A 57671-nucleotide genomic window follows, 5' to 3' on the forward strand; every position below is an offset into this window, starting at 1 on the left:
TAGGGATAATTCTAACTTAAATTTGAATTTCCCTAGTTATCTAGGACAGCCCCTATATTTTACCTACAAACTTTGACAATCAGGCGCCATACGTCTATCCTGCTCCGATTAACCACACGTCAATAATATCTACATGAACCCACCCATCCGCCGCGCCGTCTATGCCGGCAGCTTCGACCCGCCCACTAACGGTCATCTTTGGATGATTCGGGAAGCACAAGCCATGTTCGACGAATTAATCGTTGCCATCGGCATCAACCCCGATAAAAAAAGCACCTACACCATTGCCGAACGTTATGCCATGCTGGATGCCATTACCAATGAGTTCCCGAACGTGCGCATCCATTCGTTTGAAAACCGCTTTTTGGTCGACTATGCCCACGACGTCGGCGCCAAATTCATCGTTCGCGGCATACGAACCGCCTCCGATTATGAATATGAACGCACCATACGCTATATCAATTCTGATTTGCAGCCGGAAATCATCACCATTTTTCTGATGCCTCCGCGCGAATTTGCCGAAGTTTCCTCCACCATGGTCAAAGGTTTGGTCGGCCCCATCGGCTGGCAGAAAACCATACGCCGCTATCTGCCTGATGCGGTATACGATAAAATGCTTGCCGACAATCAAAACCTGAAATAGATATTTCAACAAGCCTCGTATAAAAAATGCCTGTCTGAACAATTCAGACAGGCATTTCATCCATCACGTTGATGCTTACCATGCCGGGCAATTTATTCCCAATGATCAAATTGAGCTTCCAACCCGGCCAAAGCCGCCTGTAAATGTTTACGCATTTTCTTACCGGCACGCTTGCCTCTGCCAGCCAATAATAATTCTAATAAATCCCGATGTTCGTTCTTGGAATCTTCATAAGGCACAGACCGGCGCGTCAGCGCCGCCATCAATGATGAGCGGGCACACAATGAGGCCATGATGTCGACCAAAACCTGATTACCCAAAACTTTAACCAATTCAATATGAAAAGCATTCGACAAACGCGCCCGCCCGACTTTATCTCCGGTTGCCAGTGCTTCGTCTTCTTGAATAACCAAGCTGAAAACCGGCAATAATTTCTCCGCCAGATCCGGCAATTCCGTCAAACGCGTCAACGCCATTTCCTCCAAGGCAATCCGCATGGAAAACACATCACGAATTTCCTGCAGATCCGGCACATGCACAAACGCTCCTCGGTTCGGCTGCAAATCTACGATTTTATCGTGTGCCAAAAGCGAAAGTGCGCCCCGCACCGTATTGCGGGAACACACCATCTGCCGGCACAAATCAGATTCCGTCAATTTTCTCCCCGGCAACAGAACCCGATCCGTAATGGCTTTTAAAATTTCATAATAAACACGGGAAAGCTCCGAATCGTGGCGCGTATCAGACGCGGCAGAATCATCTACAATCGTTTGAATTTCAGACATATTTTCCAAACCGCCCATCTATTGACCCTTAAAACGAAAACATAGCTTCTTAAAATAATGTTTACCATTTCAAACAAAATTGTTGACAATATCAGCGCTAAAAAGCACAATAACTAACAACAAAAGCCAAGTTTAAAAAGGCGTAAAAAAGAAGAGAAACAGCCCAGCCCGCTCCGTTTACTTATTCGGCGCGGGCTGTAAAATATTCTCAACAAACTTAATCGGCAACATCACAAACAGCCATTCAAACCCGCTTCCGCCATAGAGCTTCGATCAGACAGGCGGCAACACAGCATTGCGGTAACATCCCAAAAATAGTGTTTTTCCAAATCATAAATGCCTGTTTGAAAACAGGCGGCCTGATATTTAGATTTAAGAATGTTTAATTTGCGCCAAAAATTGTTTGGCACGATCCGTTTGCGGACTGAGGAAAAAGCTTTCAGGATCGGCATCTTCAAGCACGCAGCCGTGATCAACAAAAATCACACGATCAGCCACTTCGCGTGCAAAGCCCATTTCATGCGTCACACACATCATTGTCATGCCGGTTTTGGCCAAATCTTTCATCACTTTCAACACTTCGCCCACCATTTCCGGATCCAACGCAGAAGTCGGCTCGTCAAACAACATCACGCGCGGCTCCATTGCCAACCCGCGGGCTATCGCCACACGCTGCTGCTGCCCGCCCGACAATTCGCCCGGCAACGCGTCTTTCTTATGCGTTAAACCAACGCGCTCCAGCAATTCCACTGCCTTTTTCCCCGCCACTTCCTTGCTCTGTTTTTTAACTTTTATCGGAGAAAGCATAATGTTTTCCAACACGGTTAAATGCGGGTAGAGATTGAAATGCTGAAACACGAAACCCACTTCGGTACGGACTTTGTTTAAATCGGTTTTGGGATCTGCCACATTGATGCCGTCCACCCAAATTTCGCCTTGCTGAATCGGCTCAAGCTGGTTAACGGTACGGATTAAGGTGGATTTTCCGCTGCCGGAAGGCCCGCACACCACCACCACTTCACCTTGTTTGATTTCCAGATTGACACCGTCAATCACATGCAAATCTTTGAAATATTTATGTACATTCTTAAATTTAATCATGCTATACCTTTTCAGACAGGCTTTCGCCCGCCAGATAATTACTCAGTTTCACATAGAGTTCCGGTGCGATGTGCTCTGCCCTATCCTGCGGATTAATGCCAACCGCCTGCAAAACCTCATCCGAAGCGAGCTCTTTTAAATTATTGCGTATGGTTTTGCGGCGTTGGTGAAAAGCCTGTTTTACCAACTTGGCAAAAAGTTCAAAATCCAACGCGGCACCGATGCGGTGTTTGACCGGTATCATGCGCACCACGGCAGAATCGACTTTAGGCGCCGGATCAAACGATTCAGGCGGCACCGCTATCAGCATTTCCATATCGAAAAAATATTGCAGCACCACGCTCAAGCGGCCGTAATCATTGGTTTTCGGCATGGCCACCATACGTTCGACCACCTCTTTTTGCAGCATGAAATGCATGTCTTCCACTTCGTCGGCCACCTCGCTCAAACGAAACAGCAGCGGCGTGGAAATATTATAGGGCAGATTTCCGACTATTTTCTTCTTGCCCGCCACGCTGCGAAAATCAAACTGCAATACGTCGCCTTCATGTATGACAAGCTTATCGGCAAACGGCTGTGCTTTAAGATATTGGATGATATCCCGATCGATTTCAATCACATGCAGCTTGCCCAGCTTGTTTGCCAACGGAGCGGTAAGCGCTGCCAATCCGGGGCCGATTTCAATAACCTGATCCCCCTCAGTCGGGCGCACGGCATTCACAATATCGGCGATAACCCGCGTATCCTGCAAAAAATTCTGCCCGAAACGTTTGCGGGCTTTATGCTCTTTCATACCGGCTCTAAAAAATATAAACGTGTATTGTAGCGGATTTTCCAACACCATAGCGTCTAAAAAGCCGATAAACCGACCAACAAGATGCCATAACGGGCACATTTGCCAACAGCAAGCATCAAACAGGCTTGCCCAAAAGGCAAGCGCAGCCAACCGGCGGCCACCGGCAGCGCATCGCCGATAAACGGCACCCAAGCCAATAACAAAGCCCAAACACCATATTTTTTCAGAAACGCTTCCGCTTTTTCATTCAAACGGTATTTTTGAGGCAGCAAGCGCCCCATGCCATAAGAAATGATACTGCCCAGCGTATTGCCGAAAGCGGCCACGCCGAAAGCAAGCCAAAAACTTTGAGGATAAACTCTGACCATCGCACCCAACGCCACTTCGGATGAGCCGGGCAACACGGTGGCCGATGTTAAGGCAGAAAAAAATAAAGCGGCATATTGCCAAAACAAATCCATCCCAAACCTTTTCAGACAGGCATTAACCGTATCGGTTATTGGTTCTTAAACGGATTGGCGGTATGATGTGCCAATCCAATCTATTGCGAAGAAGACCGACATGCCCCAAACCATTCTGATTACCGGATGCTCCAGCGGCATCGGATACGAAACGGCCAAACTATTCAAACAAATGGGTTGGCAGGTTTTCGCTTCCTGCCGTAAAAACGAAGATGTCATGCGCCTGCGTGACGAAGGTTTTATTCATGCGCTGCAACTCGATACTGCCGACAGCCAAAGCATACGCACTGCATTCGACAACCTATTGCAGCAAACCGGAGGCAGCCTGGATGCCCTATTCTGCAATGCAGGTTACGGACAAGTCGGCGCGGTGGAAGATATTCCGCGCGATGCTTTACGTGAGCAATTTGAAACCAACGTATTCGGCACGTGGGAATGTATTGTGCTCGCCATGCAGGTATTCCGCCGCCAAAACCGAGGGCGGATTTTGGTTAACAGCAGCATTCTTGGCTTTGCTGCAATGCCATGGCGCGGCGCGTACAACAGCAGCAAATTCGCTCTGGAAGGTATGTGCGACACGCTTCGGCACGAACTGCACGGCAGCCGGATTTTCATCAGCCTGCTCGAGCCCGGCCCCATCGCGTCCCGTTTCCGCCCAAACGCACTCAAAAAATTCGAGCAATACATTGATCAGGAAAACAGCGTGCATCGCGAAAGCTATCAACGCCAACTCAACCGTTTGGAGGCCGAAGGTTCGGTGGCGCCGTTTACCCTCAGCTCCGCAAGCTGCGCCGTGGTTTGCGCCAAAGCCCTGACCGCTCCAAAACCGAAAGCGCGCTATCAAGTAACCGTACCGACCGTATTGTTTTGGTACTTAAAACGCATCCTGCCTACGCCGTTGCTCGACCGTATGCTGCGTGGCGCGGTAAAAGGACAGGGCAAATGAAACCGACTTTATATCTGGCTTCTGGCAGCTCGCGGCGCCGCGAAATTCTGGAAAATCTCGGCTATCGCGTTTTACGTTTAAACGCCGACATTGAGGAAACGCCTCAACCAAAGGAAAGTGCTTCCGACTATGTTGCGCGTATGGCCATAGAAAAAAACAAAGCCGCCCTATCCACTTGGCACGCCACTCATACGGAAATCCCCGCATTTCCTATCTTAACTGCCGACACCACCGTTGCGCTCGGCGGGCAAATTCTAGGAAAACCCGACAACGCAACACACGCAGAAGAAATGCTCACGGCGCTTTCAGGCAGCACTCATCAAGTTCTGACCGCCATCTGCGTCTATTTTAACGGGCAGCGACAATCCTACACGCAAACCAGCCATGTTACGTTCAAAACATTAAGCCCGGAAGAAATCCGTGCCTATATCGCCAGCGGCGAGCCGCTTGATAAAGCAGGCGCTTACGGCATTCAGGGCGTGGGCGGCGTGTTCGTAGACCATCTGGAAGGCAGTTTTACTGGCGTGATGGGCCTACCGGCCTGTGAAACCGCCTCGCTCCTGCGGCAAATGGGCTATGTTGCCCCGCCATTCTGACATCGTTTTCAGACAGGCATGATTACCCTTGTTTGGTTAAAATCCGTTTTCCATCATAATCTGCCCCGGAATGCGGTTGCGGTGCATAGCAAAGCCCATGTCTAACAAAGCTTGAAAGGTGTCTTTCACCATAGCAGGATTGCCGCATATCATAAAACGCGTATCTTTCGTGGTGAATGTTTTTCCGGATGCGGCCGACAATTCGCCGTTTTTTACCAATTCAGGCAGCCTTTTGTTTAATATCCCATCTACTTTTTCGCGCGTCAAAACCGGCAAAAAAGTGAGTTTATGGAAATATTCTCCAATTAGCGGGTGTGTTTGCAAAGCGGCAATACGGTCGTTAAAAATCAGTTCGTTTTGATAGGAAACAGAGTGTGCCAAAGTGAGCGTGTTAAAGCGCTGCCAGACTTCAGGCTGCTCAAGAATAGATAAAAACGGCGCGATACCGGAGCCCGTGCAAAGCATCACTAAATCTTCGCCGTCTGGAAAACGCTCAGGCAACAGAAAGCCTGTAGCCGCTTTATCGAGCAATATGGTATCGCCCTCCGCCATCGCATCAAACTTGGCAGACATCGGCCCGCCTTCAATCAATACGACGAAATATTCCAGTATATCGGCATATTCGGCAGAAACAACCGAGTATGCCCGCCAGATAAATCCCGCCCCGTCTGGAAAGCCCAAACGGGAAAATTGCCCCGCGGAAAAACGGTAAGATTCCGGGCGGGTAATGGCAAACGTCATCAATTTGGAAGTGTGGCGTTTAATCCATAATACGGTTTCTTCTGTGTATTTGGCTTCAGGAGCGGCAGCCATAAAGTGTTATCCTTTGCTGTGTTGTGTGTGGTTTTCAGACAGGCATTATAGCGAAACTATCTCACGCGCATAACAATGCCTGTCTGAAAATTGGAAAAACGGTTAATACGCCCCATATAGAACGTTCAATCAAAATTAAATGCAGATGGCGCTTTGCCGCCGCGCAGCTCTTTTCTATAATAAAGCCTGTCTGAAAATCTATAAGATTCAGGTTTAATTTAAAAGAATCTTCCGCCACAGCTTTTTTATCAGAATCTGCAGCAGAAGATTTTTCAATTCAGAAAGTCATTTATGTTACCGAGTATTCCTTTGCACAAAGACATTGTGCGCCCTCCGGAGACCGTGTTGGTCAACATTACGCCGCAAGAAAGCCGTGTGGCGATTTTAGAAGAAAGCAGCATCTGCGAGCTCCATATCGAGCGCAACAGCGGTCATGGTTTGGTCGGCAATATTTATCTCGGCATCGTACGCCGTGTTTTGCCGGGCATGCAAAGCGCCTTTATCGACATCGGCTTGGAACGCGCTGCATTCCTGCATATTGTCGACGTGCTCGAACAGAGGCAAAACCCTGATGCCGATCAACGTATCGAACACATGCTGTTTGAGGGGCAAACCGTATTGGTTCAAGTTATCAAAGACCCGATCAACAGCAAAGGCGCCCGCCTCTCGACCCAGATTTCCTTAGCCGGCCGCTTTCTCGTTCATCTGCCTCAGGATAACCATATCGGCATTTCCCAGCGAATTGAAGATGAAGACGAGCGCAATCAATTACGCCAGCGTTTAATAGATTTGCTACCACAGGAAAATCACGGCGGCTATATCATAAGAACCAGCGCAGAAACCGCATCCGATGCCGAGTTACAAGCCGATATTGATTATCTGACCAAAGTATGGGCCAACATCCAATATCAAGCAAAAACCCAACCTGCTGAAACCATGCTGTATCAGGATTTGCCCTTATCACTGCGCGTACTGCGCGATATGTTCAGTGACAATACTCGCCGCATCTATATCGATTCCAAAGAAAACCATCAGAAAATGTGCGAATTCGCCACTCAATATGTACAAGGTGCACTGGATAAGATCGAATTGTTTGCGGGAGAACGCCCTTTATTCGAAGCACATAATGTCGAACAAGAAATCAACCGTGCCCTGCAGCCTCGCGTTTCACTTAATTTCGGCAGCTATCTGATTATCGAATCCACCGAAGCGATGACCACTATCGACGTCAATACCGGAGGCTTTGTCGGCGCACGCAACTTCGACGAAACCATTTTCAAAACCAACCTTGAAGCCTGCCACGCCATCGCAAGAGAGCTACGCTTACGCAATATCGGGGGCATCATCATCATCGATTTCATCGATATGGCTCTACCCGAACACCGAGAAGCTGTATTGCAAGAGCTATCCAAAGCCCTAAGCTTTGATCGTACCCGGGTAACACTCAATGGCTTTACCAGCCTAGGCTTAGTCGAATTGACTCGAAAACGCACCCGTGAAAGCCTGAGTCACGTGCTATGCGAACCTTGCCCAACATGCCAGGGACGAGGCCGTCTGAAAACCCCACAAACCGTTTGTTATGAAATTCAACGCGAAATCGTACGTGAAAGCCGCCGTTTTGATGTCAAACAATTCCGGATTTTAGCCTCACCCGAAGTCATAGATTTATTTCTCGACGAAGAATCCCAATCGCTCGCTCTGCTTATTGATTTCATCGGCAAGCCGATTTCTTTAGCAGTGGAAAACAGTTACACCCAAGAACAATATGACGTAGTCTTGATTTAAGGCTAATGAACATTAGTTATGACAGACAAAATTTTGAATATGAAACAATCCTTAGGTTTTCTGCCATAATAAAATTTAATGCCAATGTCTCGTCCCCAAAAAATTAGCCTGAGAAGCTCCCAAATAGATACTACTAAATTTTAAACCCATATAAAAACCACACTAACGAACAAATTCACAATCTATTCGCAAGTGTGGTTTTTTATTAAGAATTAAGATTAATTAATAACGTAAATTATTACCTTGGTAATCCATAATACGCGGCGTAATAAAAATCAGCAACTCACTACGGTCTTCACTACGAGTACGTGATTTAAACAAATTGCCTAACAGAGGTATATCACCTAACAACGGCACTTTACTTACGCCATTAGCATTGTTTTCCTCATAAATGCCACCCAATACCAGAGTTCCGCCATCTTCTACCATGGCACGAGTCTCCAAATTATTTGTGTCAATACAAGGCTCTCCGTTACTACCACCGCAGCTTTGGTTCACAGAGTCTTTATTGATTTTAATATCCATGATGATCTGACCATCAGGCGTAATCTGAGGGGTCACACGCAGGCCCAATACTGCTTTTTTGAACTCCACATCAGTCGCTCCGCTAGAAGTTTCCGATGTATAAGGAATTTCTGTACCAGATTCAATAACCGCTTCTTTTCTATCCTGAGTTAATACCCGCGGATTAGAAAGGGTTTTAGCGCGATTCTGAGCCTGTTTCGCCTGTAATTCCAAACCTAAGGCACCTGAAGCAATAGAATGAACCAACGCGATACTTGATGTTGCCGATGAAATCGGTAAGCTTATATTTGGTGCAAAAGTATACGGAGATGTTTCTGGAAGAGTATTAGAGCCACTTCGAATCGCATTAGCTCTCGCACGATTATTGCTTACATATGTTCCTTGGTTATTAGCTGCATTCGCCCAATCAGAACCCCAGCTATTTCTATTATTTACACCTTGATAACCAAATTTAACGCCAATCTCACGGGAGAAACCATCCGAAGCGCGAACGATTCGTGCCTCAACCATTACCTGGCGGGAAGGAACATCCAGTTCTTCAACTAATTTCTGGAATTTTCGGATGATGGTATTGTTATCCGTGATGATGAGCGTATTGGTACCCGGATCAATCAATGCACTACCACGCTTACTCAAAATAGTATTGGTGGTACTGTTATTTCCATTATCTTCCAATTTCAGAATTTTACGGAATTCCTCAACATTTTTATATTTAAGCTGGAATGTTTGGGAATATAACGGCCCTAAGTCGTTAATTTCATTTTGAGCTTGTAGCGTAGCTTTATCTTTGGCCAGTAATTCATCCCTAGGTGCTACATTGATGATATTACCTTGACGGCGCATATCTAAATTACGCGCCTCCAATACCAAATCTAAAGCCTGATCCCAAGGCACATCTTTCAAACTCAAAGTCATTTTGCCACTGACGCTATCGCTGGCCACAATATTCATACCCGATTCTTTAGCCAAGATTTGCAAAATAGTGCGCACTTCTACATCTTGGAAATCGAAAGATACTCTTTTGCCGGTAAAGCTTTTATTTTTACTGCCATTTCTCAAACCAGCCTCAGCCACATTAGCTTTGGGCATAACCTCAAAAGACATACGACCACCCGCAACTTTTTCGCGTACGTCCCAATTACCTTTGTTCTTGATGGTGACTTCTGTATCATTACCGATACGTTTCAACACAATACCATGAACCGGAGTACTAAAATCAGAAACATCTAAGCTACGTTGTGCTTGTGTCGGCAAAGGATAATTTTTCAAAGTGATAACGATACGATCATTTTGACGCTTAATAGATGGAGTACCAGTAAAAGATGGGGCACTTACATCCACAATACCAGTATTTCCGTTGCCTTTGCGGAAATCAACAGATGCAGAACTTACCGCCTGTTCCTGTTTAACCGTCGTTCTACGTTCCGTATCAATCGATGAATTACGGTTAGCAACTACATCAGGGGCTTCATTCACATACACCCAAACCTCATTACCTTTAATTTCAGATGTATATCGCCCTGCTTTATTTAAACTCAGGACCACGCGTGTTTGGCCTTTATTTTTTGAAGTGCTAATTTGATTTAACAAAGAGTCGGAATACTCCAAAACAGGCTGTTGCAAAACAATATCCGTAGTAGGGAAATCCAATGCTATCCGAGCAGGAGCATTCGTTACAAAGCCACTAGGTGATACAACATCACGATCAAATTTGATTTTTACAATCTTCTGATTATTAGGCAGAGTAGACACATTGATATCGGTGATACTGCCCGCAAAAGCAGAGACTTGCATGGTTAAGCCTAAGCTGATGGCTGAAAGAGTTTTAATACTGATAGGTTTCATTACAAAGTTACCCCTTAATTTAATTGTTCGTTTTAGTGCTCTGATCATCTTTACTATTGTCTAACGGTAATTCCGCATTACGGAAGGTCCAATTTCCATTCGCATCTTCAATAACCTCCGTGATCATTAATTTATCAGGCAGAATCCCTGTAATCCGGCCAAAATTCTGCCCAACATAATTACCTGCTTTAACCGTGTAAACATGTCCATCTATTTCAACATAACCTGTTTTTTGATTACCCGAAGTAAATGATCCTACATACTTCATGTTTTCTAAACTAAACGCTTCCAACACTTCTTTCGGCCGCTTGGTATCTGGTGCATTGTGACCAGTCAAACCCAGATTTAACCGTTTCGAATTAAAGGCATTCAGCCCGTGAGTTTTAGGAGGAATATAAGTAACAGCAGGGTTAACCGTTGGTTGTTCAAATGGTTGTATATGTTTATGTGCGTCTTTTTGGGTTTGCTCCATCCATTGACGCAAATCCTCATGTTCCCCCGAGCATGCCGTAATCAGCAAAACTAAGAGGCTAGGGAGTAAGATTTTATGTTTCATTATTTTATTTCCTCTCGTAATGTTACTGGGCAGCAGGGGCTGCATCTGCATCATTTTGCTGTTCTGAACCATTTGCAGCAGAAGCAGCTTTTTGTTCGGCCAAAACCTCTTCGGCAGGACGGGCTTTATAAGTATTGGCAGTTGCCGTGAGTGTTAAGCCATCATCCTTCTCATCTTTACTTAAGTTAATCGACTCCAAAGTAATAATACGAGAAAGTGCCCCTACATCGCGAGTAAATTGACTGATTTGGTCATATTTACCTGTAATCGAAATAGCATAAGGCAGAATCTGAATCGGACCGTCATTGGTTGTGGCCTGCGGCGTTACACTATTCATATTCATACCATTGGTTGCTCCTGCTTGGTGCAGCTCTTGAACCAAATTAGGAATTTCTGCATCCGTAGGCAACTGTCGCAACAGCACATCAAATGATGTTCGAATTGCGGCCAATTCAGATTTCAAATTATCCAAGCTAGCAGCTTGAATACTTTTTTCAGTGTAACTGACTTTTAACTCTTCTTCTTTTTGCTTACTGGCTGCCAATTCTTCCAACTGAGTACGGAAAATAGCGAAATAACCGGCACCTAATACCGCAACAACGACTAATGCCGCAATAGCTAATTTTGCAGGCTTACCTAATAAGTGAAGCGTCTGTAAGTCAACATCTTTTAATTTTTTATCAGCCATTCTTAATTACCCCCCGTATTATTACTTTCTGCTTCGTTCGTTTTTGCTGATGTAGTTGTCGAATCAGAGCTTTCAGATTTAACCGCAGGTACACTATATTGGTTCAACAATACTTTAAGTGAAAATTCTTGCGCATTATTAACCTGTTTAATACTCAACAATTCTGGCTGCATAAATAAACCTGTACTCGGAATAGAACGCATGAAGCTCGCAATTTTATTGTCGCTAGTTGCGCGCCCGTTAATCAGGTAAGTATTCGGATTGTCACCAGCTTTAATGGAAGTAAGATAAGTTCCATCAGGAATCAATACATTCAACGTATCAACAATATAGGCAGCTTGGAATCGTTTATGTTGGAGTTCTTCAATTTTCTGTTTTCGATCCAAGAAGTTACGTTTTTCTTGACTCAGCTTTTTAATTTCAACTAATTTTTTATCTTCTACTTCGATTTCTTTAGTTAAAAAAGCATTCCGTTCTTCTTGCTTGCTAATGGCCGCGCTAATCCCCATATAAGCGACTGCCGACAAGCCGATGCCAGCTGCAAGCGCTAAAAACATCAATGTTTTAAAGCGCTGCTTCTGACGCTGCTCAATCTGCTCCCGATAGGGCAGAAGATTAATTCGCGTTAATTCAATCATTTTATAAACCCCTTAATGCTAAACCGAAAGCTGTAGTCAGCGATGCGGCATCTTGCTGTAGTTGTGATAAATCGACTCTTTTCCCGTGAGTGGCATAAATAATAGGGCTCACACATTGCGTCGCAGTATTTGTTTGCGAAAATACCGTTTCTGGCAAACCTTCTTGCAATGAAGCAGAACCTGTTAAGAAAATATGTTTGACACTTGAGAACTGATCGCTTGCTTGGGTGGTGTAATAGAATTGCAGTACACGTTGCACTTCTTGTGCCACTTGAATATTGAAACGGTCTGAAATCTGAGACTGATAATCCAAAGGACGAGACTCTACAGAGCTTCTCATGTTTTCAGCTTCTTCTTCTGTTACTTGATAAGTGCGCTGAATTAATTGGAGTAATTGCTCACTACTCACAGGCGTTTCCTGCTTATAGAGTATCTGACCTTTTTGTAACACTAAAGCCTGCATCTGGAAATCGCCGACATCAATCACGGCAATTTTTTCATCGGTCAGCTCAGGAGCATGTTGATTAATCCAAAAGGAAAATGCATTACTTTGGGCAAATAAGTCTACATCCATGAAAGCAGGGGTAAGATTGGCACTTTCAAAAGCTTCAATTCGAGGTTCGATATCATCTTTACGTACCGCGACCAGCAAAACCTGGCGCCCCAGCGGCATAACTGAATTGCCGACCACCTGGTAGTCGTAATTCATTTCTTCAATTGAACCGAGCTGAGAAATCTCGTTTTCAACAAAAGCATCCAAATCCAACTCACTGTCACGCGGATGAACAGCCGTTTCTACAGTAACCAAACTTTGTGGCATTGCCGCTACAATGTTTTTACCAGTCGTATTCAGCTGGGTATAAGCATGTTGCAAATAAGATACTAACTGGTCGTAATCCTGAATTTGATTACCCCGAATAATATTTTTCGGTAGCTTTGTAATAACGTATTTTTCCAATTGAATTTGGTTTAAACTACGCCCTGTCAATTGAACCATTTTGATGGTTTTTTGACTAATGTCCACACCAACCGCTCCGCGAGACATCAAGCCAGACGAAGCTTTGTTTGTTGTATTTTTTTGGTTTTTTAATAAACGCATAATGTGAGTTTCCTGCCAAGTAAAGTAAGCAACAGTGTTGGCTTCCGTAAGTTGTTTAAGTATATTTCGTAATTCGTGTTAAGCGAACCCTCCGAAATATTTGTGTCATTTTACTTTATTTACTGCCATTAATGGCAAAATTTATTATTCAGTCATGATTAAAAAAATTATTACCATCTGTTTGGGGCTTTTTTTAGGTTTAGCTTTATTTGCCGTTGGCCTGTTAGCCATTGCTATTTTGGTTACCTATCCGAAACTCCCTTCTTTAGATACCGTACAACACTATCAACCCAGAATGCCTCTGACCATCTATTCTTCAGATGGTAAATTAATCGGACTATACGGTGAAGAGCGAAGGGCTTTCACCAAAATAGAAGATTTTCCTAAAGTTTTGAAAGACGCCGTCATAGCTGCAGAAGATAAGCGGTTTTACGACCACTGGGGCGTTGATGTAATTGGCGTTTCCCGTGCGATACTCAGCAATATAACAGGAGGTGTTCGATCCGGTGCTAGTACCATTACCCAACAAGTAGCCAGAAACTTTTTCCTAACTAACGAGCGTACGTTTACCCGTAAGTTCAATGAAGCTCTACTGGCTTACAAAATCGAGCAGTCATTAAGTAAGGATCAGATTTTAGAGCTATATTTCAATCAGATTTATTTAGGTCAACGGGCTTACGGCTTTGCCTCCGCAGCCCAGATTTATTTTAACAAACCCGTACAAAAACTAACCTTAGCCGAGGCAACGATTTTAGCAGGCTTGCCTAAGGCGCCGTCTACTTTCAACCCTATCGTAAACCCTGAACGAGCCAAACTCAGACAAGAATATATTCTGAATAATATGGTTCAGGAAAAAATGATTACGCCTGAGCAACGTGCCGAAGCACTCAACGAGCAACTTCACTACGAACGTTATGTTCAACAGATTGATCAAAGCGCTTTATATGTTGCAGAAATGGTACGCCAAGAGCTTTATGAGAAGTATGGTGAATCAGCCTACACCCAAGGTTTCAAGGTATATACGACGGTAAACACCCAGAATCAAAAAGTTGCCACAGAAGCCTTACGCCGCACTCTGCGGAGCTTTGACCACGGCAGCAGTTATCGCGGCGCCGAAAACTATATTGATTTAGATAAAGGTGAAAATGAAGAAGAAGAGATCGGGGACTATCTCTCGAAACTCTATGACATAGACGGCATGGTTCCAGCCGTTGTGACATCCGCAGGGAAAAAAGGCGTACAAGTTCAATTACCCAACGGTAAACGGACCAACGTTAGCTTAGGTTTTGCCGCACGTGCTTTAAATAATAGCAAAATGGGCGATGCGCAAATCCGACGCGGTGCGGTTATCCGCCTGCAAAAATTGAAAAATGGCGGCTGGACTGTCACTCAAGAACCTTTATTACAAGGTGCTTTGGTTTCACTGGATGCCAAAACAGGTGCGATACGTGCACTCGTAGGAGGGTATGACTTCCATAGCAAATCCTTTAACCGGGCAACCCAGGCTCAACGCCAGCCCGGTTCGACCTTCAAACCGTTCATCTATTCCGCTGCACTGGCAAAAGGTATGACGGCAGCAACAGTTGTCAATGATGCGCCTTTGACCTTACCCGGCCACGGTCCAAACGGCCGGCCTTGGCAGCCTAAAAACTCAGACGGCGTTTACTCTGGTTTCATTACCTTGCGTCAGGCGCTGACCAAATCTAAAAACATGGTGTCAATCCGAGTTTTGATGTCAATCGGCATTCCTTACGCCCAGCAGTACATCCAACGCTTCGGCTTTAACCCTGCCGACCATCCGGCCGGTTTATCCATGGCTTTGGGCACCGGCTTGGCTACCCCGCTGCAAGTTGCGGAAGGTTATGCCGTATTTGCCAACGGCGGTCACAAAATATCGTCTTATGTTATTGATAAAATTTACGATAGCAGCAATAACCTGCGGGCACAGATGAAACCTTTGGTTGCCGGGGAAACGGCCCCTCAGGTGATTGACCCACGCAATGCCTATATCATGTATAAAATTATGCAAGACGTTGTCCGTCATGGTACGGCCACTCGGGCGAACGCACTGGGCCGTTCTGATATTGCAGGTAAAACCGGCACCACCAACGATAACAAAGACGCGTGGTTTGTCGGATTCAATCCCGATATTGTTACTGCTGTTTATATCGGTTTTGATAAGCCTATCAGTATGGGACGGGCGGCTTTTGGCGGCACTATTGCCTTGCCGGTCTGGGTCAACTACATGAGGTTCGCGTTAAAAGGAGTGCCAAGCAAAGGCATGGCCGTGCCTTCCGGCATCGTTAATCGCGGCGGCGAATATTTCTTGAAAGAGCAGCAGGCCACCAATCCAAAATTGGCATTGGATAACCGTGCCAGCGGCCCTGTTACAACGCCGAATCGTTCAAACAACGGTAATGCGCAAAAACCACGAGCCGCGAATAATGGCGATGCAGGGAACGAAACACCGGTGGAACCGACCAATCGACACCCTGCGCAAGGTGGTGGTAATAGCAATCTGGATTCGCTGTTTTAGCCTCCTGCTTGCTATAGTTTGAAACAAAAAGCCTGTCTGAAAGTATTCAGACAGGCTTTTTCGTAGGCAATATTGTAATTTCCTGTGTCCTTATTGCCCTTCCTTTTATATTCAAGACTCAGAGTTTGGATTACACACGGGACACTTCAGAACAAATAACCAAACCTTACGAAATAAGGCAACCCTAATCTGCCAATAAAATCCAAGCAAACTGGAGCATCAATAAATGCCCCAGGCAAAACAAATGCCTGTCTGAAAAAATCGGCTGTATTGTCTTTACCAACAGCATTTTTCAGACAGGCATTTTTCTAACCCTTTATTAAGAATTCATATTTGCCTTGATTTCATTCCCATATCTGGTTACTTAAACAACAGAATCAACACCAAGGCTACAGCTATCACCGCCAGCCAAACATTCTGGCGTTGTTGCGTTTTTACCAAATGAATATAAGCATCACGCATTTCTTGCTGTCTGGCCTCGTCCACCAACATATTGATTTTACGTGGCAGACTGGGAAGAATTTGCGCCCAGTCGAGCGATTCGTTTTTAAAATTATTCAACAGCGCTTTAGGGCCGACCTGCTCGGCCATCCATTTGGTCAGGAAAGGTTTCGCGGTAGCCCAAAGATCCAATTCAGGATCAAGCTGGCGACCCAGGCCTTCAATATTGAGTAAGGTTTTTTGTAACAAAACCAACTGCGGCTGAATTTCCACATTGAACCGGCGGCTGGTTTCAAACAAACGCATCAACACAAGGCCGAAAGAGATTTGCGATAAAGGCTTGTTGAAAATCGGTTCGCACACGGCACGTACCGCCGCTTCCAATTCCTCTGCCCGCGTATCGGGCGGCACCCAACCTGATTCGATATGGGCGGTTGCAACCCGATGGTAATCGCGGTTGAAAAAGGCAAGAAAATTAATCGCCAGATAGCGTTTATCATAGCCAGTCAAACTACCGACGATGCCGAAATCCAAAGCGATATAGCGGCCATCGTCCGCCACCAGAATATTGCCCGGATGCATGTCGGCATGGAAGAATCCGTAGCGAAACACTTGCGTAAAGAAAATTTCAACGCCATAGCGAGCCAGCCGCTCAAGGTCGATATGTTTGGCTTTTAATGCCGCAATATCAGCCACGGGCGTGCCGTCCATCCATTCAATGGTCAATATATCGCGGCTGCAATAATCGTAATATACCTTCGGCACTATGAGCATGGTGCTGTCTTTAAAATTGCGGCCGAGCTGGCTGGCATTCGCTGCCTCCCGCATCAAATCCAGTTCGTCATGCAGATATTTGTCGAATTCATCAACCACTTCGCGCGGACGCAGTCTCCGACCGTCCGCAAAAAGCCGCTCCACCCACAGCGCACCGAAACGCAGTAATGCTAAATCCTGCTCGATTACCGGAGCAAGATTTGGCCGAAGCACCTTCACTGCCACCTGTTCACCGCTATGCAAACGGGCTTTATGCACTTGTGCCACCGAAGCGCTGGCAACCGGCGTCGCATCAAATTCGGCATACAGCATATCAACCGGTTTGCCGAGTGATGCCTCAATCTGACGGCGCGACAAATCCGCATCAAAAGGCGGCACACGATCTTGTAATTTCGACAGCTCTGTCGCGTAATCATGTGCAATCAAATCCGGACGGGTCGACAATACCTGCCCGAATTTGACGAACACAGGGCCCAAGCTCTCCAAAGCCAACCTCAGGCGCACCGGTAAAGGCTCATGTTTGAACTCCGAAGACTGAGGAAACCTGACCAACCACCTGCCCAACCTGCTCCGGCCGGACAAAGGGGTAAAAAGCTCGGCCAAACCATAACGGTAAATGGTTTTGGTCAAAGTAGACGTGCGTTTAAGCCATTTCATCGCAAGCATCTTTTATTAAAGTGAATGATAAACGGCCGATTCTGGTTCGAACCGGCCATCGCGTTTTCAGACAGGCATAAGCCAAAAAGCGTTTCTATTGTATCCATAAACCGTTTTCGGCATGAAAATTATAATAGATAGAGTAGCCCATCACATTCTGATCATGGACAAATGACCACATGGCCCCTTATCGTTTAGCCAGACCTTTACGCTGCAAAAACGGCAAAACTTCAGGGCGAACTTCTTTACAAAGCGAATTCTGAACCTGACGCGTGAAATCCAAATCCAGATTACTACGTTGCTTGTAATAGTCTTTAACCGTTGCGTTATATACTTCATATTGTGCCGCATCCAACGGACGGTAAGCATTCTCACTAATCACACAAGCCGCAGGCAAGCGCGGGCGCATCATCGGATCTTGCGCAGGAAAACCCAAACACATGCCAAACAAAGGAACCACATCTTGCGGCAACCCCAAAATCTCATCGGTTGCATTGATATCGTCACGCAAGCTGCCAATATAAACACCGCCTAACCCCAACGATTCGGCCGTCAACAAAACGTTTTGCGCCATAATGCCCGCATCAATGGCGCCCATTAGCGTCATTTCCGTCCAATCCGTTTGCGCCTGCGGTGCAATTTGCTTGTGTTTGGCCAAGTCGATACAAAACACCAGCAATTCGGCACACGTTTCAATGTAATGCTGATTGGCGCCCACCGCCCTGAGCTTTTTGCGCTTCTCAATATCCGTTACACGAATAACGTGCACGGTTTGCAGAAAGCTCGAAGACGAAGCTGCCTGACCGGCTCTCAAGACCGCTTCCAACATAGCTGCAGGAATCGGCTCGCCCGTAAATTTACGGATAGAACGGTGCTGCAGCGCCGTTTCCAACGCAGGTTTGCTTGTAAATGTCATATCAATTTCTCCTTAAAATTTTCAGACAGGCATTGGTTAAAGTTTACCCGATCGTTATTTACAGTTGCCGCGCTGCAATTTTCCATATTTGCCCACTACGTTTTGAACAGCCTGCATATCGGATTCACTCAAGCTGCTAAACAAAACCTGCATTTTAGCAACGCTTGCCCCACCAGAAGCATTGCCGCCCTGCTCGCGGATTTGAACGCTAAAGCCTGCGCCCTGCAAACGAGAAAACAAAGCTTGCGCGGCATTGGGATCAGTAAACGCACCCGCCACTACGCCGCCGCTACCCGACGAACCGTTAAAGCCCTTAGCTGACAGCTCATCCAGCAAAGCCTGCGTATCACCCTGCGCCGGCAACCATACGGCATATTTCACATTACGCTTTTCATTCGAGGCTGCTTCGCGCTGCTCCACTCTACGTGTTGCAGCATGCGGCCATTGCACCAGCAAGCCCTTGATACGATGATAATCATCTTCGGGCATGGTAACGCTGGCAAAACGGTTGCAATGCTCGCCTTGCGTATTTTGAACAGCGTTAGGCGCCACGCCTCTATCGGCCAAACCCGCTTCATTTGCTTTACGGGCTTTTTCTTCAGCCTCTTTTTTCAGCTTTTCCACCTTCAGCTTCTTCTCATGCTCGAGGCGCGCTTTTTCTTCAGCTTCTTTCTGCACGGCGGTTTTTTCTTCCGACGCTCGCAAAGCAACCGCCGCAGGCTCTTTCGTATCGGCTTTATTACCGGATTTAACCCAAGCCGGCGGCGTATCGTCTTTTGTTTGTACCAAAACCGTATTCGGCACCTTCAATTCCTGTGTGCCTTCGACCGCCACGGTTTCCTTGCCGCCAGCCTCGCTTGTTTTTTTGCTGACATGAATGCCAACCACCGCACCGAAAACAATAATATTTAACGCCACCAAAATGGCAAACAACCATTTCATGCTTGCTCTACCCAGTTTAACAAACCGTAAATCACAAGATTATCTATGATTTTAACTGTATTGTCTAAAACAAATGCCTGCGGCATGGCTTGCGCAACCTTCGCCCCGCCGCCGCCCGTAATGACCACATCAACCGGTCTGTTTTTTCCCGTTTTTTCCCGTAAGCGCGCATGCATCAGCAAAATCGCGCCGCATACAGCATCCATCATGCCGCTGGCCAAAGCATTCGCCGTTGTCGTCGGAAACGGATAAACCTTACCCAAAGGTCGGTTGAGATGGGCGGTTTTCTGCGCCAGCGCCTCTTTCATCAAATGAAAGCCCGGCATAATGGTTCCGCCCAAATAATGATTGTCTTCACTCAATGCATCAATGGTTACTGCCGTGCCGCAACTAACCACCACGCAAGCATTTTGGGTGAAGCGGCGGCTGCCCAGCGCATTAAACCAACGATCGGCACCATGTTCAGCCGGATTGCGATAATGATTGCGGATGCCCAAGGCCTGAGTCATTGAAGAAAGCCATTCGATACCGACCGGAAGTTGCACGGCAACCAAATCTTTTTTTATCGGGCCGCACACGGCACAACCCACCACCTTGATATCCGATCCACCGTATTGCAGCCATTCCTTACCCAGTTCATCCAAATCACGATAAGGCGAATGGTTCAGATGCACAATGCGACCGTTGCGCACCCAAGCCCATTTCAGGCGGCTGTTACCACCATCCAACAACAAATAAGCAGTTTGCGCCTCTTCCGAAATCGCCGGCACTTGGCTACATTGGCGCAAACTGGTTTCTCCACTTACAATTTCCCGAATCCCGTTTTCCGTTTGCAAGCGCAGCGCACCTTCTGGCGTAATGCCTCTAACCCAGCCTTCCTCACTTACTTCGCCTTTTTGCATCAGATAAACCGGCTGCCCTTGATCTCTATGCGCCGCCTGATATTCATCAACAAACGCTGAAAAACCGTATTGCTCGAAAACAGCCAACCTCTCATCCAATTGCGTCAAAATGGCATTCAACACTGTATCTGCGCTTACCGGCTGCTTCCCGCATTGTTGCAACAATGCCTGAACGGAGATGGCATGCTCCACTTCCTTCGGCAATACAAAATTGATGCCGATACCGATAACCGCATAGGTTTTGCCCTCTTGCCGCACGGTTTCGATTAAAATTCCGCCCAACTTATCCTGGCCAACCATCAAATCGTTCGGCCACTTGATTTGCGCAGGCACACCCAAGCCAACCAAGCCCTTATGGCAGGCCAACGCAACCAGAAGCGCCAATGCACCCAATTCTGCTTGAGGCTTGTCAAACACCCAGCACAAGCTGAACATTAGGCATTCGCCCGCCTTTCCCACCCATTTTTTACCTTGCCGGCCACGTCCTTGATTCTGGAAATGAGCCAAACACAAACGGCGATGCATCGCATCCGGCATCTGCCTGACGCTTTGAAGCAAAATGTCGTTAGTCGACGTATATTCATGCACAATGCCCGTCTGAAAACCCGTTGCAGCCTGTTGCAAAGAAGCTTCGTCAAAGATGGCGAGCGGACGAACCAAACGCCATTGCCCGTCATGCTGACGCAACAGCCCGCGGATATGCGGCGGCATCTGTTGCCACAAACCGTTCAACTGGTACGGCTTAACGCCAACCCTCCTGCCCAGCACAAACACATGCTGCGGCAAACCCGAGGCTAAAGCCGCCAACAGCGCCCAATGTTGTTCTCGCATCACGAACGCGGCTCTTTTTGTGTGCTGCGGATTTTCTCCAAGGTCTTAGTGGTCGAAGTGGCGTGCAAAAAAGGAATCGAATACACTTTACCGCCGCGCGCCAATGTTTCCTGCGCACCGACAATTTTCTCCACCGGCCAATCACCGCCTTTTATCAGAATATCCGGCCTGACCATGTCAATCAGCTCCGCCGGCGTATTGCTGTCAAACCATGTAACCAAATCAACGCAAGCCAGCGCCGCCGCTACCGCCGCCCGATTCTCCAATGTATTGACCGGCCGGTCGTCGCCCTTGTCCTGCCGCCGCACAGAAGCATCCGTATTTAATGCCAAAATCAACGCCGCGCCCGTTGCCCTTGCCTGCGCCAGATAAGTAACATGCCCTCTATGCAAAATATCAAAACAGCCGTTGGTAAAGACCAACGGGCGCGGCAATTGCGCAAGTCGCCCGACCAACATTTCCGGCGGGCAAATTTTCTGCTCAAAATCGGGTAACGGCCAATTCTTCACGATTCGTATTCCTTATAAATTGTAAAACCAAAACACTTGGGCGCAGTTGCTGAATGATACCGAAGCAGCAGGTTTTAGGAAAGACAAAGCCCGCTCTCTACGGAGCGGGCTTTGATATTTTGGGGTGGCTGATGGGGCTCGAACCCACGACAACCGGAATCACAATCCGGGGCTCTACCAACTGAGCTACAGCCACCACATAAAAACTTGGAGTATTGTGGCGCGCCCGACAGGAATCGAACCTGTAACCGCCCGCTTAGAAGGCGGGTGCTCTATCCGGTTGAGCTACGGGCGCTCTACCTTAATCCTATCGTGCTTATATTTCTGAACCAAGCAACCGATTCTGTTTTAAGCTTGATTCGTAACTGGTCGGGGCGGTGGGATTCGAACTCACGACCCCCTGTTCCCAAAACAGGTGCGCTAACCAGACTGCGCTACGCCCCGACGAGAAAGCGTGACTATACCCGAACCGAACCGATTTAGACAAGTATTTTTTACCAAGCATTTTTCGGAAAATTACATCATTCTGTTTTTTAAACATATCTTTTGAGGTAAGCGTGACACATTCGCTATGGAAGTCAATTCAACAGCAAGATTTCTATGCTTTCACAATATAAATTAAAGAGAAATCAGCCGCCCAAAGCTCTGTAAAACTCTTACTTACTCCAGTTTATCTGCCACATCCGAACCGTTTTGCAATTCGCAAAAGCTTATCGCTTAATTTTTAAATTCTGTTCTTATTCAAGTATTTTTAATGCGTCAGCCCTGTATGCCTGTCTGAAAACCATTGGCAAAAGCGACTTCCGCCCATGCTTGTGCAATCAACTCGGGGTTATTCGATTTAAGCAGCGTTGAATCCGACAACACCCTGCGCCAATTTCGCGCACCTTGCAAACCGTGCATCAGGCCAAGGTAATGGCGTACGGTATGCCGCAGCAAAGTACCGCGCCCGGCAGCAAGCTGCTTGGCAGCATAGGTTTGCAGCTTATCAACTAATTCAGCATAACCGATGGGCGGCGCGTCGTCGCCATAAAACAAACCGTCCCATAGACGCATAAGCATAGGATTGTGATAACACTCGCGCCCAACCATCACGCCATCAACTCGAGCAAGATGCTCAATAATTTGCTCATTATTGGTAATTCCACCATTAATGATGATTTCCAAATCAGGGAAATCCTGCTTCAGACGGTAGACATAATCGTATCTCAAGGGCGGCACATCGCGGTTTTCTTTTGGAGAAAGCCCTTTCAACCAAGCATTTCGGGCATGCACAATATAAGTTTTGCACGCAGTTTTAGCCGCCAGTGTGCCGACAAAATCAGCTACGATTTGATATTCGGTCTGGCGGTCGATACCGATGCGGTGTTTGACCGTCACTTCAATCTGAACCGCATCCTGCATGGCATTCAAGCAATCGGCAACCAGTTCGACCTCATTCATCAAGCAAGCGCCGAACGCCCCTTTCTGCACGCGCGGGCTGGGGCAGCCGCAATTCAGATTCACCTCGTCATAGCCATATTCCTCCGCCGCCTTTGCCGCTTGCGCCAATAGAGCCGGCTCGCTGCCGCCCAATTGCAAGGCAACCGGATTTTCACATTCATTACGCATTAAAAAACGCGCTTTATCGCCAAAAACAACAGCACCTGCATTAACCATCTCGCTATAAAGCCAAGTGTGGCGCGTAATCTGGCGTGCCATATAGCGATAATGACGGTCTGTCCAGTCAAGCATCGGCGCAACGCTAAGGCGGCGCGGGGGAAGTTTCTGAGTCATAAAAGCATAAACAGGTGGTTAAAAACCTTAATTCTAACTTAAAGTCATATTGCCATCCCATTAAGTATTGATGCATTACTCGGTCAATCTAATGGTAGAGCGATAAGGTTTGTTTTAATTCTGAATTTTAAAACAGCCTTGTAGCTGGAATTGTGTATTGTATGGAATGTATAAAAGCAAACCAATCATAAATTTTGCAATTGTTAAAAAGGCCAGCTTGATTTTAAGCTGGCCCCCAACGCATAATTAATTAATCAAACCGCATGCGGCGCGCGCCCCGCCTCCACCGAGGGGTTTGGGATTTTCGGAATAATTATCACCGCCGACATGGATAATCAGCGAATGGCCTTTAACTTGGCTAATGCGTTTCAAACGTGGTGCCAAAACGGGCGTATTTGCAGTGCCGTCGGCATTAACAATCAAAACCGGCAAATTACCCAGATGGGTATCATCTTCCCAAGGTTGTCCGTGACGATGCGTATTTTTCGGATCCCAGTGACCGCCTGCGCCTAAACCCGCAACCAACTTCCCGTCTTTTTCTTTTGCATCGCAACTGTAATTTTCATGAATATGAAAACCATGTAAACCAGCTGGCAAATTGGATAACTTCGGTGTGAAAACCAATCCATAGGCAGACTGACTAACTTCCACCATCCCGATATCCTGATTGTTCTTGGCAGGATCCAGAAGATGCATTCTAATTTCCAACGGCTTCGCCTGTTTTGCGCTGGCAGGCATGGATACACTCAATAATGCACTAAGTGAAACGACTAAGGTAAGTAAGTTTTTTTTCATACGATTTCTCTATATTTTATGTTAAAAATGAAAAATATGACTACAAACGGGGTATGCTTTGATTTCTAAACCTGCCTGATATTGCTTACAACAGGCGGTATCCGCTTGTAGCGACTACATACAATAACATCGTATTTTTTCTTTTATATTTGTTTATATCAATGTTAATGATTAAATTAATTTTACTCTCGCTTATTACCTTTATTACGGCCAATTGTTCCAACCAGCATGCCGAACAATATCAAACCGTTTTGCAAACAACAGCTTCTGCTGCACATACCAGCTACCAAGCCAAAGTCGTTTCGATAGCCGACGGCGATACTATACGCGTGACCGATGGCAACGGGCAGACACACAAAATCCGCTTGGCTTATATAGATACGCCCGAATTGAACCAAGCACACGGAAAAGCGGCACGCCAAGCCTTATCTGATTTGCTGAGCGGGAAAAACGTTGATATCACCGTATTCGAACACGACCGCTATCGTCGCGAAGTGGCTCAAGTGCGGCTGAACGGGCATGATGCCAACCTCGCCCAACTTGAAAACGGCCATGCTTGGCACTATGTTTCCATTGCCCGTAAAAAACAAAGCCAGACCGACTACACCGTTTACGCCCGAGCTGAATCCGAAGCCCGTAAACGCCGCATCGGGCTTTGGAACAACAACAATCCGCAGGCACCGTGGGACTTCCGCAAAGAAGCCCGTGAAAAAAACGCGCCGTAAACCAAACCGCCACAAGCCAATGCCTGTCTGAAAACCGACACATCATGAATAAAACAATCCGACAAGAAATTTTCGAACGTCTACGTAATGCAAACCCGAACCCGACAACCGAGCTCAATTTCAACAGTCCGTTTGAATTGCTCATTGCTGTTTTACTTTCGGCACAAGCCACCGACGTAGGCGTTAACAAAGCCACTGCCAAACTCTTCCCCGTAGCCAACACCCCGCAGGCCATGCTTGATTTAGGCTTGGAAGGCATCATGGAATACACCAAAACCATCGGCCTTTACCGTACCAAATCGAAACACATCATCGAAACCTGCCAAATCTTGCTGGCGCAATACGACGGCAAAGTACCGGAAACTCGGGAAGCCTTGGAAAAACTGCCCGGCGTTGGCCGAAAAACCGCCAACGTCGTGCTCAACACCGCTTTCGGCCAACCGACCATGGCGGTAGACACGCATATTTTCCGCGTATCCAACCGAACAGGTTTGGCACCCGGCAAGAACGTGCGCGAAGTGGAAGACAAATTGATGAAAGTCGTGCCGAAAGCATTTATCCTCAATGCACACCATTGGCTGATTCTGCACGGCCGCTATACCTGCAAGGCGCAGAAGCCTCTGTGCGGGCAATGCCTGATTAACGATTTATGCGAATATCCGGCCAAGTTATAGCGAACAGATTCAAATTCTAAGGAAACCGCGCAGCTGAAAACCGCATCGACAATCCAGCAAAAATAAAAGACCGACCCGATATGGCAGCAGAAGTTACTTGCTACTGCCGATTATTTGAATGCCTGTCTGAAAAACCTTGTTAAATCAAGTTTTCATGCCCGATGCTTTTCGCTACAATCGCACATTAAACGAAATAAGAAAAACCGAAAACGACCCCAGAAAGTGATACTGTGAAAACAACACCCAAATACCTCACTCTACTCCTTACTACCGCCGCCTTCGCGCTTACCGGATGCGACAAACTCGGCCTTCAAAACGAGCCCGCAACGGCCAACCCTCAGAAAAAGGCGGAGCCTAAAACCGAAAGCCGCACTCCGGCCTATCTGCCCGACTTCGCCAAACTGGTCGAGCAGGAAGGTTCGACCGTGGTTAATATTCAGGCTTATAAAAGCCCTTCAGCCAGCAAACCGCGCCAAGACGACGAGATGGATTTGAATCAGTTTCCCGACAACGATCCTTTCTACGATTTCTTTAAACGTCTGGTGCCGAACACGCCCGACGTCCCCAAAGACGACAGCAGCGGCGAACAGAACTTCGGCTCCGGTTTTATTATCAGCCCCGACGGCTATATTCTGACCAATACTCATGTGGTTAACGGTCTGGACAGCATCAAAGTAACCCTAAATGACAAACGCGAATTCGTCGCCAAACTGATTGGTTCCGACCCGCAAACCGATGTAGCGCTCTTAAAAATTGACGCAACCGATTTGCCCACCGTCAAAATCGGCAACCCGCGCGACTTGAAATCGGGCGAATGGGTAGCCGCCATCGGTGCGCCTTTCGGTTTTGACAACAGCGTAACCGCCGGCATCGTTTCCGCCAAAGGCCGCAGCCTGCCGAATGAAAATTACACTCCGTTCATCCAAACCGACGTAGCCATCAACCCCGGCAACTCGGGTGGCCCGCTGTTTAACCTAGACGGGCAAGTCGTCGGTGTCAATTCACAGATTTACAGCCGCAGCGGCGGCTTCATGGGCATCTCGTTCGCCATTCCGATTGATATTGCCATGAATGTTGTAGAGCAGCTCAAAGCCACAGGCAAAGTACAACGCGGTCAATTGGGCGTCATGATTCAGGAAGTGTCTTACGATCTGGCCAAATCCTTCAAGCTCGACAAACCCACCGGCGCTCTGATTGCCAAAGTGTTGCCTGACGGCCCGGCCGCCAAAGCAGGTTTGCAAGTGGGCGACATTGTGCGTAGCGTAAACGGTGAAACCGTACGCACGTCCAGCGAGCTGCCCGTGATGGTCGGCAATCTGGTGCCCGGTAAAGAAATCACGCTGGGCATCTGGCGCAACGGTAAAGAGAGTGACATCAAAGTGATACTCGGCGCCTCTACCGAAGATAAAAATGAAAACGATGCGGTCACAGGCAATGTTTTGCCCGATAGCGTGCAGGCTAAAGACTTCGCCGTAAACGAATTGGGCATGAATCTGCGCGAAATCAACAACAACGGCCAGAAATATTTGGTTATAACCAATGTCAGCGGCGCCGCCCAGCGCGCAGGCATTCAGCGCGGCGACAAAATCGTTTCCATCGCACAAAGCCAAGTAAACGACGAAGCCGGCCTGCGCGCCGCCATCTCCGGAGCGGGCAAAAATATTCCGCTACTGGTCGAGCGCAAAGGCACCACACTATTCCTCGCTCTAAACCTGCAATAAAGCCCTTCATTTTCAGACAGGCATTTCGCTTTAATGCCTGTCTGAAAATATTTATGGTGCCTTTCGGTATAAGGCCTACAAGATACAATTCACCGCTTCGGCCTATGCCTGTCTGAAAGAATGCCTTCGCAACCCATTTAGTTAGCCAATTGGAAAATTTCCTATGAGTCCTGTTCAACTCCCGCGCGGCCCGGTTATGGCCGACGTCAATGCGTTCCGCCTTACAGAAACCGAAAAACAACGCCTGCTCGACCCGGCAATCGGCGGTGTGATTCTGTTTCGCCGCAACTTTGAAAACACGGCGCAATTGAAAGCACTGGTTGCCGAAATCAAAGCCCTACGCACGCCGGAGCTGATTATTGCCGTCGACCACGAAGGCGGCCGAGTTCAACGCTTTATCAATGGCTTTACCCGATTGCCCGCAATGGCCGTATTGGGCGAAATCTGGCAAAACGAAGGCGAAGCCACCGCCAAACAACAAGCGGAGCAAATCGGTTGGGTCTTGGCCACCGAGCTTTCCGCCTGCGGTATCGACCTTTCCTTTACTCCCGTGCTTGATTTGGATTGGAACCAATGCGCCGTCATCGGCAACCGCAGCTTTCACTGCGATGCAGAAGTTGTGAGCGAGCTGGCATTGGCACTACAAAAAGGCCTTAACCAAGGCGGTATGAAATCGTGCGGCAAACATTTCCCCGGCCACGGCTTTGTCGAAGGCGACAGCCATCACGTCTTGCCGCAAGACAACCGCTCTTTGGCCGAGCTGGAAGCCGCCGACATCATTCCGTTCCGCAAAATGAGTGCGGCCGGCATGGCAGCCGTGATGCCCTCCCACGTGGTATATCCGGAAATCGACAACCAACCGGCGGGCTTCTCCGCCAAATGGCTGAAAACCATCTTGCGCCAAAACATCGGTTTCAACGGCGTGATTTTTTCCGACGACCTGACCATGGAAGGCGCTTGCAGTGCCGGCGGAATCAAAGAGCGCGCGCAACGCTCGTTTGACGCCGGTTGCGATATCGTGCTCGTATGCAATCGCCCCGATTTGGTTGACGAATTACGCGCTGATTTTGACACGCCTTACAATCCCGACCTGGCCGACCGCTGGCAATATATGGCCAACACGCTAAAGCCAGCCGAAGCCGAGGTTATAATGGACACCCCGGAATTTGCTCAAGCACAAGCCCTAACCGCATCACTGGCAACACCTAAAGATCTCGCGGGTGGAGTCAAAGTAGGCGAAGCATTTTAATTTCGGATTGAGAGCGACCAATCCCGAACAAAATTAAAGAATGCCTGTCTGAAATTTTCAGACAGGCATTTCTTACAAACATAAAAACGTTTGCAGATGAACATCAATATTCTGCGTATCAATAACCTCTTAAATTACCTAATGGCTGGCTACTGTTTGCGTAATTTCGGCTTTACATTTATCTAGAGGTACCAATTCAAACTTCGGATGACCAACAAAAAAACCGAACCCTACGCTTGCTTTGACACATTGAATCTCATTCGGACGCAGAGGCACTTTCACACTACGGCGTACTTCTGTTTTTCCCCATATTTCATAATCACCGGGTGCCAGTTCAGTACTTAAATATCCGCCGCTACGAATATTACCTATCAATTTATCGTTCGCATAAACATTGTAATGAACACCGTTACCTTTAAAAGCAGAAGTACGATAAACATAGAGCTTACTCTGCCCTTCTGCAGGCTCCGTCATGCTGCTGAACTTCGTTCCTGTTGCGCCGCATGCCGCTAAAAGAAGAGATGCTAGGCCAACCAAAAATACATTTTTCATACAGATTCCTCCGTAAATAATAATTATTAGGAAATATTATTATATAATTAACGAAATAGATAAAAAAACCGAAAATAACGCTATTTAGTTAATATTTGTTTTTTAATAAAAATAAATTCGGCTATTTTGTTTGACAATGTGGCTTTTCAACAAATAAAAGCACTATTCCTATTATTTCTAAGCCCTTAAAACCAGAAAGCCTGTCTGAAACGTTTCAGACAGGCTTTCAATCAATAACAATCGGAAAACAGTTATCTCAACACTTCCGCAAACGCATTGGCCACATAATCGATATTCGCCTCGTTTAGCCCTGCCACACACATGCGGCCGGAAGCAACGAGATAAACGGCAAACTCATCTTGCAAGCGTTTAACTTGTTCGGACGTCAGGCCGGTATAGCTGAACATACCGCGCTGCTTAATGAAATAGCTGAAATCTTTGTGCGGCAATTTGGCATGCAGCACATCATAAAGCTTCTGCCGCATCTTCCTGATGCGGTCGCGCATATCGCACACTTCCGTTTTCCACATGGCAAACCATTCAGGCGTATTCATGACATCCGCCGCGATGAAGCCGCCGTGAGCCGGCGGGCTGGAATAAATACGGCGCACAGTAAATTTCAACTGACCCAATACCAACCCAGCCTCTTCCGCCGTCGGGCAAACTACGCTCAAACCGCCCACCCGCTCGCCGTAAAGCGATAAGTTTTTTGAAAACGAATTGCTGATAAATAAAGGCAAGCCCATCTGCGTGGCTTTACGAATGGCATAGGCATCGTCATCCAAATCTTCGCCGAAACCCTGATAGGCAATATCCATAAACGGAATCAAGTTACGCGTTTGCATCACTTCCAACACCGCGTCCCATTGTGCATGGGTCAAATCCACACCGGTCGGATTATGGCAACAAGGATGCAAAAGCACGATACTGTTTTCAGACAAGCTTAATAAAAAAGCCAGCAATTCTTCAAATTTCACGCCTACCGTTTCCGGATCGTAATAAGGATAAACCCCTACTTTAAAACCAGCACCCTCAAAAATGCCGCGATGATTATCCCAAGTCGGATCGCTCACATAAACATCCGATAGCGGAAACCAACGATGCAGAAAATCCGCGCCCACTTTCAACGCACCGGAGCCGCCCAAGGTTTGAATGGTTACCACGCGGCCAACCTCAACCGCAGGATGCCCTGCACCAAAAAGCAGATTTTGCACTGCGCTACGATAAGCAGCCAGCCCTTCCATCGGCAGATAAGGGCGGGGCTGAGGCACCGAAGCTCGGCGAACTTCCGCCTGCCTTACGCTTTCCAGCACCGGCAGCTCGCCGTTTTCATCAAAATAAATACCGATGCCAAGGTTCACTTTTTCAGGCCGCGGATCATGATTAAACGTTTCCACCAAACTCAGAATCGGATCGCCGGGATAAAATTCGACATGCCGGAACATAGGTTTTCCTTTCACAGACAACAATTCACGCCTCAGATTATACGGGCTTTAGCCGGAATCGACAGGGCTTAATAAGATAAAGCCCAAAATCACGATATAGCAATAATGCCTGCCTGAAAAAAAGCCGCCCGTCTTATCTGGGCGGCTTGCTCGAAACCAGCTATTTCAAAAGGGCTAACAACACCTTCCGCCGTTAGCACCACAACGGCGCTTGCGGCAATAATCCTGAAACTGCAATTCAGTCATTACAGGCGCATGAGGATTATGCTTACGCTGGCGGGCAACGTAATTTTCATAATCCGGTACGCCCGCCATCAGATTGGCAGTTAGCCTTGCTGTTTGCCAGAAACGCTTTATACGTTGTTTCAGCATATCAAGCCTCGCTATTGCCAACTTCATTTCTCAACACCGCCGGCACTTCCTTCGCCGTCGGCCAAGCCACTTTACGAGCCTTCAGAACAACGCGCAAACCGTAAACCGCCACGATAACCACCACGCCGAGAAAAATAACGGTCAAACCGGAATTAACATAATCGTTAAACACGATACGCGACATTTCCTCCAACGTTTTTGCAGGCGCCAGCACTTCGCCTTTCGCCGCGGCCGCACTGTATTTCGCAGCATGGCTTAAAAAGCTGATTTTGGCTTCGGGGTGAAACAGCTTCTGCAAACCGGCATAACAGGTAACAAACAACACGCCCAGAGCCGGCACCAGAGTAACCCACATATAACGGTCGCGCTTCATCTTAACCAGCACCACGGTACACATAATCAAAGCCACGCCGGCCAGCATCTGATTGGCAATGCCGAATAGAGGCCATAGCGAATTGATGCCGCCCAGCGGATCGGTTACACCGGTGTAGAGAAAATAACCCCACAGAACAACAGCAAAAAGCGTGGCGGTCAGATTGGCAGGCAGGCTGTCGGTATTGCCGAATGGTTTGTAAAACACACTGCCCAAATCCTGAATCATAAACCGAGCGACACGGGTACCCGCATCGACCGCCGTCAGAATGAAAAGCGCTTCAAACAACAACGCAAAGTGATACCAAAATGCCATCATGCCCTCGCCCGGAATCAAGCGGCTCATGATATGCGCCATACCGACGGCCAACGTAGGTGCGCCGCCCGCACGAGAAAGAATGGTATTCTCGCCCACTTCTTTGGCCGTGTGCAGCAACGAAGCTTCCGTAACCGGAAAACCCAATGTATGGGTAATCACATGCGCAGCATTGGCGGCATCTGCGCCGATTAAGGCTTTGGGGCTGTTCATGGCAAAATAAACACCCGGATCAAGCGACGCGGCGGCGGCCAAAGCCATAATCGCCACAAAACTCTCCATAATCATGCCGCCGTAGCCGATCATCCGCACGTGCGTTTCGTTTTCCACCATTTTCGGCGTCGTACCCGAAGAAATCAGGGCATGAAAACCCGATACCGCGCCGCAGGCAATGGTAATAAACAGAAAAGGAAACAGGCTGCCCGCAAATACCGGGCCTGAACCATCGATAAATTTAGTTACCGCATGCATTTGCAACGGCGGATTAACAATCACGATACCTGCCGCCAAGGCGATAATCGTGCCGATTTTAAGAAAAGTAGAAAGGTAATCGCGCGGCGTCAACAATAACCAAACAGGCAACACGGCAGCCACAAAACCGTAAATCATAATTGCCCATGTCAGCTGCACGCCGTCCAGATCAAACCAATGGCCGAACGAGCTGTGCGCCACGTTTTCGCCATATATAATCGCCAGCATCAGCAAAACAAAGCCCACAATCGAAATCTCACCGATTTTGCCCGGGCGGATATAACGGGTATAGACGCCCATAAACAGCGCAATCGGTATGGTTGCTGCAATCGTAAACGTGCCCCACGGGCTGTGCACCAAAGCCTTAACCACAATCAGCGCCAGCACCGCCATGATGATGACCATAATCATCAGGATGCCGATTGAGGCAATCACACCGGCAACCGGACCGAGCTCCTGCTTCACAATATCGCCTAGCGATTTGCCATCGCGACGCATGGAAACAAACAGCACCATCATATCCTGCACCGCACCGGCAAACACCACACCGAAAATAATCCACAGCGTACCGGGCAGATAGCCCATCTGCGCCGCCAAAACAGGGCCAACCAACGGGCCGGCACCGGCAATGGCAGCAAAATGATGGCCAAACAAAACGCCTTTATTGGTTGGCACATAGTCGAGGCCGTCATTATAGCGTTCCGCAGGCGTCAGCCTGTTCGGATCAAGCTGCATTACCTTATCGGCGATATAGCGGCTGTAAAAACGGTAAGCGATGCAATAAACAGATATGGCGGCCGAAACCATCCATACCGCACTCACCTGTTCGCCACGATTGATGGCTAAAGTAGTGAAAGAGGCAACGCCCACCAACACCACCAAGCCCCAAATCAGAAACGATTTGAGCTGTTTCATAATAATAACTCCTTAATATTTTTATAATAAAGAATATTACAAGCTGCTACCGCCCGGCGGATGCAGACTTTTGCCACATAATTATGTAGTTTCATGTAGTCGGTTTGTCACGCACGCGAGATTAACATAAACCTTAATAAATGAATATATCTTTACATAATAAAGCCCGAAGCCTGTCTGAAACTTTTCAGGCAGGCTTCGGACTTCGATTACAACAAGGAATCATGCGAAAAAAACAGGTAATCACCCGTCATTCCACAGCAACAATGCCGACGGCAAAACCGCCGACTAACACTCAACGTATTTTAATCACTTCCGCACCAGAAGGCCGACCCAAAATCAGCATATCAGCCGAATTGCGGGCAAAAATGCCGTTTTCCACCACACCCGGAATATTGTTGATGGTGTCTTCCATTGTCAGCGGTTTCGACAAATCCAAGCCGCGCACGTCCACAATCAGATTGTCATGCAAGGTATGGCAGCCAACGCGCAGCTCCGGCTCTCCGCCCAAAGCCAACAAATGGCGCGAAACCAGCGAACGAGCCATCGGCACTACCTCAACCGGCAACGGAAATTTGCCCAAACGGGTCACATATTTGCTCTCATCCGCAATACAGATAAACAAATCAGACGCACTGGCCACGATTTTCTCCGGTAAATGCGCCGCACCACCGCCTTTAATCATTTGCAAGGTATGGTTGATTTCATCGGCACCGTCAACATACACCGCCAAGCGTGTTACTTCGCCCAATTCCACCGCGGGAATGCCGCCTTGCGCCATCAGTTCCAAAGTTTGCTTGGAAGTACCGACCGCACCTTTAATCTTCTTACCGCTACGGGCAAGCGCTTCGATAAAATAATTGACGGTTGATCCGGTGCCGATGCCGATGTATTCGTTTTCCGGAACAAATTCTACGGCTTTTTCCGCCGCAATGCGTTTCAATTCTTCCTGATTAGCCATAACTTCTCCTTATTAATAAATGAGTTACAATATTCTTTCCAACAAAACTACAGCCTGCGCCTCAATGGCTTCCATCCGCCCCAGATAGCCGAGTTTTTCATTGGTTTTGCCTTTGATATTAACGCAATCCTCAGCAATTCCCAAATCTGCCGCCAAATTGGCACGCATGGCAGCGATATGCGGCGCCAGTTTCGGTTGCTGCGCGATGATGGTCGTATCCACATTAACCACCCGCCAGCCTTTCGCCTGCACACTTTCATAAGCTTTACGCAGCAACACGCGGCTGTCGGCATCTTTAAATTCCGCCGCCGTATCGGGAAAATGGCTGCCGATGTCGCCCAATCCGACCGCCCCCAGCACCGCATCGGTTATGGCATGCAACAATGCGTCGGCATCGGAATGGCCCAACAGCCCTTTTTCAAACGGAATGGTCACGCCGCCCAAAATCAGCGGCCGCCCCTCCACCAGCTGATGCACATCATAACCTTGGCCGATACGGATATTCATTCGATTATTTTCCTTTAAATTTTTCAACATTCAATCCCGATTTTTCAGACAGGCATGACGCTTCCAATCTAATGCCTATCTGAAAACATTCATTCTTTAATGCTTGGCCTGCAACAACAAGCGCACAATCAATTCGTCCTGCGGCAAGGTCAGTTTTAAGTTGCGCGTATCGCCTTGCACCAATAAAGGCCGCGCGCCCAGTTTTTCCACCGCAGAAGCTTCGTCGGTTATCTCGGCCAAATCCGGAATATCCAGAGCGCGCTGCAACAAGCCCGCTCGAAAGAGCTGCGGCGTTTGCGCCTGCCACAAACCGGTGCGCGATACCGTTTCACTGATGGTTTGCGCAGTTGTCGCACGTTTCAAAGTATCCGCCACCGGCACAGCCAGAATACCGCCGGATTCATTTTCGCCCGCCTCGTCCAGCAAGCGCAGCAAAGCTTCCTCAGGTAAACAGCAGCGCGCCGCATCATGCACCAATATGTTGTCGCTTTCAAGTAGCAAACCGCGTTGCAGTAAAGCGGTCAACCCGTTGCACACGCTCTGCGCCCGAGTTTCGCCTCCGGTTTTCAAGACCACGAGCTTCTCACAAGTTCCTGTCTGAAAAACAGTATCTTCGGGCGATAGCACCACCGCAACCTTATCAATCCGTTCGCACGACAAAAAAATAGCCAACGTATGCTGTAACACGGTTTTACCGGCAATTTCCACATATTGCTTAGGCTTGCCCGCGCCAAAACGCGCACCAACCCCCGCAGCCGGAATCAAAGCGATATTGCGCCGTTTCATATCATACCGCCTGTGTTTCATCGCGACGCCACAAACAACTGCCTCCGGAAGCCTTATCCAAATCATCGAGATACGCTTCGTGTGCGGCCAGCTCCGATTCATCTGCACGAACCACCTTCAAATGAGCCGGACGCCCTGTATTCTGGCCGACCTCCACTTTCATCGCCTCAGGCGCCACGTCTTCCTCCACGAGGCTGAATTGCCCCCGCGTCATCGAAAGATACACTTCCGCCAACAGTTCGCAGTCGATTAACGCACCATGAAACACACGCTTGCTACGGTCTACCTCAAAACGATTACACAGCGCGTCCAAACTATTTTTCTGCCCCGGAAACATTTCCCGCGCCATAGCCAGCGTATCGGTTACCTTACAACCTAAACCCTCGACGGTCGGCAGCCCCATACGCTTAAACTCCATATCCAGAAAGCCCACATCAAACGGGGCATTATGGATAATCAATTCCGCACCGCGCAAGTAATCGGCAATTTTCTGCCCTACCGCCTCGAATTTTGGCTCGCCTTCCAGTTTTTCTAAAGTAATGCCGTGTACATTAATCGATTCTTCAGGAATATCGCGATCAGGATGAATATAAAGATGCAGATGGCTGCCCGTGAGCTGGCGCGACTTCATTTCGATGCCGGCAAATTCCAATATGCGATCACCCATATTCGGCTTAAAACCAGTAGTTTCTGTATCCAAAATAATCTGACGGTCGTAACCCATAATTATGCTTCGTGATAAAAAAATCTATTTTAGCCGATATCCAACATTTATACCAAAGCTATACTGAAGCCGTCTAAAGCCTTATTTTTCCTATTTTCCGAGTAAAACACTCAACTTTTAGCCTCTCCAGATAAATTTTCTTTTTATATAAAACAAATAGTTATTTTAAATTGAAAATAATAATAACAATTATCATTTGCAAGGAATAAATTATTTGTTTAATATACGCCCATCGACGCAAGCAAGACCCGATTAACCAAGCTCAAAAAGGAGATCAAAATGTCTGAAAACATATTTTGGTATTTGGCTCCTGACATCCTGCAGCTCCACCGGCAAAACACCTATTCCCTGTTTGCCACCGGCTCTCAGATTCACGATGCCGATTTGGTTAACGTAGACGGCTTGTATTATATGTGGTTGGAAGATAAGGAAAACGATCTGCGCGAACCGCAGCCGGGCATCCTTTTGATAGAAGACCAAAACGAACATGCGCGCATCAGTTGGATTACCACCGCGCGTACCGTTAACCGCAAAGATTCCGTTTATCGCCGTGCCGCTGCTGCTTTGCGCCGCCGCTTAAAAGTGGATAAACAAAACAGTCAAACCCGTTTGGTCGAGCTTGCTCCGCAACAAGGCCGCATGACAATTGACAATGCTCAGGATTTCATGATTTCTCCGCACGATTTGATGCGTGCGCTGTACCCAGCAAGCGATAAGATAAAAAGCCTTGTTTCGTAACGATTTTTGGTAGTGGTTTGTGTTCCTTTTGCGCCCCCCTTAATGAGGGGCGATTTTTTTTGCCAAGCTATCCTGAAAAAAGCGCCAAAAAACCTTTCAGACAGGCATTTCATGCTTCACATAAAAAACAAGGCCGAATCTTCTGGCCTTGTTTTTATTTGCAAGAATAGGATAACTTCTTAGAATGTATATTCCAATTGACCGCGTATCACCCTCACATTCTGCTTATCATTGCCCACGGTCGCATTAACCTGCTTACCATGTAAGTAAAAAGCATTCAGTTTCAGGTTTTTCAACAATACATAATCAAAACCGATTTGAGCACCCTGCACGTTTTTACTGTAATCGTTGGTGGAAGAAATGCCCGACATGGCACCTACCCGGCGTAAATTAAAAAACACGTCATAAGAATTACGGGTTTTCCAATCAGCGTTTTTAAACTTCAGCTCGGTAAATGCACCGTCTTGAGCCACTTTTTTTCCGGCGCTGTCGCGTACATCGTTGATGTTCGAGCGGCTATAAGCAGCCATCCAGCTCCAATCGTCATCGAATTTCACATCCACACCGATTTCGCCGAACAATGCGCTATCGGCCGCACGGTTGGGGCGTTTCACATCGTTCAAATAAACGGCTGTCGCACCGACATTCACTTTTTCATTGATTGGGAATACAGATTGCACAGCACCCATCATCTCGCGGCGAACTTCCACACCCCAAGGATTATCGTTCATTTGTTTGGTTACGCGAGCCACTGTGACTTTGGTCGGGATTTTATAATCAAAACTCAACTCACCGCCGGTCACTTCATTATCCAATACGCGGCCATAAGAGGAGAATGCGCCGAATTTACCCAAACGGGTTTTCACTTTATCGTAAACAGTACCTTCCACATACAGTTTATTCATCGGAACATCATGGTCGCCATTGAACTTACCTGTTTCCAAATCAATTTGAGGCTCGATTTCGGTTACGACGCGCCAGTCGTTATAAATACGCGCGGAAAACCACAAGTCTGCATTTAAATGGCTGGTGGTATTGTGCGGTTGATTAGCCTGACCCGCATAAGAAGAATTGGTATCCCCGCCATCCGCACGCACCCTGAAAGTACCGGTAATATTGAAACGGTCGTTAAACAGGCTGATGCCTTTGCCCTCTTCTACAGCAGTTTCTTTAGTATTGACGTAATCGCTGGAAGTAATGAAATCAGCTGAATGATTGTCAACAGCAGCAGTATTCTCGGCCCACGCCGGCGCCGATAAAGCAGTTGCGCACAACAAAGGTAGAATTTGACGGGTTTGCATAAAAAATCTCCAGATTTAACAGAGGTTTGAAAATGGGTTTATTGCAAGGGCTTTCCCAGAAAATCCACCTTAAATATTAAAAAATCAAAGCCAATTATTATGGCATCGATGTCATTCTGCTTAAAAATAAGCTACTTTTATTCTTAATATTTTTTAATTTTATTTTAGTTTTGCAAATAGCGTCAAGCCGATTTCACTTAAAACGAGCAAATATATCTGCTTATTTTTCATTTACAATCAATTTATACAAATTTTTATTTGATTTCAATCAAATAGTTTTATCTTGCCACAGGATATCCGATTGATACACCTGAGAATTTATTAAACGGCCTTATCAAAAATTATTTATACAATAAGGTTTGCCAAAGCAAAGAACATGCTCATGGTTCAACCTGTGAGACCTTATCCGTCCAATATTTTCTTAATATCCAAAATGCCAAAAAAAGCCTGTCTGAAAATATTCAGACAGGCTTTTTTTGGATTCATCATTGGGAAATGAAAATTAATTTTCCTCTTCATCTTTCTGACTGCGGATAATCAGCAGCGGCAGATGGCTTCGGCGCATAACTGTTTCGGCAAAACTACCCATCAAAAGATGCATCAAGCCGCTACGGCCATGTGTGCCGAGAACCAGCAAATCGGCAGCGTTGGCATCTGCATATTCGATTAATTCCTGCGCCATATCGTGCGCGCCTTTGAGCGCCAGCAATAAATGCGTATTCACTTCCGTTACGCCGGCATCGCGAGCGGTTTTTTCAGCAAAGCCCAATACTTCATTTCCTTGTGCTACGGCAGCCTCTTCATAGCTTTCATGTTGCAGAAATTCCGGAGCCAACGCCATGTATTCGGCGGGATTGGCCACATGCACCAAAGTTAATTTAGATTTACCGGTAACCGCCAGTTCACACGCATGTTTCAGAGCGTTTAAAGCAGTCGAACTGCCATCTACTGCAACAACCAGATGTTTGTACATCGCCTTCTCCTTGTCATTTTAGTTAGACCACCGAGCATTGAGCTCGTTTTCAAAAATCATACTTTAATTAATTGCAGTATAATGGAGCGCACCCCTTTTGTCGGCATTTTTTTACAGTTTTTGACTTGGATTATAGTAACGCCGCTGCTGCCTGAAACCGCATCCCAAAAATAGCAGCTCAAACTCAAAATTGATTATGAACCAACTTTCCCCTGCTCACTCGCGCCGTTTCGGCGGCATTGCCCGTCTTTACGGCGAGGCCGCATTACAACGTTTTCACTCCGCCCACGTTTGCGTGGTAGGTGTTGGCGGTGTTGGTTCTTGGTCAGTGGAGGCACTTGCCCGCTCAGGCATCGGAAACCTGACATTAATTGATTTGGACAACATCGCAGAATCCAACGTCAACCGTCAGCTTCATGCCTTAACCGATGATTTCGGCAAAGCCAAAATCACCGCTCTTGCCGAGCGCATAAAACAAATCAATCCCAACTGCCGCGTAACGGAAATCGAAGATTTTGTGACTGAAGATAATCTGCCCGAATTGTTTGCTGACCGTTTCGATTTTGTGATCGATGCCATTGATCAAATCCGCGTCAAAGCGGCAATGGCAGCCCATTTCGTGCGACGTGAACAACCCTTTATCTTAAGCGGCGGCGCAGGTGGCCAGAAAAATCCCGCGCTGATTCAAACGGCCGATTTGAGCCGCGTTACCCACGACCCGCTGCTGGCCAACCTACGTTACACTTTACGCAAGCGTTACGGCTTTTCACGCGACACCAGCCGAAAGATGAACGTACCCTGCGTTTTCTCTACCGAAAATATCACGCCGCCCGTTTCCGAATCGGCTTGCGATACAAACACCGCGCCACAAGGCCTATCCTGCGCGGGTTACGGCGCAAGCATGCTGGTAACGGCTTCTTTCGGTTTGTATTGCGCCCAAGCTGCAATCGAACACATCGAAAGGCAAAAATGATCCTACTTGCCGAAAATACGACCGTGCAGCCTGACAACGCCGTTGCTTGGATATTCGGGCAACCTGTTACCGACCTGCCGCAAGATTTGTTTATCCCGCCCGATGCGCTGAAAGTGGTGCTGAATAGCTTTCAAGGGCCGCTTGATTTACTTCTCTATCTTATCCGCAAGCAAAACATCGATGTACTGGATATTCCAATGGTTAAAATCACCGAGCAATATCTGCATTACATTGCCCAAATGGAAGCGCACCAATTCGATCTGGCAGCCGAATATCTTTTGATGGCCGCAGTGTTAATCGAAATCAAATCTCGGCTGTTGCTGCCGCAACCTGCGCCGATAAACGATGAAGAAGAAGCCGACCCGCGCGCCGAGCTGGTGCGCCGTTTGTTGGCTTACGAGCAGATGAAGCTGGCCGCTCAAGGGTTAGATGCCTTGCCTCGTGCCGGACGCGATTTCGCATGGGCCTATCTGCCGCTTGAAATCGCAATAGAGACAAAGCTGCCGGAAGTGCAGGCCGCCGATCTGACCCAAGCTTGGTTGAGCATTTTATCGCGAGCCAAACACACCCGTTCGCATGAAGTCATACAAGAAACGATCTCGGTACGCGCCCAGATGAGCAGCATTCTGCGTCGGCTGCAAAACGGTTTTTGCCGTTTCTCCGAATTATTCAAACCAGAACAAGGCGTGGCTTACGTCGTGGTTAATTTCATCGCGCTGTTAGAGCTGGCAAAGGAAGGCCTGATACGCATCATCCAACCAGAATCCTTTACTGAAATTGAAATTCACGCCCAAGACGGTGCGGCACACGCCGAGTTCGCCGATGAAAACGCCGGCCAAACCGAAATGCCTGTCTGAAAATTATTTTCAGACAGGCATTTCATTATCCAACGAGCCGTTTAACTTATTATCGTATTTGAATATAAACCACACAAAACCCTTTAAACATGTTTTAATAGGAAACATTCTTATTTAGCCCTCGTTACTCATTACTCAATGAAAAAAACCGACATGCTTCACACACCGATTATCCATTCCCTGCTCGACACCGACTTATACAAATTCACCATGCTGCAGGTGGTGTTACACCAATTTCCCCAAGCGCATGGCGTATACGAATTCCGCTGCCGCAACAACGATCAAACCGTTTATCCGCTGTCCGACATCCGAAACGATTTGGAACGCGAGTTAGACTCTCTGTGCAGCCTCAGGCTTACCCAAGACGAGCTTGCATATCTGCGCAGCCTGCGCTTTATCAAAAGCGACCTCGTCGATTATCTCGAGCTATTTCAACTCAAACGCCGCTTCGTCGACGTCAGCACCGATGCCGAAGGCCGCCTGAACATCCGCATCGAAGGCCCGATGATACAGGCCATGTTTTTCGAAATTTACATACTGTCTATTGTTAACGAACTGTATTTCCGCCGCTTAGAAACCGCTGCAGTGCTCGAAGAAGGCGAACGCCGCTTACAAGCCAAAGCCGCCTTGTTAAAAGATTTGGCCATTACCCAAAACCCGAACGACCCGCCGTTTCTCATTTCCGATTTCGGCACCCGCCGCCGCTACACGCTGGATTGGCAAGAACACGTTATCCGAACCCTCTACGCAGCCGCACCCGAAATCATGCGGGGCACCAGCAACGTTTATCTGGCCAAAAAACTCGGCATTACCCCTATCGGCACCATGGCACACGAATTTTTACAAGCCTTCCAAGCGCTGGACGTCCGTTTGCGCGATTTCCAAAAAGCCGCCCTCGAATCATGGGTAAAAGAATACCGCGGCGACCTCGGCATCGCCCTGACCGACGTGGTCGGCATGGATGCCTTCCTGCGCGATTTTGACCTCTACTTCGCCAAACTCTTTGACGGCTTGCGCCATGACAGCGGCGATCCTTATCTGTGGGGCGACAAAGCCTACGCCCACTATAAAAAACTAAAAATCGACAGCCGCACCAAAATGCTTACCTTCAGCGACGGCCTCGATATCGAAAAAGCATGGGCGCTGCACCAATATTTCAAAGACCGCTTCAAAACCAGCTTCGGCATCGGCACCAACTTTACCAACGACCTTGGGCACACCCCGCTCAACATCGTTTTAAAACTGGTCGAATGCAACGGTCAATCGGTTGCCAAACTCTCCGACAGCCCCGGCAAAACCATGACCGACAACAACACCTTCCTCGCTTATCTGCGCCAAGTATTCCAGATTCCCGAGCCGCAAAACGAATCGGAATAAACCGCCTACTCTCTTTCTCAAATACAGAATGCCTGTCTGAACCTTTCAGACAGGCATTCTCTTTCACTCTTTTTTCTATCTGTTTAAACCGAATCAAACAGCAGCAATAAACAAAGCAACGATACACAACGCATTGACATTGAAAATCACCGACCGCAACAACGACTTATCACTGATATAAGCCCAAATGTAAACGATACGGCTCAACACAAACAACAAAGCCCAAACATTAATCGTCAGCTGATCAGCACCACCCGTTACATGCGCAATAATAACGGCGGCGGCAAACGGAGGAAATACCTCGTAGCCGTTTTGTTGCGCCGCATTGGCACGAGCCGCCTTCCCTTCCGCCTTTGCCAAAAAAGCACGCGGATTGGCATTATCAGCCAGCGTAAAGCCTGCGCTTTTCTTGGCGTAAACAGCACAAAAAATCGGCAGAAAAATACAAATAAAAACACACCAGTAAGCAAGAGTCATCAATAAACCTCATATCCAAAAGCATTGCCGGATAATATGCCGCAAACCTGCCGCAGCACAAGAGCCATCCTCAATCAAATCATCTCAACGAGCATTTGCACCGTTGCATAATCCCTCAACTTCAATCGCTTTATCATATTGCCCTAAATGCCCGAATCCGCTTCCTTTATTCTGCCGCTTCGTTACCACTCGACCGAGAATACACACATCAAATCGAACATCATAGGCTGACTTTTTCTCACGCAATTCGTCAATCTTCCGAGACACAACATGCTGAGCATCAATCAAATAATACGACTGATTACGGTAAACAAACGCCATTTGTTCCAAAGTCGCTTCAACCAACCCTTTCATTTCAACCGGCTTCACAGTTGTTGCCGCATCCCGAGAACATGCAGCCAATGCAAGCCAGCCGCATAACAGAAGCATTTTGCTCATTTGTTGATACCACATGCCAACACCCTTCTTACGATTTAAATAACCATGCAATCAGAAAAATTAAATGGCATAATTAAAGCCATTCTATCAAAAATAAACCGACCCAAAACAAAATTATTTCTAATTAACCCAACAAAATCCGCCTAAACGTCAAGTAAATCGATAAAATAGCAAATCTATCAATAGCACCCTTCAATAAACATATTGCCAACTCACTTAAAACATGCCGATATCAATGAAACAAGCCAAACGCTACCCCTTTCTCAAATTGCTCCAATCGCGCCTGCACTTATATCTTGAAGACCACTCAGGCCTGCCGCAAATTCCGTCGGAACAACAATTCAGGCGCTGGATTTGGCAAGCTGTTAAAAACCGATTTCGCCACGCCGAAATCAGCTTGATTCTGCTCAACGAAACCGACGCCCGCACCTACAATCGCGATTACCGTGGCAAAGATTACGCCACCAACGTCTTGAGCTTCGCCCTCGACGAAGGCGAAACCATGTTTGCACACCAGCCCGACACCTTATCCGGCGACCTCATCATCTGCCCGCAAATCGTCGCCAAAGAAGCCGCCGAGCAAGGCAAACCGATAGAAGCGCACTTCGCCCATCTCACGATTCACGGTGCCCTGCACCTGATGGGTTACGATCACCTTTCTGATGAAGAAGCCGCCGTCATGGAATCGCTTGAAATCAAACTGTTAAATCAGTTAGCATACCCCAACCCCTACCAACTGGACGAAATCTGAATATGGAAGACCCCGCGAAACCGAATTTTTTCGAACGCCTTATCCACCGCATTACCCGAGACGCGCCCGAAACCGCCGACGAAGTGGTTGCCATTTTGCGCCAAGCGCATGAACGGCAAGTCTATGATGCAGAAACCCTGCAGCGGCTGGAAAAAATTCTGGATTTCAATGAGCTGGAAGTTCGAGACGCCATGATTCCGCGCGCGCAGATGAACGTTATCAAATCGGGCGACAGCTTCGAGCGCATCATTGCCTATGTGATTGAAACCGCCCATTCCCGCTTCCCCGTTATCAGCGAAGATAAAGACAACGTATTAGGCATCTTACATGCCAAAGACCTGCTGAAATACGCCTTCAACAGTGAACATTTCCAATTGGAAAGCATTCTGCGCCCCGCCGTATTCGTACCCGAAGGCAAAGCCTTAAACACCTTGCTCAAAGAATTTCGCGAGCAACGCAACCACATGGCCGTTGTGATTGACGAATACGGCGGTGTTTCCGGTTTGGTTACCTTTGAAGATTTGCTGGAAGAAATTCTGGGCGAAATCGAAGACGAATTCGATGAAGACGACAGCGCCGACAATATATTCCCCGTTTCCGAAGGCCGTTGGCGCATCAACGCCATGACCGAAATTGAAGACATCAACGCCTTTTTCGGCACCGACTATAGCGACGACGAAGCCGACACCATCGGCGGCCTTGTTATCCAAAAGCTCGGCCAACTACCGGTGCGCGGTGAAAAAGTGATACTGGAACCGCTGCAATTTACCGTCGCACGGGCCGACAGCCGGCGACTGCATACGCTGATGGCGGTAAAAGTTAAGTAAGCGCATCATATTTGTGAGCCGCTAAAAAACGATTTTTTAAGTTAAGTAAGATTGATTTAAACGCCGTTTCGCCATGCCTGCCTGAACCCTTTTTCAGACAGGCATCTGTTTTTATCCGCTATAATGGCATTCGAAAAATCAAATCATTTCAACAAAGGATAATCCGATTCATGGCATTTTCATCTCTTTTCACCCTGCTTGACGACATTGCCTCCATCCTTGACGACGTTTCCCTGATGACCAAAATGGCCGCCAAAAAAACTGCCGGTGTGGTAGGCGACGATTTGGCACTCAACGCCAATCAGGTTACCGGCGTGAATGCTGACCGTGAGCTACCCATCGTTTGGGCGGTAGCCAAAGGTTCGTTGATTAACAAGATGATTCTGATTCCGGTGGCATTGCTGCTTTCCGTATTCGCGCCTGCGCTGATTGTGCCACTCCTGATGATTGGCGGCGCCTACCTTTGTTTCGAAGGGGTCGAAAAATTACTACACAAATTTTTGCATCACGATGAAGCGCAGGCAGAACAAAAAACCAAGCCGGACGAACTGGGCAGCGAAAAAGATAAAATCAAAGGCGCGGTACGCACCGATTTTATTCTCTCGGCAGAAATCATCATCATCGCGCTGGATGTCGTTGCCCAAGCTTCATTGCCTGTCAAAATTGCCTCGCTTTGCGCCGTCGGCATCGGCCTGACGGTTGCAGTGTACGGCTTGGTCGCTGTCATCGTCAAAGCCGACGATTTCGGCCTTTATCTCATGCGAAAAGGCGGCGGTTCCGCCACTGTCGGCAACGCAATCATCCGCTTCATGCCATGGTTTATGCGCTTTTTAAGCGTTGTCGGCACATTGGCGATGTTTCTTGTTGGCGGTGGCATCTTCACTCATTACTCAGCGACTCTGCATCATTTTCTTGAAGCCCGCCATTGGACTGTCGGTTTAGCAGGCAATCTTGCCAACTTGGCCGTCGGCCTGATTGTCGGCGCCATCGCCTGTGCCGTCGTGCTGCCAATGATGAAAGCACTCGGCAAAAAAGAAGCTCATTAATCCCGCCCAATGCCTGTCTGAACATCACTTCACTCTTTTTCAGACAGGCTTCCTTCCCAACCCTAATCGATACAGACTCCCTTATGGCCTGCTCCCGCCTTGACGCGCTATGGCGCAAACCCGCCGTTTACTGGCCGCTGCTCATCGCCTTTGCCGCCGCCACGCCGTTAACATTCGCCCCGTATTACCATTTCTGGCTGATGCCGCTTATCTTCGGCGCACTCATCCGCCTACTGGAATTACGCCCGGAACGCCAAGTGCGCAGTGCCTATCTTTTCGGTCTGATTGCCTACGTCTGCCAGTTTTACTGGATACACACTGCCCTGCACGACATTTCCGGCCTGCCGAATCTTTACGCCTTGCCCCTCACCCTGCTGCTGCCCGCCTATCTCGCCCTATTCCCCGCATTGGCCATCTGGCTGTGGCAGAAAACCCGACTTAACCGGCCGCTGAAAACCGGACTCGCCCTGCCCCTCTATTGGACACTCACCGAGTTTGCCCGCGAGCGTCTGCTCACCGGTTTCGGCTGGGGTGCACTCGGCTATTCGCAAATCGCCGATGCCAGCCCGCTGGCCGGATTCTCCCCGCTCGGCGGCATCCATCTGGTAACTCTTGCCACCGCCTTTGCCGGCGCATGGCTGCTGCTCACAATCAACAATCCGCACCAAACCCGGCAGCGCATTGCCGCCGCCTGCGCTTTAGTCGCCTTGATCGTTACCGGCGGAATACTGCGCCAAACCGAATTTACCCACCCCGACGGCAGCCGTGCCAGTGTTGCTCTGCCTCAAGGCAACATTCCTCAAACGCTGAAATGGGAAGAATCACAGGCGCTTCCCATCATCCAGCGGTATTTCGACATGATTACCGATTCCCATGCCGACATCGTTATCCTGCCAGAAACCGCCATTACCGTGATGCGGCAAAACCTGCCGCCCGAAGTGCTTGCCCGCTTCGCCGAACAAGCCAAAACCAATGGCAGCGCGCTTGCGCTCGGCATCGCACAATTCACCGACAACGGCACAAACTATGAAAACGCCGTGATCAACCTTACCCGCTACAACCCCGAAAAACCGGACGACCTTCCCTATTACGCCAAAAACCATCTGGTTCCGTTTGGCGAATACAAACCGCTCCCGTGGATTACCGAGCCGCTTTACCGCATGATGAACATGCCCCTTGCCGATTTCAAGCGCGGAGGTTTCAATCAAAACCCCCTATCCATGGCCAACCAAAAAGTAGCCTTCAACATCTGCTATGAAGACGGCTTCGGCGATGAATTAATCGACCCCGCCAAACGATCCAGCGTGCTGGCCAACATCAGCAATCTTGCTTGGTACGGTGACTCCAACGCCATGTACCAACACCTTCAGCAATCCCAAGCTCGCACCCTTGAGCTTGGCCGTTACATGGTGCGCGCCACCAATACCGGAGCCACGGCCATTGTGGATCCCAAAGGCCGCATCATCCAGGCCGCTCCCGCCGATAGCACCACCATCCTGCAAGGCGAAATTCAAGGCTATACAGGCGAAACGCCTTATATGAAAATGGGCGGTTCATGGCCGTTAATCGGCTTACTGAGCCTATTTTCAGGCCTTTGCTTATATTCAGGCAGAAAACGAAAATCATAAAATACCATGCCTGTCTGAAACCTTTCAGACAGGTATGGCATAATCCCGACCAATTCACTCAAATAATTAAAACCAATCAATTTTAAAAATATACAAAATTTTACCTATTAAGTATAGAACCAAACACGAAACTTCTGTCTAATAGCTTTAGACACATAAAGATGAGCGATGACACTCCTCAATCAAAAATGCTAAAATCTAATTCAATAGTTGTAACAACCAATAAGAACAAACCGATATAACGAAAAGGAAACGACATACGATGACAATGAATCAAGCCTTTGCATTACCCGTACCGAGCGGTCACGGTAGCTTGGAGCAATATATTCATACCGTTAACAACATTCCCATGCTGTCTGCCGAAGAAGAAACTCAACTGGCAGAGCGTCAAATCAAAGGCGACTTGGAAGCCGCCAAAAAACTTATCCTTTCCCATTTGCGTGTTGTCGTATCCATTGCCCGCGGCTACGACGGCTATGGGCTTAATCAAGCCGACCTGATTCAAGAAGGCAACATCGGCCTAATGAAAGCCGTAAAACGCTACGAACCCTCGCGCGGCGCCCGCCTTTTCTCATTTGCCGTACATTGGATTAAAGCCGAAATTCACGAATTCATCCTGCGTAACTGGCGCATGGTTCGCGTTGCCACCACCAAACCGCAGCGCAAACTGTTTTTCAATCTGCGTAGCATGCGCAAAAGTCTGAGCGCCTTATCCCCAAAAGAAGCGCAAGACATTGCCGACGATTTGGGTGTAAAACTTTCCGAAGTGATGGAAATGGAGCAACGCATGACCGGCCGCGATATCGGCATTCTTGCCGAAAACAGCGACGATGAAGACAGCTTCGCCCCCATCGACTGGCTGGCAGACAACGATAACGAGCCTACCCGCCAGATTGAATTGAAAGCCGACCAAACCCTGCAAACCGAAGGCTTGCAAAACGCCTTAGCCAAACTTGACGACCGAAGCCGCCGCATCGTAGAAACACGCTGGCTGCAAGACGACGGAGGCATGACCTTGCACGAGCTGGCTGCCGAATACGGCGTATCGGCCGAACGCATCCGCCAAATCGAAGCCAAGGCCATGCAAAAATTGCGCGGTTTTCTGGCAACGGAAGACGCGGCAAGCGCTTAAAATCATTTTTAATCCTTAAACCTTAAATCAAGTCGCAACCAATTGAAAAAGCCTGTCTGAACACATTCAGACAGGCTTTTTACTTTATTTCGGTTTATTGCAAAGGCTTCATATCCATCACTTCCATCAGGAAGTTGGTAAACGCAGGATTGGTTGGTCGATGATCCATATTCGGCCAACGTTGCTGCCAACCTTTCAACGCATTGCGTACATAAAGCTTCGATTGCTCGGTATTGATAACCCCGCGCTGGCTTTCAACCGCCGAGCGCAGATACACTTCATACATACTGTCATCAATCGTATTCCGGCCAACTTGCTTGATTCGGAAACGGTTCAGATATTGCGCCGCTTGAACCTTGGTCAGCTCGCCTTTGCTAACCTGATAGCTTAAGCGAGTAGCCTCGTCTCTGATTTTGGAAACGTCAGTCCAATGCGTAGACGCCAGAGCAAACTTACCTGAAGGCGCATCTTGACCTTTATTCGTCGGGTAAACAGGCACTTCTTTCAAAGACGGAAGGTAAATGGATTCACAACCGGCCAGCGCCCCTACCAAGATAATGGGTAACAGATATTTTTTCATGGCAGCTATTATAATGTCTTTCAAAATAATTAACAATTAACCAACCCAAGCCTAGGCGCAGGCCATATCAGGGTTGAGGCAGGCATATCAAAAGCAATCTTGCCTGTTACACGATTTTCGTCAGTATAAAGCAAGAATCTTAAAAGAACTATTATTCTTTGCCCAGCGTAAATTTTAGCAGCGGCAACGGTATGAAAGTTTAAATGGAAAACAAACAACGCATTACCGCCCAATCATCTCTGCAACAAAACACCCTATCAACACCGATCCGAATTTTACAGCCAACGCAAAATGGCGACACAATCAAAATGCCTGTCTGAAAAATTTCCAGACAGGCATTTTGAAACAGCAACTGATTAAACCAGCTCTAAAACAAAGAAAACCACCGTATGCACAATAAACAACGGCACCAGAATACCGAACGACCAAGCCAAATAGCCGAAAAAACTCGGCATTTCTACCTTACGCTGTTCCGCAATCGCCTTAACCATAAAGTTTGGCGCATTACCGATGTAACTTAGCGCACCCATAAACACCGAACCCATCGACACCGCCAACAGCGTATGAAACAAATGGCCGTTCATCAAAGTATGCGCATCGCCGCCCGCCATATTGAAAAACACCAAATAAGTCGGCGCATTATCCAGAAACGCAGAAAGCATACCCGACATCCAGAAATACATCACATTAACAGGATCGCCAGCTTCGTTATGCACCAGTTTTATCAAGCCTGAAAACGCGCCCGCCTCTCCCGCTTGCAACATCGCAATCACAGGCGAAATAGTAATGAAAATGCCGAGAAACAACTTACCCACCTCGACAATCGGCCCCCAATCAAACTCATTACCGGCACGCACCTGCTTAGGCGTCACTTTCATGGAAATCAGCGTCAGCACAATCAAAATCACGTCGCGTACCAGATTTTGCAACTCATAATGAGTGCCCAACACATCAAAAGCCACGTCAGGCTTCCAAATACCCGACATCAACACCGAACCAACCACTCCGGCCAACAGCAAAAAGTTAAATTTGCCATAAATCTGCAAGCGGCTATCCGGCGTAGGATCGCGCGGCGCAAGCTCGTCTTCTTTAGCAAAATAATGACGGTCTAAAAAATAAAACACCGTAAGCAGAATGATCGAGCTGAGCAACACCGGCGCGGCCATATGCTGCACGGTCCATAGGAAATCCACACCTTTTAAGAAGCCGAGAAACAACGGCGGATCACCCAAAGGCGTTAACCCTCCGCCAATATTCGCCACCAAAAAAATAAAAAACACCACCACATGCACGCGATGCTTCCGATTATCGTTGGCTTTGAGCAGCGGGCGTATCAACAGCATTGCCGCCCCAGTCGTGCCCATAATTGACGCCGATACCGTTCCGATTGCCAACAAAGCCGTATTGAGTTTCGGGCTGCCGTGCAAATTACCCCACACCAGAATACCGCCGGAAATGGTATACAACGCCGCCAGAAGCAAAATGAAAGGAATATATTCCCCAACCAGCGCGTGCACCACCGTATGCAAACCCGTTCCGAAACCAAAAACGACGGCAAACGGAACCAGAAAAAGCGCGGTCCACAAAGCGGTGATTTTGCCGAAATGATGATGCCAGATATGAGGCACCAACAAAGGCCCGGTTGCAATAGAAAGTAAAATCAATACAAACGGAATACCCCATGCCATACTCAGGCCGGCACCGCTGAAATCAGCAGCCTGCGCTGCCAAAGGCAAGAGAAAAAACAAAAGAATCGTGGCTTTTTTAAGGTTCATCGGGTTTCCTTAAGTTATTTTTAAATTGTCCGACAGCCGGCACGGGGCATCATGATACTCAGTTTCGATTCATCAATTTGCCAAAAACATGCTAAAGGGGATGCTGCCAAACCCGAAGCGGGATTCCGAATATGCCCTGCGCAACAACCGCAGCATCAGCCATATCCAGCAACAACACAAATACAACCAAATGATTTTATTTATGATTTATCAAAAATCCCTCTAATTGACAACCGATTTTAGCGGAAAAGCAAAATCCATACCAGTTTTCACAGGTTTTGTTAAAAACATTAAACCTCATTTCAAGCCAGTCGATGAATGCCTGTCTGAATATCTCCAAACAAACCATCAGTCAGCATCAAAATATTCCCAAATCATCAACTCTGCACAACATAATGTTTTAATAAAACTTTTTCATATAAAATCCGCTTCTTTCAATGTAAAATCATGAGCAAAGATTGAGATTCCGATGAACACTCGGTACAATCTAAACTGTTTTGCTTTATTTAACTCAAGAGAAATTTATGAGCTTGATTGCTGAAATCCTTCCTTTGCAGCATATCGAATTAGACGTAGAAATCAGCAGCAAAAAGCGTCTTTTTGAAGAAATCGGAAATCTGCTGGAAAAACATTCCGGCCTCTCCGCTCCCCATGTGTTCGAGTGTCTGTTCCAGCGTGAAAAACTGGGCAGCACAGGCTTGGGACAAGGCGTAGCCATTCCTCACGGGCGCCATGCTTCGGTAAAAAAAGCAACGGGGGCGTTTATCCGCTGTAAAGAACCGGTTGCCTTCGATGCGGCCGACGGCAAACCTGTCTCCCTCGTATTTGCCCTACTCGTTCCCGAAAACGCCACCAGCGAACACCTCGAAGTGTTATCCAAACTGGCAGGGAAATTCTCCTCCAAATCCGTACGCGAAGCCCTGATGACAGCGCAAAGTGCGGAAGACATTCTGGCGATTTTCTCCGCAGAAGAATAAGAACCGACGATGCCCAGTATTTCCGTACGCAAGCTCTATCAAGACAACCAACATAAACTTCAGCTTGCTTGGTCGGCCGGAACCGCAGGTGCCGACAACCGGATTGGTGTTGACGCCGACAAGCCCGTTCTGGCGCTGGTCGGCCATTTGAATTTCATCCACCCCAACCAAGTTCAGGTTCTCGGAGTGGCCGAAGTGGAATACCTGAATCGCCTGGAAGCATCAGGTTCCGTTCAGCCGCTGACCGGCTTCAAACAAATTTTCGACCTAACCGTATCACTCGTTATCGTTGCCAACGGCTTGGCCGTACCGGCCATGCTGCGTGATTATTGCCATACCAACAACGTCCCCCTGTTGACCTCCAAACTGGAAAGTCCCTACCTGATGGATGTGTTGCGCATCTATCTGCAACGCGCACTGGCGGTTTCCACCATCAAACACGGCGTATTTCTTGATGTATTTGAGGTCGGCGTTTTAATTACCGGCCATTCCGGTTTGGGCAAAAGCGAATTGGCGCTAGAGCTGATTTCCCGCGGCCACAGCCTGATTGCCGACGATGCGGTCGAATTGCACCGCACCGGCCCCGAAACCTTGGAAGGCCGCTGCCCCGCCATGTTGCGCGATTTTCTTGAAGTGCGCGGCTTAGGCGTACTCAATATCCGGCATATTTTCGGCGAAACCTCCATCCGACCGAATAAAACACTAAAACTCATCATCAGCTTGGTTGCAGCCGACGACGAATATATGAAACAGCTCGACCGCCTGAGCATACGTACCGAAACCGAATCCATTTTAAATGTGAACATACGCTCCGTTACTCTGCCCGTTGCCGTCGGCCGCAACTTGGCCGTATTAGTAGAAGCAGCCGTGCGCAACTACATCTTACAACTGCGCGGAAAAGACAGCACCAAAGAATTTCTGGAGCGGCACCAAACCATACTAAGAGAAGACGCACTCCACCATGAAGATAGTTCTGATTAGCGGCCTGTCCGGCTCCGGCAAATCGGTCGCCCTCAAAGTATTAGAAGATGTAGGCTACAATTGCGTAGACAATATGCCTTTAGAATTATTGCCGCTATTAATGATGCACCATATCAAACGCGGCAGTACCGAAAACCTCGGCATCAGCGTAGACATCCGCTCAGACCTCAATACTCAGGAAGCCGAGCGCCAGATTACCTATCTGCGCCAAGAAGGACATCAAGTAGAAACCCTCTTCCTCGAAGCCACCGACGAAACCCTCATCCGCCGTTTTTCCGAAACCCGCCGCAGCCACCCTTTGGCGCGTCAGAAATTCACCGTATTGGAAAGCATCCATCGCGAACGCGAGCTGCTTTATCCCCTGCGCGAATTAGCCTACTGCATCGACACCTCTAAAATGAATGCCCAGCAGCTACGCTATGCCGTACAACAATGGCTGAAAATCGACCGTGAAGGCCTGCTGGTGATTTTAGAATCATTCGGCTTCAAATACGGCGTACCCAACAATGCCGATTTCCTGTTCGACATGCGCAGCTTGCCCAACCCTTATTATGATCCGGAACTCCGCCCTTTTACCGGTATGGACAAACCCATCCAAGACTACCTCAACGCGCAACCGCTCGCACAAGAAATCATCGACGACATCGACACCTTTCTCGAACGCTGGCTGCCCCGCATGCAAGTTGAAAGCCGCAGTTATGTTACCATCGGCATTGGTTGTACCGGCGGGCAGCATCGTTCTGTTTACGTCGTAGAACAACTGGCTCAGCGCCTACAAAAAAAATACGAAGTTCTCGTTCGTCACCGCCAAGCGCAAAACCTATCCGACCGCTGATTTTTCAGACAGGCTTTTCAGCTTAAATGCCTGTCTGAAAACAATATGCTATAATCCGCTACAACCCGATTCAGGCAGCCTTCACATCCGCGCAAGGCTGCCTGAAATACATATAACGAATTATCCCTGCCGCCCTCTTCAACCAGATAATTCCCTTAAACCCAATCCGAACCCGTGTTCAGACAAGCGCCACACCCACGATGCCTGTCTGAAAACCAACCGAAGAAAGAAACAACATGGCCATCCAATGGTTTCCCGGCCACATGAACAAAGCCAAAAAAGCCATCGCCGAACGCATCAAAAGCGTAGACATGGTCATCGAAATGCTAGACGCCCGCCTGCCCGCCTCCAGCGCCAACCCCTTGCTGGCGCAGCTTTCACGCGACAAACCCAAACTTAAAATCCTAAACAAACAAGACCTTGCCGATTCCGAGCGCACTGCCGTCTGGCTAGATTGGTATAACAACCAGCCCGATACCCAAGCCATTGCACTTGACTCCTCCGAAACCGCCGCCACCGCCAAAATCACCCGCGCCTGCCGCGCACTTGTTCCCAATCGCAAAGGCTTGGACAAACCTTTACGCGTATTGATTTGCGGTATCCCAAACGTCGGCAAGTCCACCCTAATCAACGGCATGATCGGTAAAAAATCCGCCAAAACCGGCAACGAACCCGGCATTACCAAAGCCGAACAACGCTTGTTTCTCGCCGACGACTTCTGGCTCTACGACACCCCCGGCATGCTGTGGCCCAAAATCATCGTCGAAGAAAGCGGCTATAACCTCGCTGCCAGCGGCGCCGTCGGCCGTAACGCACTGGACGAAGAAGAAGTGGCACTGGCTCTGCTCGACTACCTGCGCCGCCACTATCTGCCGTTATTGCAAACCCGTTATCAAGCCGACAAAGACCCAAGCAGCCATTGGAACGATAACGAATGGCTGGAATGGATAGCCAAAAAACGCGGCGCCATGCTCAGCGGCGGCCGCATCAACTACCAAAAAGCCGCCGAAAACACCCTCACCGATTTCCGCGACGGCCACCTAGGACGAATCACGCTCGAAACACCGCACCAATGGGAAATATGGCTGAAAAAAGCCCGCCAAAAAGAAGCCGAATTAAAAGCCGCACGCGAAGCACGAAAAGCAGAAAGAGCCGGAAAGAAGCCTGTCTGAAAATACCATATATGCCATGCTGATGGGTTCTAATACAGCAAACAGTCTTATTTACACAGAAAAAACAAGCGAATGACCGACAAGCTCCCGCCCGATGCGCTCATCGAAGCCGCCCTTTTGACACAGACCGAGCCTTTAAACGAAAAGACTTTGCGCGAATTATGCGTGCCGCCGCTATCGCAAGACAAACTGATTGACGTATTGGCCAGCCTGAAGACCCGTTGGCATCAGCGTGCCCTGCAGCTCGTGCACACTCATGAAGGTTGGCGTTTTCAGATTGCCCAAGCCGCATTTGAACGCTTGGGCAATCTGCAGGAGCAACGCGCCCCGCGTTATTCCCGCGCCGTGATGGAAACACTGGCGATTATCGCCTACCAACAGCCGGTAACCCGCGGCGATATCGAAAACATCCGCGGCGTTGCCGTATCGCAAAACGTGATGCAAACCCTGCAAGATCGCGGCTGGATTGAAATCATCGGCCATCGGGATTCCATCGGCCGCCCCGCTTTATGGGCAACCACCGATGTATTCCTTAGCGATTTGCAACTTGAAAATCTGGAAGCATTGCCCCCGCTGACCGAATTGGGCGAATTGGTTTTACCCGATTTAATCGAACCGGCAAACGCCGCAGAAGAAGCTGAAACAACCGCTGAAAAGATATTGAATTAAACCCTGCTTACCCGCCACGGTTGCTTCTTACAAAACAGTAACCGAATCGAATCCATCAACCCACCCTGCCGCCCAATGCCGCAGAAGGACCGTTTTACCTGATGGTCAAACGTGTTAGGAGACCCTCTAATGAAAAACAAAACCCATAGCAAGCGCGAATTCCGCGACGGCATCAGCAAAAAAACTGCAGCGCGCAAACCGGCTGCCAAAACGGTAAGTGCCAAAACGGCCAAAACGGCTGCGCCTGCCGCACCTAAAATACAAGCGGCTCGTGCTAAAAAATTGGTGGTGCGCAACCCTAATCAAAAAATTATGGAACGTGCCCGCGATTTGAAAGAAAAGCGTTCGGACCTTGAAAGCTTCGAACCCGTTCGCCTGCAAAAAGCATTGGCGGCATCGGGCGTAGGTTCGCGCCGCGAAATGGAAAGCTGGATTACGCAAGGGCTGGTTAGCGTAAACGGCAAAACCGCTCAGCTTGGCGACAAAGTGTCGCCGGACGACCAAGTGCAAGTAAAAGGCAACGTTATCAAACTGAAATGGCCCGACCGCCTGCCGCGCATCATTTTGTATTACAAGCAGGAAGGCGAAATCGTTTCACGCGACGACCCGCAAGGCCGCATCAGCATCTTCGATCGCTTGCCCCAAGCCAGCAACAGCCGCTGGGTAGCCATCGGTCGTTTAGACATCAACACCAGCGGCCTGCTCATCCTGACAACTTCCGGCGAGCTGGTTAACCGTTTTGCCCACCCCAGCTTTGAAGTCGAGCGCGAGTATGCAGTGCGCGTTTTGGGCGGGCTTTCAACCGAGCAAATGAAAATGCTGACTGAAAACGGCGTTATGTTGGACGACGGTTTGGCGAAAGTGGAACGCATTTACGAGCAAGGCGGTGAAGGGGCGAATAAATGGTATAACGTTGTGATCAAAGAAGGCCGCAATCGGGAAGTGCGCCGTATTTTCGAGCATTTCGACCTAACGGTCAGCCGTTTGGTACGCGTCGGTTTCGGCCCCATAGGTTTGCCGAACCGTTTGAAACGCGGCCAGTTTTATGAATTGAATCCGGCTGAAGTGGCAAACATCATCAAATGGGCGGACATGCCGCTGCCGGGCAGCAAGCGCCGACGCTGATGATTGAGTTGATTGCAACGCTATGTCGGCAGAAATTTTCAGAATGCCGCCAAGGTATGACGCAGCCACGGCGTACAAGCCGCATATTCACTTTCGGCAATCGATTCGGGCAGCCGATAAAATTTCAGACAGGCATTAAGCCTGTCTGAAAAAAAGCCAATCGAAAACCCAACAGCATCTAATCAGACCTGCCTTTTCAGACGGGCCTTTCAATAGCAATACAATCAGGCCTTATCCAATTCAAATGCTTTATGCAATACCCGTGTGGCCAATTCCATATATTTCTCGTCAAGCAAAACGGAAACTTTGATTTCGGAAGTAGAAATCATCTGGATATTAATGCCTTCCTCCGCCAATGTACGGAACATTCTGGCTGCCACACCCGCATGCGAACGCATGCCGACGCCGACGATGGAAACTTTGCACACTCCGTCGTCACCATCGATCGCAGCGGCACCCAAGCTATCTTTCAGGCCGTTGATTAAATCCAATGTGGGTTTGTAATCGCCGCGCGGCACAGTGAAAGAAAAATCAGTCGTGCCTTCTTCGCCAACGTTTTGAATAATCATATCGACTTCGATATTGGCGTCTGCCACGGTACCGAGGATTTGATAGGCAATGCCGGGTTTGTCGGGTACACCGCGCACATTGATGCGGGCTTGGTTTTTATCGAAAGCGATGCCTTGCACAGCGGCTTTTTCCATATTCTCATCCTCTTCAAAGGTAATTAAAGTGCCTTCGCCGCCTTCTTGCAGGCTGCTTAATACGCGCAGGCGTACTTTGTATTTGCCGGCGAATTCTACCGAACGGATTTGTAAAACTTTTGAGCCCAAGCTTGCCAATTCAAGCATTTCTTCAAAAGAAATGGTGTTCATGCGGCGCGCTTCGGGCAC

The 57671-nt window shown here is 48.1% G+C and carries 57 protein-coding genes and 3 tRNA genes (1 of these 60 running past the window's edge); 25 read left to right on the forward strand and 35 right to left on the reverse strand.

Translation table 11 applies throughout. The features are described from left to right. Positions 1 to 133: 133 nt before the first annotated feature. Positions 134 to 643 (forward strand): pantetheine-phosphate adenylyltransferase, encoded by a 510-nt coding sequence (coaD, locus tag Q4A84_RS04205; RefSeq protein WP_303087681.1) that lies wholly within the window; start codon positions 134 to 136, stop codon positions 641 to 643. Positions 644 to 735: 92 nt separating this feature from the next. On the opposite strand, the gene Q4A84_RS04210 is transcribed toward coaD, so the two are convergent. The 4 genes from Q4A84_RS04210 to Q4A84_RS04225 all read right to left on the reverse strand — a co-directional run bounded on the left by Q4A84_RS04210 (position 736) and on the right by Q4A84_RS04225 (position 3786). Then, the gene (locus Q4A84_RS04210) at positions 736 to 1428 is read right to left on the reverse strand and encodes a GntR family transcriptional regulator (protein ID WP_303087769.1); all 693 of its coding nucleotides are present in this window, start codon (positions 1426 to 1428) and stop codon (positions 736 to 738) included. A gap of 372 nt (positions 1429 to 1800) precedes the next feature. Beyond that, positions 1801 to 2529, reverse strand: a complete 729-nt coding sequence (locus Q4A84_RS04215; RefSeq protein ID WP_303087682.1) for an amino acid ABC transporter ATP-binding protein — start codon at positions 2527 to 2529, stop codon at positions 1801 to 1803. Position 2530: 1 nt separating this feature from the next. After that, the gene (gene rsmA / locus Q4A84_RS04220) at positions 2531 to 3322 is read right to left on the reverse strand and encodes a 16S rRNA (adenine(1518)-N(6)/adenine(1519)-N(6))-dimethyltransferase RsmA (RefSeq protein ID WP_303087683.1); all 792 of its coding nucleotides are present in this window, start codon (positions 3320 to 3322) and stop codon (positions 2531 to 2533) included. 56 nt (positions 3323 to 3378) lie between these two features. After that, entirely contained in the window at positions 3379 to 3786 is a 408-nt protein-coding gene (locus Q4A84_RS04225; RefSeq protein ID WP_303087684.1) for a YqaA family protein, read from the reverse strand. Between the two features lie 100 nt (positions 3787 to 3886). On the opposite strand from Q4A84_RS04225, the gene Q4A84_RS04230 reads away from it, so the two are divergent. Further along, positions 3887 to 4732, forward strand: a complete 846-nt coding sequence (locus tag Q4A84_RS04230) for an SDR family NAD(P)-dependent oxidoreductase (protein WP_303087685.1) — start codon at positions 3887 to 3889, stop codon at positions 4730 to 4732. Next, positions 4729 to 5328, forward strand: coding sequence for a nucleoside triphosphate pyrophosphatase (locus Q4A84_RS04235; protein WP_303087686.1), 600 nt, complete (start codon positions 4729 to 4731; stop codon positions 5326 to 5328). Before Q4A84_RS04230 ends, Q4A84_RS04235 begins: the two co-directional genes overlap by 4 nt. Positions 5329 to 5364: 36 nt before the next feature. Here the strand turns inward: Q4A84_RS04235 and Q4A84_RS04240 are convergent, their stop codons facing one another. Beyond that, positions 5365 to 6141, reverse strand: a complete 777-nt coding sequence (locus Q4A84_RS04240; RefSeq protein ID WP_303087687.1) for a ferredoxin--NADP reductase — start codon at positions 6139 to 6141, stop codon at positions 5365 to 5367. A 291-nt stretch (positions 6142 to 6432) separates the two neighbouring features. Here Q4A84_RS04240 and rng point away from each other — a divergent pair, with 291 nt between their 5' ends. Next, a complete protein-coding gene (gene rng, locus Q4A84_RS04245) occupies positions 6433 to 7926 on the forward strand; it encodes a ribonuclease G (protein WP_303087688.1) in 1494 nt (497 codons plus the stop codon). A 222-nt stretch (positions 7927 to 8148) separates the two neighbouring features. Here the strand turns inward: rng and pilQ are convergent, their stop codons facing one another. From pilQ to pilM, 5 genes are read right to left on the reverse strand one after another with little or no spacing between them, the layout of a single operon-like run. Then, positions 8149 to 10296 (reverse strand): type IV pilus secretin PilQ family protein, encoded by a 2148-nt coding sequence (gene pilQ / locus Q4A84_RS04250; protein WP_303087689.1) that lies wholly within the window; start codon positions 10294 to 10296, stop codon positions 8149 to 8151. Positions 10297 to 10315: 19 nt separating this feature from the next. Then, on the reverse strand, positions 10316 to 10852 hold the full coding sequence (locus tag Q4A84_RS04255) for a pilus assembly protein PilP (protein WP_303087690.1): 537 nt from the start codon (positions 10850 to 10852) through the stop codon (positions 10316 to 10318). Positions 10853 to 10874: 22 nt separating this feature from the next. Beyond that, positions 10875 to 11540, reverse strand: a complete 666-nt coding sequence (locus tag Q4A84_RS04260) for a type 4a pilus biogenesis protein PilO (RefSeq protein WP_303087691.1) — start codon at positions 11538 to 11540, stop codon at positions 10875 to 10877. Positions 11541 to 11542: 2 nt separating this feature from the next. Beyond that, on the reverse strand, positions 11543 to 12178 hold the full coding sequence (locus tag Q4A84_RS04265) for a PilN domain-containing protein (protein ID WP_303087692.1): 636 nt from the start codon (positions 12176 to 12178) through the stop codon (positions 11543 to 11545). Between the two features lies 1 nt (position 12179). After that, positions 12180 to 13277, reverse strand: a complete 1098-nt coding sequence (gene pilM / locus Q4A84_RS04270; RefSeq protein WP_303087693.1) for a type IV pilus assembly protein PilM — start codon at positions 13275 to 13277, stop codon at positions 12180 to 12182. A 154-nt stretch (positions 13278 to 13431) separates the two neighbouring features. Here pilM and Q4A84_RS04275 point away from each other — a divergent pair, with 154 nt between their 5' ends. Beyond that, positions 13432 to 15813: a penicillin-binding protein 1A gene (locus tag Q4A84_RS04275; RefSeq protein WP_368389557.1), complete on the forward strand. Its 2382-nt coding sequence runs from the start codon at positions 13432 to 13434 to the stop codon at positions 15811 to 15813. 360 nt (positions 15814 to 16173) lie between these two features. On the opposite strand, the gene ubiB is transcribed toward Q4A84_RS04275, so the two are convergent. The 10 genes from ubiB to sodC form a co-directional block, all read right to left on the reverse strand. Next, a complete protein-coding gene (gene ubiB, locus Q4A84_RS04280) occupies positions 16174 to 17685 on the reverse strand; it encodes a ubiquinone biosynthesis regulatory protein kinase UbiB (protein ID WP_303087694.1) in 1512 nt (503 codons plus the stop codon). 187 nt (positions 17686 to 17872) lie between these two features. Further along, on the reverse strand, positions 17873 to 18601 hold the full coding sequence (gene nfsA / locus Q4A84_RS04285; RefSeq protein ID WP_303087695.1) for an oxygen-insensitive NADPH nitroreductase: 729 nt from the start codon (positions 18599 to 18601) through the stop codon (positions 17873 to 17875). 54 nt (positions 18602 to 18655) lie between these two features. Beyond that, the gene (locus Q4A84_RS04290) at positions 18656 to 19543 is read right to left on the reverse strand and encodes a hypothetical protein (RefSeq protein ID WP_303087696.1); all 888 of its coding nucleotides are present in this window, start codon (positions 19541 to 19543) and stop codon (positions 18656 to 18658) included. After that, complete coding sequence (locus Q4A84_RS04295; protein ID WP_303087770.1) at positions 19540 to 21276, reverse strand: bifunctional biotin--[acetyl-CoA-carboxylase] ligase/type III pantothenate kinase; 1737 nt, start codon at positions 21274 to 21276, stop codon at positions 19540 to 19542. The genes Q4A84_RS04290 and Q4A84_RS04295 overlap by 4 nt, the downstream gene beginning before the upstream one ends. Continuing rightward, the gene (locus Q4A84_RS04300) at positions 21276 to 21785 is read right to left on the reverse strand and encodes an adenylyltransferase/cytidyltransferase family protein (protein WP_303087697.1); all 510 of its coding nucleotides are present in this window, start codon (positions 21783 to 21785) and stop codon (positions 21276 to 21278) included. Before Q4A84_RS04300 ends, Q4A84_RS04295 begins: the two co-directional genes overlap by 1 nt. A gap of 120 nt (positions 21786 to 21905) precedes the next feature. Then, a tRNA-His gene (locus Q4A84_RS04305) sits at positions 21906 to 21981 on the reverse strand. 22 nt (positions 21982 to 22003) lie between these two features. Further along, positions 22004 to 22080, reverse strand: a tRNA-Arg gene (locus tag Q4A84_RS04310). Between the two features lie 71 nt (positions 22081 to 22151). Next, a tRNA-Pro gene (locus Q4A84_RS04315) sits at positions 22152 to 22229 on the reverse strand. A 315-nt stretch (positions 22230 to 22544) separates the two neighbouring features. After that, a complete protein-coding gene (gene dusA / locus Q4A84_RS04320; protein WP_303087698.1) occupies positions 22545 to 23561 on the reverse strand; it encodes a tRNA dihydrouridine(20/20a) synthase DusA in 1017 nt (338 codons plus the stop codon). Between the two features lie 246 nt (positions 23562 to 23807). Then, a complete protein-coding gene (gene sodC / locus Q4A84_RS04325; protein ID WP_303087699.1) occupies positions 23808 to 24356 on the reverse strand; it encodes a superoxide dismutase [Cu-Zn] SodC in 549 nt (182 codons plus the stop codon). A 167-nt stretch (positions 24357 to 24523) separates the two neighbouring features. Between sodC and Q4A84_RS04330 the strand changes: the two genes are divergently transcribed. From Q4A84_RS04330 to nagZ, 4 genes are all read left to right on the forward strand, one after another. Beyond that, positions 24524 to 25081, forward strand: coding sequence for a thermonuclease family protein (locus Q4A84_RS04330; RefSeq protein ID WP_303087700.1), 558 nt, complete (start codon positions 24524 to 24526; stop codon positions 25079 to 25081). 44 nt (positions 25082 to 25125) lie between these two features. Then, the gene (nth, locus tag Q4A84_RS04335) at positions 25126 to 25755 is read left to right on the forward strand and encodes an endonuclease III (RefSeq protein ID WP_303087701.1); all 630 of its coding nucleotides are present in this window, start codon (positions 25126 to 25128) and stop codon (positions 25753 to 25755) included. Positions 25756 to 25985: 230 nt separating this feature from the next. Beyond that, positions 25986 to 27476, forward strand: coding sequence for a DegQ family serine endoprotease (locus Q4A84_RS04340; RefSeq protein ID WP_303087702.1), 1491 nt, complete (start codon positions 25986 to 25988; stop codon positions 27474 to 27476). Between the two features lie 163 nt (positions 27477 to 27639). Beyond that, positions 27640 to 28725: a beta-N-acetylhexosaminidase gene (nagZ, locus tag Q4A84_RS04345; protein ID WP_303087703.1), complete on the forward strand. Its 1086-nt coding sequence runs from the start codon at positions 27640 to 27642 to the stop codon at positions 28723 to 28725. Positions 28726 to 28863: 138 nt separating this feature from the next. On the opposite strand, the gene Q4A84_RS04350 is transcribed toward nagZ, so the two are convergent. The 8 genes from Q4A84_RS04350 to dnaQ form a co-directional block, all read right to left on the reverse strand. Continuing rightward, complete coding sequence (locus Q4A84_RS04350) at positions 28864 to 29277, reverse strand: DUF2846 domain-containing protein (protein WP_303087704.1); 414 nt, start codon at positions 29275 to 29277, stop codon at positions 28864 to 28866. 251 nt (positions 29278 to 29528) lie between these two features. Further along, complete coding sequence (locus tag Q4A84_RS04355; protein ID WP_303087705.1) at positions 29529 to 30722, reverse strand: amino acid aminotransferase; 1194 nt, start codon at positions 30720 to 30722, stop codon at positions 29529 to 29531. Positions 30723 to 30896: 174 nt separating this feature from the next. After that, complete coding sequence (locus Q4A84_RS04360; protein ID WP_303087771.1) at positions 30897 to 31091, reverse strand: YbdD/YjiX family protein; 195 nt, start codon at positions 31089 to 31091, stop codon at positions 30897 to 30899. 4 nt (positions 31092 to 31095) lie between these two features. Continuing rightward, positions 31096 to 33168 (reverse strand): carbon starvation CstA family protein, encoded by a 2073-nt coding sequence (locus Q4A84_RS04365; protein ID WP_303087706.1) that lies wholly within the window; start codon positions 33166 to 33168, stop codon positions 31096 to 31098. Positions 33169 to 33463: 295 nt separating this feature from the next. After that, entirely contained in the window at positions 33464 to 34129 is a 666-nt protein-coding gene (gene rpiA, locus Q4A84_RS04370) for a ribose-5-phosphate isomerase RpiA (RefSeq protein ID WP_303087707.1), read from the reverse strand. Between the two features lie 24 nt (positions 34130 to 34153). After that, on the reverse strand, positions 34154 to 34636 hold the full coding sequence (gene ispF, locus Q4A84_RS04375) for a 2-C-methyl-D-erythritol 2,4-cyclodiphosphate synthase (protein WP_303087708.1): 483 nt from the start codon (positions 34634 to 34636) through the stop codon (positions 34154 to 34156). A gap of 96 nt (positions 34637 to 34732) precedes the next feature. Further along, a complete protein-coding gene (gene ispD / locus Q4A84_RS04380) occupies positions 34733 to 35422 on the reverse strand; it encodes a 2-C-methyl-D-erythritol 4-phosphate cytidylyltransferase (RefSeq protein ID WP_303087709.1) in 690 nt (229 codons plus the stop codon). Between the two features lies 1 nt (position 35423). Then, entirely contained in the window at positions 35424 to 36146 is a 723-nt protein-coding gene (gene dnaQ, locus Q4A84_RS04385; protein ID WP_303087710.1) for a DNA polymerase III subunit epsilon, read from the reverse strand. 279 nt (positions 36147 to 36425) lie between these two features. Between dnaQ and Q4A84_RS04390 the strand changes: the two genes are divergently transcribed. Then, a complete protein-coding gene (locus Q4A84_RS04390) occupies positions 36426 to 36884 on the forward strand; it encodes a pyridoxamine 5'-phosphate oxidase family protein (RefSeq protein ID WP_303087711.1) in 459 nt (152 codons plus the stop codon). Between the two features lie 179 nt (positions 36885 to 37063). On the opposite strand, the gene Q4A84_RS04395 is transcribed toward Q4A84_RS04390, so the two are convergent. Further along, positions 37064 to 38185 carry a hypothetical protein gene (locus tag Q4A84_RS04395; RefSeq protein ID WP_303087712.1) on the reverse strand — a complete coding sequence of 374 codons (1122 nt, stop codon included), beginning with the start codon at positions 38183 to 38185 and terminating at the stop codon, positions 37064 to 37066. A gap of 502 nt (positions 38186 to 38687) precedes the next feature. After that, positions 38688 to 39158, reverse strand: a complete 471-nt coding sequence (locus Q4A84_RS04400; RefSeq protein ID WP_303087713.1) for a universal stress protein — start codon at positions 39156 to 39158, stop codon at positions 38688 to 38690. A gap of 196 nt (positions 39159 to 39354) precedes the next feature. Between Q4A84_RS04400 and Q4A84_RS04405 the strand changes: the two genes are divergently transcribed. The 3 genes from Q4A84_RS04405 to pncB all read left to right on the forward strand — a co-directional run bounded on the left by Q4A84_RS04405 (position 39355) and on the right by pncB (position 42365). Next, on the forward strand, positions 39355 to 40131 hold the full coding sequence (locus tag Q4A84_RS04405; protein ID WP_303087714.1) for a tRNA threonylcarbamoyladenosine dehydratase: 777 nt from the start codon (positions 39355 to 39357) through the stop codon (positions 40129 to 40131). Next, positions 40128 to 40988, forward strand: coding sequence for a ScpA family protein (locus tag Q4A84_RS04410; RefSeq protein WP_303087715.1), 861 nt, complete (start codon positions 40128 to 40130; stop codon positions 40986 to 40988). Before Q4A84_RS04405 ends, Q4A84_RS04410 begins: the two co-directional genes overlap by 4 nt. A 153-nt stretch (positions 40989 to 41141) precedes the next feature. Continuing rightward, the gene (gene pncB / locus Q4A84_RS04415; protein ID WP_303087772.1) at positions 41142 to 42365 is read left to right on the forward strand and encodes a nicotinate phosphoribosyltransferase; all 1224 of its coding nucleotides are present in this window, start codon (positions 41142 to 41144) and stop codon (positions 42363 to 42365) included. A gap of 93 nt (positions 42366 to 42458) precedes the next feature. Here pncB and Q4A84_RS04420 read toward each other — a convergent pair whose 3' ends face one another. Next, positions 42459 to 42842, reverse strand: a complete 384-nt coding sequence (locus Q4A84_RS04420; protein WP_303087716.1) for an MAPEG family protein — start codon at positions 42840 to 42842, stop codon at positions 42459 to 42461. Positions 42843 to 42926: 84 nt separating this feature from the next. Further along, positions 42927 to 43295 (reverse strand): hypothetical protein, encoded by a 369-nt coding sequence (locus Q4A84_RS04425; protein WP_303087717.1) that lies wholly within the window; start codon positions 43293 to 43295, stop codon positions 42927 to 42929. Positions 43296 to 43515: 220 nt separating this feature from the next. On the opposite strand from Q4A84_RS04425, the gene ybeY reads away from it, so the two are divergent. The 5 genes from ybeY (at position 43516) to rpoH (ending at position 48664) form a co-directional block, all read left to right on the forward strand. After that, positions 43516 to 44031: an rRNA maturation RNase YbeY gene (gene ybeY / locus Q4A84_RS04430; protein WP_303087718.1), complete on the forward strand. Its 516-nt coding sequence runs from the start codon at positions 43516 to 43518 to the stop codon at positions 44029 to 44031. 2 nt (positions 44032 to 44033) lie between these two features. Further along, positions 44034 to 44858: an HlyC/CorC family transporter gene (locus tag Q4A84_RS04435; protein WP_303087719.1), complete on the forward strand. Its 825-nt coding sequence runs from the start codon at positions 44034 to 44036 to the stop codon at positions 44856 to 44858. A gap of 170 nt (positions 44859 to 45028) precedes the next feature. Beyond that, the gene (locus Q4A84_RS04440) at positions 45029 to 45904 is read left to right on the forward strand and encodes a DUF808 domain-containing protein (RefSeq protein ID WP_303087720.1); all 876 of its coding nucleotides are present in this window, start codon (positions 45029 to 45031) and stop codon (positions 45902 to 45904) included. 83 nt (positions 45905 to 45987) lie between these two features. Further along, positions 45988 to 47532: an apolipoprotein N-acyltransferase gene (gene lnt, locus Q4A84_RS04445; protein WP_303087721.1), complete on the forward strand. Its 1545-nt coding sequence runs from the start codon at positions 45988 to 45990 to the stop codon at positions 47530 to 47532. A gap of 268 nt (positions 47533 to 47800) precedes the next feature. Next, positions 47801 to 48664: an RNA polymerase sigma factor RpoH gene (rpoH, locus tag Q4A84_RS04450; protein ID WP_303087773.1), complete on the forward strand. Its 864-nt coding sequence runs from the start codon at positions 47801 to 47803 to the stop codon at positions 48662 to 48664. A gap of 94 nt (positions 48665 to 48758) precedes the next feature. On the opposite strand, the gene Q4A84_RS04455 is transcribed toward rpoH, so the two are convergent. After that, on the reverse strand, positions 48759 to 49244 hold the full coding sequence (locus Q4A84_RS04455) for a prokaryotic membrane lipolipid attachment site family protein (RefSeq protein ID WP_303087722.1): 486 nt from the start codon (positions 49242 to 49244) through the stop codon (positions 48759 to 48761). Positions 49245 to 49600: 356 nt separating this feature from the next. Continuing rightward, complete coding sequence (locus tag Q4A84_RS04460; RefSeq protein WP_303087723.1) at positions 49601 to 51019, reverse strand: sodium:proton antiporter; 1419 nt, start codon at positions 51017 to 51019, stop codon at positions 49601 to 49603. 100 nt (positions 51020 to 51119) lie between these two features. On the opposite strand from Q4A84_RS04460, the gene Q4A84_RS04465 reads away from it, so the two are divergent. From Q4A84_RS04465 to Q4A84_RS04495, 7 genes are all read left to right on the forward strand, one after another. Beyond that, positions 51120 to 51245 carry a hypothetical protein gene (locus Q4A84_RS04465; protein WP_303087724.1) on the forward strand — a complete coding sequence of 42 codons (126 nt, stop codon included), beginning with the start codon at positions 51120 to 51122 and terminating at the stop codon, positions 51243 to 51245. A 298-nt stretch (positions 51246 to 51543) separates the two neighbouring features. After that, on the forward strand, positions 51544 to 51996 hold the full coding sequence (gene ptsN, locus Q4A84_RS04470; RefSeq protein ID WP_303087725.1) for a PTS IIA-like nitrogen regulatory protein PtsN: 453 nt from the start codon (positions 51544 to 51546) through the stop codon (positions 51994 to 51996). Positions 51997 to 52005: 9 nt separating this feature from the next. Further along, entirely contained in the window at positions 52006 to 52977 is a 972-nt protein-coding gene (gene hprK, locus Q4A84_RS04475) for an HPr(Ser) kinase/phosphatase (protein ID WP_303087726.1), read from the forward strand. Continuing rightward, positions 52958 to 53812: an RNase adapter RapZ gene (rapZ, locus tag Q4A84_RS04480; protein WP_303087727.1), complete on the forward strand. Its 855-nt coding sequence runs from the start codon at positions 52958 to 52960 to the stop codon at positions 53810 to 53812. Before hprK ends, rapZ begins: the two co-directional genes overlap by 20 nt. Before the next feature lie 236 nt (positions 53813 to 54048). Further along, positions 54049 to 54984 (forward strand): ribosome biogenesis GTPase YlqF, encoded by a 936-nt coding sequence (gene ylqF / locus Q4A84_RS04485; RefSeq protein ID WP_303087728.1) that lies wholly within the window; start codon positions 54049 to 54051, stop codon positions 54982 to 54984. A gap of 72 nt (positions 54985 to 55056) precedes the next feature. Continuing rightward, complete coding sequence (locus Q4A84_RS04490; protein WP_303087729.1) at positions 55057 to 55653, forward strand: SMC-Scp complex subunit ScpB; 597 nt, start codon at positions 55057 to 55059, stop codon at positions 55651 to 55653. A gap of 129 nt (positions 55654 to 55782) precedes the next feature. Beyond that, on the forward strand, positions 55783 to 56778 hold the full coding sequence (locus tag Q4A84_RS04495) for a pseudouridine synthase (RefSeq protein ID WP_303087730.1): 996 nt from the start codon (positions 55783 to 55785) through the stop codon (positions 56776 to 56778). A gap of 224 nt (positions 56779 to 57002) precedes the next feature. Here Q4A84_RS04495 and Q4A84_RS04500 read toward each other — a convergent pair whose 3' ends face one another. Next, positions 57003 to 57671, reverse strand: the 3' portion of a protein-coding gene (locus Q4A84_RS04500) for an aspartate kinase (protein WP_303087731.1). 555 nt of this gene lie beyond the right edge of the window; 669 of the gene's 1224 nt are visible here — the last part of the coding sequence; its start codon lies beyond the right edge, outside the window; the stop codon is at positions 57003 to 57005.

It is taken from the genome of Neisseria sp. (genome assembly GCF_030527965.1).
Lineage (GTDB): Bacteria > Pseudomonadota > Gammaproteobacteria > Burkholderiales > Neisseriaceae > Neisseria.

What these genes read in the sequence shown, in the direction of transcription:
- coaD (WP_303087681.1), top strand. Translation starts at nt 134, where the DNA reads ATGAACCCACCCATCCGCCGCGCCGTCTATGCCGGCAGCTTCGACCCG.
- Q4A84_RS04210 (WP_303087769.1), bottom strand. Translation starts at nt 1,428, where the DNA reads ATGTCTGAAATTCAAACGATTGTAGATGATTCTGCCGCGTCTGATACG.
- Q4A84_RS04215 (WP_303087682.1), bottom strand. Translation starts at nt 2,529, where the DNA reads ATGATTAAATTTAAGAATGTACATAAATATTTCAAAGATTTGCATGTG.
- rsmA (WP_303087683.1), bottom strand. Translation starts at nt 3,322, where the DNA reads ATGAAAGAGCATAAAGCCCGCAAACGTTTCGGGCAGAATTTTTTGCAG.
- Q4A84_RS04225 (WP_303087684.1), bottom strand. Translation starts at nt 3,786, where the DNA reads ATGGATTTGTTTTGGCAATATGCCGCTTTATTTTTTTCTGCCTTAACA.
- Q4A84_RS04230 (WP_303087685.1), top strand. Translation starts at nt 3,887, where the DNA reads ATGCCCCAAACCATTCTGATTACCGGATGCTCCAGCGGCATCGGATAC.
- Q4A84_RS04235 (WP_303087686.1), top strand. Translation starts at nt 4,729, where the DNA reads ATGAAACCGACTTTATATCTGGCTTCTGGCAGCTCGCGGCGCCGCGAA.
- Q4A84_RS04240 (WP_303087687.1), bottom strand. Translation starts at nt 6,141, where the DNA reads ATGGCTGCCGCTCCTGAAGCCAAATACACAGAAGAAACCGTATTATGG.
- rng (WP_303087688.1), top strand. Translation starts at nt 6,433, where the DNA reads ATGTTACCGAGTATTCCTTTGCACAAAGACATTGTGCGCCCTCCGGAG.
- pilQ (WP_303087689.1), bottom strand. Translation starts at nt 10,296, where the DNA reads ATGAAACCTATCAGTATTAAAACTCTTTCAGCCATCAGCTTAGGCTTA.
- Q4A84_RS04255 (WP_303087690.1), bottom strand. Translation starts at nt 10,852, where the DNA reads ATGAAACATAAAATCTTACTCCCTAGCCTCTTAGTTTTGCTGATTACG.
- Q4A84_RS04260 (WP_303087691.1), bottom strand. Translation starts at nt 11,540, where the DNA reads ATGGCTGATAAAAAATTAAAAGATGTTGACTTACAGACGCTTCACTTA.
- Q4A84_RS04265 (WP_303087692.1), bottom strand. Translation starts at nt 12,178, where the DNA reads ATGATTGAATTAACGCGAATTAATCTTCTGCCCTATCGGGAGCAGATT.
- pilM (WP_303087693.1), bottom strand. Translation starts at nt 13,277, where the DNA reads ATGCGTTTATTAAAAAACCAAAAAAATACAACAAACAAAGCTTCGTCT.
- Q4A84_RS04275 (WP_368389557.1), top strand. Translation starts at nt 13,432, where the DNA reads ATGATTAAAAAAATTATTACCATCTGTTTGGGGCTTTTTTTAGGTTTA.
- ubiB (WP_303087694.1), bottom strand. Translation starts at nt 17,685, where the DNA reads ATGAAATGGCTTAAACGCACGTCTACTTTGACCAAAACCATTTACCGT.
- nfsA (WP_303087695.1), bottom strand. Translation starts at nt 18,601, where the DNA reads ATGACATTTACAAGCAAACCTGCGTTGGAAACGGCGCTGCAGCACCGT.
- Q4A84_RS04290 (WP_303087696.1), bottom strand. Translation starts at nt 19,543, where the DNA reads ATGAAATGGTTGTTTGCCATTTTGGTGGCGTTAAATATTATTGTTTTC.
- Q4A84_RS04295 (WP_303087770.1), bottom strand. Translation starts at nt 21,276, where the DNA reads ATGCGAGAACAACATTGGGCGCTGTTGGCGGCTTTAGCCTCGGGTTTG.
- dusA (WP_303087698.1), bottom strand. Translation starts at nt 23,561, where the DNA reads ATGACTCAGAAACTTCCCCCGCGCCGCCTTAGCGTTGCGCCGATGCTT.
- sodC (WP_303087699.1), bottom strand. Translation starts at nt 24,356, where the DNA reads ATGAAAAAAAACTTACTTACCTTAGTCGTTTCACTTAGTGCATTATTG.
- Q4A84_RS04330 (WP_303087700.1), top strand. Translation starts at nt 24,524, where the DNA reads ATGATTAAATTAATTTTACTCTCGCTTATTACCTTTATTACGGCCAAT.
- nth (WP_303087701.1), top strand. Translation starts at nt 25,126, where the DNA reads ATGAATAAAACAATCCGACAAGAAATTTTCGAACGTCTACGTAATGCA.
- nagZ (WP_303087703.1), top strand. Translation starts at nt 27,640, where the DNA reads ATGAGTCCTGTTCAACTCCCGCGCGGCCCGGTTATGGCCGACGTCAAT.
- Q4A84_RS04350 (WP_303087704.1), bottom strand. Translation starts at nt 29,277, where the DNA reads ATGAAAAATGTATTTTTGGTTGGCCTAGCATCTCTTCTTTTAGCGGCA.
- Q4A84_RS04355 (WP_303087705.1), bottom strand. Translation starts at nt 30,722, where the DNA reads ATGTTCCGGCATGTCGAATTTTATCCCGGCGATCCGATTCTGAGTTTG.
- Q4A84_RS04365 (WP_303087706.1), bottom strand. Translation starts at nt 33,168, where the DNA reads ATGAAACAGCTCAAATCGTTTCTGATTTGGGGCTTGGTGGTGTTGGTG.
- rpiA (WP_303087707.1), bottom strand. Translation starts at nt 34,129, where the DNA reads ATGGCTAATCAGGAAGAATTGAAACGCATTGCGGCGGAAAAAGCCGTA.
- ispF (WP_303087708.1), bottom strand. Translation starts at nt 34,636, where the DNA reads ATGAATATCCGTATCGGCCAAGGTTATGATGTGCATCAGCTGGTGGAG.
- ispD (WP_303087709.1), bottom strand. Translation starts at nt 35,422, where the DNA reads ATGAAACGGCGCAATATCGCTTTGATTCCGGCTGCGGGGGTTGGTGCG.
- dnaQ (WP_303087710.1), bottom strand. Translation starts at nt 36,146, where the DNA reads ATGGGTTACGACCGTCAGATTATTTTGGATACAGAAACTACTGGTTTT.
- Q4A84_RS04390 (WP_303087711.1), top strand. Translation starts at nt 36,426, where the DNA reads ATGTCTGAAAACATATTTTGGTATTTGGCTCCTGACATCCTGCAGCTC.
- Q4A84_RS04395 (WP_303087712.1), bottom strand. Translation starts at nt 38,185, where the DNA reads ATGCAAACCCGTCAAATTCTACCTTTGTTGTGCGCAACTGCTTTATCG.
- Q4A84_RS04400 (WP_303087713.1), bottom strand. Translation starts at nt 39,158, where the DNA reads ATGTACAAACATCTGGTTGTTGCAGTAGATGGCAGTTCGACTGCTTTA.
- Q4A84_RS04405 (WP_303087714.1), top strand. Translation starts at nt 39,355, where the DNA reads ATGAACCAACTTTCCCCTGCTCACTCGCGCCGTTTCGGCGGCATTGCC.
- Q4A84_RS04410 (WP_303087715.1), top strand. Translation starts at nt 40,128, where the DNA reads ATGATCCTACTTGCCGAAAATACGACCGTGCAGCCTGACAACGCCGTT.
- pncB (WP_303087772.1), top strand. Translation starts at nt 41,142, where the DNA reads ATGCTTCACACACCGATTATCCATTCCCTGCTCGACACCGACTTATAC.
- Q4A84_RS04420 (WP_303087716.1), bottom strand. Translation starts at nt 42,842, where the DNA reads ATGACTCTTGCTTACTGGTGTGTTTTTATTTGTATTTTTCTGCCGATT.
- Q4A84_RS04425 (WP_303087717.1), bottom strand. Translation starts at nt 43,295, where the DNA reads ATGTGGTATCAACAAATGAGCAAAATGCTTCTGTTATGCGGCTGGCTT.
- ybeY (WP_303087718.1), top strand. Translation starts at nt 43,516, where the DNA reads ATGAAACAAGCCAAACGCTACCCCTTTCTCAAATTGCTCCAATCGCGC.
- Q4A84_RS04435 (WP_303087719.1), top strand. Translation starts at nt 44,034, where the DNA reads ATGGAAGACCCCGCGAAACCGAATTTTTTCGAACGCCTTATCCACCGC.
- Q4A84_RS04440 (WP_303087720.1), top strand. Translation starts at nt 45,029, where the DNA reads ATGGCATTTTCATCTCTTTTCACCCTGCTTGACGACATTGCCTCCATC.
- lnt (WP_303087721.1), top strand. Translation starts at nt 45,988, where the DNA reads ATGGCCTGCTCCCGCCTTGACGCGCTATGGCGCAAACCCGCCGTTTAC.
- rpoH (WP_303087773.1), top strand. Translation starts at nt 47,801, where the DNA reads ATGAATCAAGCCTTTGCATTACCCGTACCGAGCGGTCACGGTAGCTTG.
- Q4A84_RS04455 (WP_303087722.1), bottom strand. Translation starts at nt 49,244, where the DNA reads ATGAAAAAATATCTGTTACCCATTATCTTGGTAGGGGCGCTGGCCGGT.
- Q4A84_RS04460 (WP_303087723.1), bottom strand. Translation starts at nt 51,019, where the DNA reads ATGAACCTTAAAAAAGCCACGATTCTTTTGTTTTTTCTCTTGCCTTTG.
- Q4A84_RS04465 (WP_303087724.1), top strand. Translation starts at nt 51,120, where the DNA reads ATGCTGCCAAACCCGAAGCGGGATTCCGAATATGCCCTGCGCAACAAC.
- ptsN (WP_303087725.1), top strand. Translation starts at nt 51,544, where the DNA reads ATGAGCTTGATTGCTGAAATCCTTCCTTTGCAGCATATCGAATTAGAC.
- hprK (WP_303087726.1), top strand. Translation starts at nt 52,006, where the DNA reads ATGCCCAGTATTTCCGTACGCAAGCTCTATCAAGACAACCAACATAAA.
- rapZ (WP_303087727.1), top strand. Translation starts at nt 52,958, where the DNA reads ATGAAGATAGTTCTGATTAGCGGCCTGTCCGGCTCCGGCAAATCGGTC.
- ylqF (WP_303087728.1), top strand. Translation starts at nt 54,049, where the DNA reads ATGGCCATCCAATGGTTTCCCGGCCACATGAACAAAGCCAAAAAAGCC.
- Q4A84_RS04490 (WP_303087729.1), top strand. Translation starts at nt 55,057, where the DNA reads ATGACCGACAAGCTCCCGCCCGATGCGCTCATCGAAGCCGCCCTTTTG.
- Q4A84_RS04495 (WP_303087730.1), top strand. Translation starts at nt 55,783, where the DNA reads ATGAAAAACAAAACCCATAGCAAGCGCGAATTCCGCGACGGCATCAGC.